General features: G+C 66.1%; 52 protein-coding genes and 2 pseudogenes (1 of these 54 only partly in view). 26 read left to right on the top strand and 28 right to left on the bottom strand.

Features of this window, described 5'->3' with window-relative positions:
• Window positions 1–830 carry the 5' portion of a phosphotransferase gene (locus tag EYZ64_RS11005; protein ID WP_135453469.1) on the bottom strand. The gene continues 217 nt to the left of window position 1, outside the view, so only the first 830 of its 1047 coding nucleotides appear in the window; the start codon lies at window positions 828–830; its stop codon lies off the left edge, out of view.
• A gap of 68 nt (window positions 831–898) precedes the next feature.
• On the opposite strand from EYZ64_RS11005, the gene EYZ64_RS11000 reads away from it, so the two are divergent.
• The gene (locus EYZ64_RS11000; RefSeq protein ID WP_135453468.1) at window positions 899–1507 is read left to right on the top strand and encodes a TetR/AcrR family transcriptional regulator; all 609 of its coding nucleotides are present in this window, start codon (window positions 899–901) and stop codon (window positions 1505–1507) included.
• Here EYZ64_RS11000 and EYZ64_RS10995 read toward each other — a convergent pair.
• The 5 genes from EYZ64_RS10995 to EYZ64_RS10975 all read right to left on the bottom strand — a co-directional run bounded on the left by EYZ64_RS10995 (window position 1490) and on the right by EYZ64_RS10975 (window position 7103).
• Window positions 1490–2512, bottom strand: a complete 1023-nt coding sequence (locus EYZ64_RS10995) for an alpha/beta fold hydrolase (RefSeq protein ID WP_286174762.1) — start codon at window positions 2510–2512, stop codon at window positions 1490–1492. The genes EYZ64_RS11000 and EYZ64_RS10995 overlap by 18 nt on opposite strands.
• 55 nt (window positions 2513–2567) lie before the next feature.
• On the bottom strand, window positions 2568–4184 hold the full coding sequence (locus EYZ64_RS10990; RefSeq protein WP_135453467.1) for a flavin-containing monooxygenase: 1617 nt from the start codon (window positions 4182–4184) through the stop codon (window positions 2568–2570).
• Entirely contained in the window at window positions 4181–5200 is a 1020-nt protein-coding gene (locus tag EYZ64_RS10985) for an NAD-dependent epimerase/dehydratase family protein (protein ID WP_135453466.1), read from the bottom strand. The genes EYZ64_RS10990 and EYZ64_RS10985 overlap by 4 nt, the downstream gene beginning before the upstream one ends.
• Before the next feature lie 186 nt (window positions 5201–5386).
• Window positions 5387–5821, bottom strand: a complete 435-nt coding sequence (locus EYZ64_RS10980; RefSeq protein WP_135453465.1) for a nuclear transport factor 2 family protein — start codon at window positions 5819–5821, stop codon at window positions 5387–5389.
• 76 nt (window positions 5822–5897) lie between these two features.
• A complete protein-coding gene (locus tag EYZ64_RS10975; RefSeq protein ID WP_135453464.1) occupies window positions 5898–7103 on the bottom strand; it encodes a cytochrome P450 in 1206 nt (401 codons plus the stop codon).
• Window positions 7104–7378: 275 nt separating this feature from the next.
• Here EYZ64_RS10975 and EYZ64_RS10970 point away from each other — a divergent pair, with 275 nt between their 5' ends.
• Genes EYZ64_RS10970 through EYZ64_RS10960 form a run of 3 tightly spaced genes read left to right on the top strand, consistent with a single transcriptional unit; the run spans window position 7379 to window position 10684 of the window.
• Window positions 7379–8395, top strand: a complete 1017-nt coding sequence (locus EYZ64_RS10970; RefSeq protein WP_135453463.1) for a Rieske 2Fe-2S domain-containing protein — start codon at window positions 7379–7381, stop codon at window positions 8393–8395.
• The gene (locus EYZ64_RS10965) at window positions 8392–9009 is read left to right on the top strand and encodes a cysteine hydrolase family protein (protein WP_167857781.1); all 618 of its coding nucleotides are present in this window, start codon (window positions 8392–8394) and stop codon (window positions 9007–9009) included. Before EYZ64_RS10970 ends, EYZ64_RS10965 begins: the two co-directional genes overlap by 4 nt.
• Before the next feature lie 19 nt (window positions 9010–9028).
• Window positions 9029–10684, top strand: coding sequence for an acyl-CoA synthetase (locus EYZ64_RS10960; RefSeq protein ID WP_135453462.1), 1656 nt, complete (start codon window positions 9029–9031; stop codon window positions 10682–10684).
• On the opposite strand, the gene EYZ64_RS10955 is transcribed toward EYZ64_RS10960, so the two are convergent.
• A complete protein-coding gene (locus tag EYZ64_RS10955; protein ID WP_135453461.1) occupies window positions 10668–12155 on the bottom strand; it encodes an aldehyde dehydrogenase family protein in 1488 nt (495 codons plus the stop codon). The two genes, EYZ64_RS10960 and EYZ64_RS10955, sit on opposite strands and share 17 nt — an antisense overlap.
• 161 nt (window positions 12156–12316) lie before the next feature.
• On the opposite strand from EYZ64_RS10955, the gene EYZ64_RS10950 reads away from it, so the two are divergent.
• The 3 genes from EYZ64_RS10950 (at window position 12317) to EYZ64_RS10940 (ending at window position 15116) form a co-directional block, all read left to right on the top strand.
• Window positions 12317–13102, top strand: coding sequence for an SDR family oxidoreductase (locus EYZ64_RS10950; RefSeq protein WP_135453460.1), 786 nt, complete (start codon window positions 12317–12319; stop codon window positions 13100–13102).
• Between the two features lie 89 nt (window positions 13103–13191).
• Window positions 13192–14412: a cytochrome P450 gene (locus EYZ64_RS10945; RefSeq protein WP_135453459.1), complete on the top strand. Its 1221-nt coding sequence runs from the start codon at window positions 13192–13194 to the stop codon at window positions 14410–14412.
• 11 nt (window positions 14413–14423) lie between these two features.
• On the top strand, window positions 14424–15116 hold the full coding sequence (locus EYZ64_RS10940) for a TetR/AcrR family transcriptional regulator (RefSeq protein WP_135453458.1): 693 nt from the start codon (window positions 14424–14426) through the stop codon (window positions 15114–15116).
• Here EYZ64_RS10940 and EYZ64_RS32645 read toward each other — a convergent pair.
• Window positions 15108–15449, bottom strand: coding sequence for a winged helix-turn-helix transcriptional regulator (locus EYZ64_RS32645; protein ID WP_135453457.1), 342 nt, complete (start codon window positions 15447–15449; stop codon window positions 15108–15110). The two genes, EYZ64_RS10940 and EYZ64_RS32645, sit on opposite strands and share 9 nt — an antisense overlap.
• Before the next feature lie 92 nt (window positions 15450–15541).
• Here EYZ64_RS32645 and EYZ64_RS10930 point away from each other — a divergent pair, with 92 nt between their 5' ends.
• The gene (locus tag EYZ64_RS10930; protein ID WP_210115495.1) at window positions 15542–16186 is read left to right on the top strand and encodes an NADPH-dependent F420 reductase; all 645 of its coding nucleotides are present in this window, start codon (window positions 15542–15544) and stop codon (window positions 16184–16186) included.
• Here EYZ64_RS10930 and EYZ64_RS10925 read toward each other — a convergent pair.
• Entirely contained in the window at window positions 16180–17715 is a 1536-nt protein-coding gene (locus tag EYZ64_RS10925; protein WP_135453456.1) for an aldehyde dehydrogenase family protein, read from the bottom strand. The genes EYZ64_RS10930 and EYZ64_RS10925 overlap by 7 nt on opposite strands.
• 103 nt (window positions 17716–17818) lie before the next feature.
• Window positions 17819–20041, bottom strand: a complete 2223-nt coding sequence (locus EYZ64_RS10920) for a molybdopterin-containing oxidoreductase family protein (RefSeq protein WP_502702951.1) — start codon at window positions 20039–20041, stop codon at window positions 17819–17821.
• Window positions 20042–20070: 29 nt separating this feature from the next.
• Between EYZ64_RS10920 and EYZ64_RS10915 the strand changes: the two genes are divergently transcribed.
• Window positions 20071–21189 carry a nitroreductase family protein gene (locus tag EYZ64_RS10915; protein WP_286174759.1) on the top strand — a complete coding sequence of 373 codons (1119 nt, stop codon included), beginning with the start codon at window positions 20071–20073 and terminating at the stop codon, window positions 21187–21189.
• Window positions 21190–21269: 80 nt separating this feature from the next.
• Window positions 21270–23069, top strand: coding sequence for a putative bifunctional diguanylate cyclase/phosphodiesterase (locus EYZ64_RS10910; protein WP_450072912.1), 1800 nt, complete (start codon window positions 21270–21272; stop codon window positions 23067–23069).
• Here the strand turns inward: EYZ64_RS10910 and EYZ64_RS10905 are convergent.
• The gene (locus EYZ64_RS10905; protein ID WP_135453453.1) at window positions 23049–23927 is read right to left on the bottom strand and encodes a hypothetical protein; all 879 of its coding nucleotides are present in this window, start codon (window positions 23925–23927) and stop codon (window positions 23049–23051) included. The two genes, EYZ64_RS10910 and EYZ64_RS10905, sit on opposite strands and share 21 nt — an antisense overlap.
• Before the next feature lie 372 nt (window positions 23928–24299).
• Here EYZ64_RS10905 and EYZ64_RS10900 point away from each other — a divergent pair, with 372 nt between their 5' ends.
• Window positions 24300–25010 carry a TetR family transcriptional regulator gene (locus EYZ64_RS10900; RefSeq protein WP_135453452.1) on the top strand — a complete coding sequence of 237 codons (711 nt, stop codon included), beginning with the start codon at window positions 24300–24302 and terminating at the stop codon, window positions 25008–25010.
• Between the two features lies 1 nt (window position 25011).
• The gene (locus tag EYZ64_RS10895) at window positions 25012–25665 is read left to right on the top strand and encodes a ScbR family autoregulator-binding transcription factor (RefSeq protein WP_135453451.1); all 654 of its coding nucleotides are present in this window, start codon (window positions 25012–25014) and stop codon (window positions 25663–25665) included.
• A gap of 4 nt (window positions 25666–25669) precedes the next feature.
• Here EYZ64_RS10895 and EYZ64_RS10890 read toward each other — a convergent pair whose 3' ends face one another.
• Window positions 25670–26032, bottom strand: coding sequence for a PAS domain S-box protein (locus EYZ64_RS10890; protein ID WP_210115641.1), 363 nt, complete (start codon window positions 26030–26032; stop codon window positions 25670–25672).
• A gap of 200 nt (window positions 26033–26232) precedes the next feature.
• Here EYZ64_RS10890 and EYZ64_RS10885 point away from each other — a divergent pair, with 200 nt between their 5' ends.
• Together EYZ64_RS10885 and EYZ64_RS10880 are read left to right on the top strand one after the other, a co-directional pair.
• Window positions 26233–27465: an acyl-CoA dehydrogenase family protein gene (locus EYZ64_RS10885; RefSeq protein WP_135453449.1), complete on the top strand. Its 1233-nt coding sequence runs from the start codon at window positions 26233–26235 to the stop codon at window positions 27463–27465.
• Window positions 27466–28608, top strand: coding sequence for an acyl-CoA dehydrogenase family protein (locus tag EYZ64_RS10880; protein ID WP_135453448.1), 1143 nt, complete (start codon window positions 27466–27468; stop codon window positions 28606–28608).
• Between the two features lie 99 nt (window positions 28609–28707).
• Here the strand turns inward: EYZ64_RS10880 and EYZ64_RS10875 are convergent, their stop codons facing one another.
• The 4 genes from EYZ64_RS10875 to EYZ64_RS10860 are packed head-to-tail and all read right to left on the bottom strand — an operon-like array spanning window position 28708 to window position 33210.
• Window positions 28708–29739: an amidohydrolase family protein gene (locus EYZ64_RS10875; protein WP_135453447.1), complete on the bottom strand. Its 1032-nt coding sequence runs from the start codon at window positions 29737–29739 to the stop codon at window positions 28708–28710.
• Window positions 29740–29751: 12 nt separating this feature from the next.
• Window positions 29752–30753: a VOC family protein gene (locus EYZ64_RS10870; RefSeq protein WP_135453446.1), complete on the bottom strand. Its 1002-nt coding sequence runs from the start codon at window positions 30751–30753 to the stop codon at window positions 29752–29754.
• Window positions 30746–31621 carry an alpha/beta fold hydrolase gene (locus EYZ64_RS10865; protein WP_135453445.1) on the bottom strand — a complete coding sequence of 292 codons (876 nt, stop codon included), beginning with the start codon at window positions 31619–31621 and terminating at the stop codon, window positions 30746–30748. The genes EYZ64_RS10870 and EYZ64_RS10865 overlap by 8 nt, the downstream gene beginning before the upstream one ends.
• Window positions 31618–33210, bottom strand: coding sequence for a bifunctional 3-(3-hydroxy-phenyl)propionate/3-hydroxycinnamic acid hydroxylase (locus EYZ64_RS10860; protein ID WP_135453444.1), 1593 nt, complete (start codon window positions 33208–33210; stop codon window positions 31618–31620). The genes EYZ64_RS10865 and EYZ64_RS10860 overlap by 4 nt, the downstream gene beginning before the upstream one ends.
• An 82-nt stretch (window positions 33211–33292) precedes the next feature.
• Here EYZ64_RS10860 and EYZ64_RS10850 point away from each other — a divergent pair, with 82 nt between their 5' ends.
• Both EYZ64_RS10850 and EYZ64_RS10845 read left to right on the top strand, forming a co-directional pair.
• Complete coding sequence (locus tag EYZ64_RS10850; protein ID WP_135453443.1) at window positions 33293–33925, top strand: TetR/AcrR family transcriptional regulator; 633 nt, start codon at window positions 33293–33295, stop codon at window positions 33923–33925.
• A 27-nt stretch (window positions 33926–33952) separates the two neighbouring features.
• Entirely contained in the window at window positions 33953–34930 is a 978-nt protein-coding gene (locus EYZ64_RS10845; RefSeq protein WP_167857780.1) for a DMT family transporter, read from the top strand.
• Between the two features lie 62 nt (window positions 34931–34992).
• Here EYZ64_RS10845 and EYZ64_RS32755 read toward each other — a convergent pair.
• Window positions 34993–35169, bottom strand: a pseudogene (locus EYZ64_RS32755) (4Fe-4S dicluster domain-containing protein); the annotation flags it as partial.
• A 183-nt stretch (window positions 35170–35352) separates the two neighbouring features.
• Between EYZ64_RS32755 and EYZ64_RS10835 the strand changes: the two are divergent.
• Window positions 35353–35931, top strand: coding sequence for a TetR family transcriptional regulator (locus tag EYZ64_RS10835; protein WP_286174754.1), 579 nt, complete (start codon window positions 35353–35355; stop codon window positions 35929–35931).
• Between the two features lie 18 nt (window positions 35932–35949).
• On the opposite strand, the gene atzF is transcribed toward EYZ64_RS10835, so the two are convergent.
• From atzF to EYZ64_RS10810, 5 genes are read right to left on the bottom strand one after another with little or no spacing between them, the layout of a single operon-like run.
• Window positions 35950–37611, bottom strand: a complete 1662-nt coding sequence (atzF, locus tag EYZ64_RS10830) for an allophanate hydrolase (RefSeq protein WP_135453442.1) — start codon at window positions 37609–37611, stop codon at window positions 35950–35952.
• Window positions 37608–39602, bottom strand: a complete 1995-nt coding sequence (locus EYZ64_RS10825; protein ID WP_135453441.1) for a 5-oxoprolinase/urea amidolyase family protein — start codon at window positions 39600–39602, stop codon at window positions 37608–37610. The genes atzF and EYZ64_RS10825 overlap by 4 nt, the downstream gene beginning before the upstream one ends.
• Window positions 39599–40219, bottom strand: coding sequence for an urea amidolyase associated protein UAAP2 (locus EYZ64_RS10820; protein WP_135453440.1), 621 nt, complete (start codon window positions 40217–40219; stop codon window positions 39599–39601). The genes EYZ64_RS10825 and EYZ64_RS10820 overlap by 4 nt, the downstream gene beginning before the upstream one ends.
• Entirely contained in the window at window positions 40216–41043 is an 828-nt protein-coding gene (locus EYZ64_RS10815; protein WP_135453439.1) for an urea amidolyase associated protein UAAP1, read from the bottom strand. Before EYZ64_RS10815 ends, EYZ64_RS10820 begins: the two co-directional genes overlap by 4 nt.
• A gap of 3 nt (window positions 41044–41046) precedes the next feature.
• A complete protein-coding gene (locus EYZ64_RS10810) occupies window positions 41047–42588 on the bottom strand; it encodes an amino acid permease (RefSeq protein ID WP_135453438.1) in 1542 nt (513 codons plus the stop codon).
• 171 nt (window positions 42589–42759) lie between these two features.
• On the opposite strand from EYZ64_RS10810, the gene EYZ64_RS10805 reads away from it, so the two are divergent.
• Genes EYZ64_RS10805 through EYZ64_RS10795 form a run of 3 tightly spaced genes read left to right on the top strand, consistent with a single transcriptional unit; the run spans window position 42760 to window position 45225 of the window.
• Window positions 42760–43779 (top strand): putative nucleotidyltransferase substrate binding domain-containing protein, encoded by a 1020-nt coding sequence (locus EYZ64_RS10805; RefSeq protein WP_135453437.1) that lies wholly within the window; start codon window positions 42760–42762, stop codon window positions 43777–43779.
• Window positions 43773–44579 carry a Fic/DOC family protein gene (locus EYZ64_RS10800; RefSeq protein WP_135453436.1) on the top strand — a complete coding sequence of 269 codons (807 nt, stop codon included), beginning with the start codon at window positions 43773–43775 and terminating at the stop codon, window positions 44577–44579. Before EYZ64_RS10805 ends, EYZ64_RS10800 begins: the two co-directional genes overlap by 7 nt.
• On the top strand, window positions 44566–45225 hold the full coding sequence (locus EYZ64_RS10795; RefSeq protein WP_135453435.1) for a nucleotidyltransferase domain-containing protein: 660 nt from the start codon (window positions 44566–44568) through the stop codon (window positions 45223–45225). Before EYZ64_RS10800 ends, EYZ64_RS10795 begins: the two co-directional genes overlap by 14 nt.
• On the opposite strand, the gene EYZ64_RS10790 is transcribed toward EYZ64_RS10795, so the two are convergent.
• Window positions 45201–45797, bottom strand: coding sequence for a TetR/AcrR family transcriptional regulator (locus tag EYZ64_RS10790; RefSeq protein WP_135453434.1), 597 nt, complete (start codon window positions 45795–45797; stop codon window positions 45201–45203). The genes EYZ64_RS10795 and EYZ64_RS10790 overlap by 25 nt on opposite strands.
• 87 nt (window positions 45798–45884) lie before the next feature.
• On the opposite strand from EYZ64_RS10790, the gene EYZ64_RS10785 reads away from it, so the two are divergent.
• The 3 genes from EYZ64_RS10785 (at window position 45885) to EYZ64_RS10775 (ending at window position 49114) form a co-directional block, all read left to right on the top strand.
• Complete coding sequence (locus EYZ64_RS10785; protein ID WP_135453433.1) at window positions 45885–46397, top strand: methyltransferase family protein; 513 nt, start codon at window positions 45885–45887, stop codon at window positions 46395–46397.
• Between the two features lie 154 nt (window positions 46398–46551).
• Window positions 46552–47712: an LLM class flavin-dependent oxidoreductase gene (locus EYZ64_RS10780; protein ID WP_135453432.1), complete on the top strand. Its 1161-nt coding sequence runs from the start codon at window positions 46552–46554 to the stop codon at window positions 47710–47712.
• A 19-nt stretch (window positions 47713–47731) separates the two neighbouring features.
• A complete protein-coding gene (locus EYZ64_RS10775) occupies window positions 47732–49114 on the top strand; it encodes an NtaA/DmoA family FMN-dependent monooxygenase (RefSeq protein WP_135453431.1) in 1383 nt (460 codons plus the stop codon).
• Between the two features lie 3 nt (window positions 49115–49117).
• Here the strand turns inward: EYZ64_RS10775 and EYZ64_RS10770 are convergent, their stop codons facing one another.
• Complete coding sequence (locus EYZ64_RS10770) at window positions 49118–49399, bottom strand: hypothetical protein (protein WP_135453430.1); 282 nt, start codon at window positions 49397–49399, stop codon at window positions 49118–49120.
• Window positions 49400–49456: 57 nt separating this feature from the next.
• On the opposite strand from EYZ64_RS10770, the pseudogene EYZ64_RS10765 reads away from it, so the two are divergent.
• Window positions 49457–50566 (top strand): annotated as a pseudogene (locus EYZ64_RS10765) (HNH endonuclease signature motif containing protein); the annotation flags it as partial.
• 67 nt (window positions 50567–50633) lie between these two features.
• Here EYZ64_RS10765 and EYZ64_RS10760 read toward each other — a convergent pair.
• The gene (locus EYZ64_RS10760; RefSeq protein ID WP_135453428.1) at window positions 50634–51326 is read right to left on the bottom strand and encodes a potassium channel family protein; all 693 of its coding nucleotides are present in this window, start codon (window positions 51324–51326) and stop codon (window positions 50634–50636) included.
• 79 nt (window positions 51327–51405) lie between these two features.
• Between EYZ64_RS10760 and EYZ64_RS10755 the strand changes: the two genes are divergently transcribed.
• Window positions 51406–52902: a potassium/proton antiporter gene (locus tag EYZ64_RS10755; protein ID WP_135453427.1), complete on the top strand. Its 1497-nt coding sequence runs from the start codon at window positions 51406–51408 to the stop codon at window positions 52900–52902.
• Between the two features lie 76 nt (window positions 52903–52978).
• Here the strand turns inward: EYZ64_RS10755 and EYZ64_RS10750 are convergent, their stop codons facing one another.
• A complete protein-coding gene (locus EYZ64_RS10750) occupies window positions 52979–53554 on the bottom strand; it encodes a 3,4-dihydroxy-2-butanone-4-phosphate synthase (RefSeq protein WP_167857779.1) in 576 nt (191 codons plus the stop codon).
• Between the two features lie 74 nt (window positions 53555–53628).
• Window positions 53629–53871, bottom strand: coding sequence for a hypothetical protein (locus EYZ64_RS10745; RefSeq protein WP_135453425.1), 243 nt, complete (start codon window positions 53869–53871; stop codon window positions 53629–53631).
• A 500-nt stretch (window positions 53872–54371) separates the two neighbouring features.
• On the opposite strand from EYZ64_RS10745, the gene EYZ64_RS10740 reads away from it, so the two are divergent.
• The gene (locus tag EYZ64_RS10740; protein WP_167857778.1) at window positions 54372–54908 is read left to right on the top strand and encodes a TetR/AcrR family transcriptional regulator; all 537 of its coding nucleotides are present in this window, start codon (window positions 54372–54374) and stop codon (window positions 54906–54908) included.
• A 13-nt stretch (window positions 54909–54921) separates the two neighbouring features.
• Here the strand turns inward: EYZ64_RS10740 and EYZ64_RS10735 are convergent, their stop codons facing one another.
• Complete coding sequence (locus tag EYZ64_RS10735) at window positions 54922–56316, bottom strand: APC family permease (RefSeq protein WP_167857777.1); 1395 nt, start codon at window positions 56314–56316, stop codon at window positions 54922–54924.
• Between the last annotated feature and the right edge of the window lie 553 nt (window positions 56317–56869).

The raw sequence follows: 56869 nt of genomic DNA, 5'->3' as shown, positions 1-56869 counted from the left end.
TCCGCGTCGTGGCCGCGGCGGACCTCGGTGGGCAGGCCCTGGCTGATGAGATACGCGATATCGGCCGCACCCGCACCGCGGACCGTCAGCTGGAAGTCGACCACCTTCAGCGCATCGTCGCGAAAGAACATGTTGTCAGCTCGAATATCTCCGTGCAGCAACATGTTCCGGTCCGAGAGCGCAGACAGCGCGGCGGGTGCGAGATCGGCGAACCGCTCAGCGAAATGCGCCACCGCCGGCGAAACCGTCCGGTCGGTGCGGTCTCGGTAGAGCTGCCACCCGGCCGCAAATGCCGGCAGGAACAGGTCGCGCGTCAACGAGCTGTCGATGCTCGGGAATTCCTGCAGTACAGCATCATCGATACCTGTCGACCATGTGTGCAGCCCGGCCAACTGTTCGATACCGAGCCGGGCGCGCGGGAGCGACAGCCCGGCCAGGTGGTCGGCGTTCTCCCAGTCCCGCAGATCTTCGAGGACGAGCACGAAGTCGGGACCGGACATCCGGGCGACATGGCAGCGCGGCGTGGCAATAGGAGATTCCGACGCGACATGCCGGTAGAAGTACAGCTCGCGCTGGTAGCCGCCGAGCATCTCCATCCCGCCACGCGCCAGTGAGTCCGCGGGCAGTTTGACGATCAAAGTCTCTGGCACATCATCGGATCCGCTCAGATGGATCCGGTACAGCGCTGCGGAGAAACCGGTGTCCAAAGCGATCCGCTCCGCTCGAACCGCCGTCACCTGTGCGCCCAGCGCCTCGGTCAACCAGGGCGCGGTGACCTCATCGATGCCGGTGGGTACCGGCCCAGAGAAAGGCACTGCGACTGATGTCATCGTTGACCTCCGCACAGAAATTTGACGCTAAACAACTAAGTTAGTTGTCGACCGTCTAATATGCAAGGGTGCCTTCCCCAGCTCAGGGCCTCACCCAACCGCAGCGCGTCGAGCAGTCCTCGCGCCGGCTGCTGCAGGCTGCCGCTGAGTTGATCGTCGAAAAGGGCTGGGAAGCAACGACTGCCGCCGAGATCGGCCGACGGGCCGGGTACAGCCGGGCCATGGTGCACGCCCGCTACGGCAACAAGGACGCCATCCTCGATGCCTTCCAGGATGTGTACGTGGCGCGTCTGAACCCCGACCCTGAACCGGGCGCCACCGGACTGCAGCAGGTACTGGCACATTTCGACCGCGTGCAGGAGATTCACGCCGAGGATGCCGCGGTGACCAGGGCCATGTTCGTATCGGCATTCGAGGCCGTGAAGACCACCTCGCCACTGCGCGACGGCGTGCGCACCCAGTTGGCCGGGGCAGCCGTCAAGATCGAGGCGGGCCTGCGCACCGGTATCGCCGACGGTTCTCTGCGGGCCGACATCGATGTCGATGTGGCGCTGCGGGACATCACCGGGTCCATCTTCGGGATCGCTTTCCAGTGGGTGGTCCTGCCCGAGGACCACGATCTCGACCACGAGATCAACTGTGTGCGGGCCCGGATCACCTCAAGCTACGGTCGTTAAGAACCGCTCGGTCTCATCCTGTACCGCACCGGAAAACAGGTGTCCGACATGGCTGCCGTCGTGCCAGTAGAGCTCGCCGCCCCACTGCTCATGCATGGCCAGCGCCGAACTGCGCAGCGCCATCCGGTCATGCCAGGCACCGACGATGAGGCGACGCTCGGCACGCGGCCGGGTGCGCAGCGGGTCGATCACCGAGGTCATCGCCGCCACTGTGGCCGACTGCAACTCTCGCGCCGACTGCTGTCCCGCTGCTCCCCAGCGTCCCAGGTGCATTCCGATCATTGCGTTGAGCCCGAGAATGGGGGTGTAGACCGCCACCGCCCCGACCCTTTCGTCCAGATGTGACACCAGCGCCGCCACCGCACTGCCCAGTGACAGACCGGCTACCGCGATCGACGACGCCTGTGATTCCAGCCAGCCGATCAACGCCCGCACCTCTGACACCGCCCGCATCATGCCGGCGACATTGGCCAGCGGATCGCGGGCGGGATATTCGGGCCGGCAACCGCGCCGAGCACCGTGCCCCGGCTGCACCGGCAACGCCACGTTGAATCCGAGTTCGCGCAGGCGTCGGACCCGCGCGACCAGCAGATCCATCGGATCGCCCTGACCGGCCCCATGCACCCAGATCAGCCAGGGCCGGGTGTCGTCGCCGCACCGATACAACCGCACCCTGGCCGTGGCAACCCCGCCGTGACCGTCGGCCAGCACTGAGGCCGGCAGCGCGGGTTCGTGTTCGAAGACCAACTCATCGAACGTCAGCGCGCCGAACCGGCGTGGCCGGATGTGTTTGACCTGCAGAGCATCCGGGCGCGAATGTGCCGCGTCGATACCGAGCGCGCCAAGTTCGTCGGACGCCCGCTGATACTCGCCCAGTGGTCGCGGGAGTTGGGGCGGTGGGCCGGTCAGCGTCATACCGGTGACCACGAGCTCGTCGAGGGCGACCTCGCCGAGCTGACGTAGACCGGTGATGGAAAGCGGATTCCAATCCCCCGCGCCTGCCATAGCGCCCACCGAGCGCGGCACCACGCCGCCGAGCTCCCACGCTATCCGGGTCGCCCTAAGCAATGATGAATCCCGGGTAGCCGTCAGCGGCGATCTCGTCACAGCGGCGACGGTACTCGGGTATGCCCGCGGTGTATCCGAGGTACATCCTCTTCTTGCCGGGCACATTGCCGCCGTTGTACCAGGAGTTGCAGCTCGGGTGCACCAACACAGTGGGCGCCACGAGCGCCGTGGTGTGCTCGACCCATTCGGCCTGCGCCTGCGGCGCAGCCTCGATACTCGAGTACCCACCGGCTCTCAGGTACGCGACGCAGTCCGCGATCCACTCGACGTGTTGCTCCAGGGCGGCCACGAAATTCGTTGCTGCCGAGGGACTTCCCGGTCCCTGAATCGTGAACAGATTCGGGAACCCGGCCACCGCCAAGCCCAGGTAGGACAGCGCACCTTCCTTGGACCAGTACTCCCCCAGCACCACTCCGTCCCGGCCCCGCACATCGATCCGGCTCAACGCGCCGGTCATGGCGTCGAACCCGGTCGCATACACGATCACGTCGAGGTCGAAATCGCCTTGCTCGGTGGAAATCCCGGTCGCCGTCACCTCACGGATGGCACCCTTGCGCAAGTCGACAAGGGTGACGTTGTCGCGGTTATATGTTTCGTAGTAGCCCTGGTCGATGATCGGCCGCTTGCAGGCAAACGGGTGGCTGGGCGTGAGCGACGCCGCCGTGTGCGGGTCGGTGACGATGCGGGCCACGGCTTGTCCGTACAGCTCGGTGGCCATCCGGTTGGCGTCGATGTCGAAGAAGACATCGCCCCAATTCAGTGCACCCATGACACCGCCTTCCTCGACGGCGCGCCGTTTCTCCTCGCGTGAGGCAGTTTTCACCGGCGGCCGCACGAGCATCTCGAGGAGCACCGAGAACGCACTGAGCCGCGCCGCCCCGACCGGATGTTCCCGCTGCGCAGCCCGGATGCTCGCGTAGTCAGCCTTGAGTGCGTCGAGTTCCCCGGGTTCGAAAGACCGGACCTGCCACGGCAGGGTGAACGCCGGGGACCGCTGGAATACCGTGAGGTGTTCGCACTGCCCGGCCACCACCGGGATCAGCTGCACACCGGTGGAGCCGGTACCGATCACCCCGACGCGCTTGCCGGTGAGGTCGACGCCCTCGCGCGGCCAGCGGCTGGTGAACAGCGACGTGCCGGCGAATCGGCACGTCCCGGGAATGTCGGGTTCCAGTGGCACCGACAGGATTCCGGTGGCGGCCACCACAAAAGGGGTGTGCAGTGTCTGACCGTCGGCGGTGGTGACGGCCCATTGAGAGGTGCCCTCGTCGAACGTCATCGTCACGACCTCGGAACCGAATGCGATATTACGGCGCAGGTCGAGTCGGTCGGCGACGAAGTTCAGATATGCCTCGATCTCGGGTTGCGCGGGCATCGTCTCGGTCCAGACCCACTCCTGCTGGATCTCATCGCTGAAGCTGTAGGAGTATTCGATGCTCTCAATGTCGCAGCGAGCACCCGGATACCGATTGACCAGCCAGGTGCCGCCGACGGCCTCGGCCTTCTCCAGAACCCGCACCCGCAGGCCCTGCTCCCGCAGCCGGTGCAGCGCGTACAAGCCGGAGAATCCCGCACCCACGACGATCGCATCGAAATCGGTATCGCTCACAAGTCGATGACCTTCTCGTTGCGGCTCTTGCGGTCGATGTAGAACTGCGCGGCCCGGCCGATCGATTCGGCGGTGGGTGCCGGTTTCCAGCCCAGATCGCGAGTGGCCTTGCCGTGGTCGGCCGGCGATGTCAGCCACATCAGCCGCGCGGCGGTGAGGTTCATCGGAAAATCGGTGCCGAACAACCGATTCGACATGCCGGCAAACCATCCGAAGACATACAACGGGGCCATCGGGATTCCGAATCGCGGTGGTCGCGCGCCCACTGCCTCCGCGGCGGTGGTGAACATCTCCCGCTGAGACATATAGCCCTCGGACACGATGTAGCGTTCACCGATCCGGCCGTGCTCGGCGGCCCGGATGAGCGCATCGGCTGCGTCGTCTATCCCAACCACCTCCGAGCCGACGCCGCGCACATACACGGGCAACTTGCCGAACGCAGCCATCGCGACGAGCGCACCCTGTCTCGGCTGCCAGTCCGGCGGTCCGTACGGGTTGGACACGCACATCGCCACAGCGGGCAGTCCGCGTTCCCTGGCGTAGGACAGCACCAGACGTTCGGCCTGGCGTCGGGATTCGATGTACGGCCCGCCCTTGCCGGCCCAGTTGAACGGGGTGTCCTCATCGACGGTCGCGCCGTCGTCACCGACGGCGATCGTCCCGATGGTGCTGAGAAAGACGAACCGCTGCAGGTCGGCATTCGCCGCGACGTCGAGGACATTCCGCAGGCCCTCGACGTTGGTGGAGAACAGTGGTGCCGGGTCGGCCAGGTGGGCGCGGGTGTCGACGACGCAATAGAACACCACGTCCCGGCCGGCCATCGCCGCCGCCACCGCATCGGTGTCGAAGATGTCGCCGTAACACCGTTCAACGTCGAGACAGTCGATGCCCTTGGTCGAACTACTCCGCCGCAGCAGCACCCGCACGTCGTCGCCCCGCTCGACGAGTTGACGGGTGACACAGGCTCCTACGTTTCCGCTTGCGCCCATGACGAGTACTTTTCGCCGGCGATCCATCGCTACTCCATCCCAGTTGACGACCAACGATGGATGTTACGGTAACGCTTTCAGTAGCGCCCGAAAACGATGAGATCGATGGATCTTGCCGCAAGACATGGCATCTCGGAATCACGTTCGTAGCGCTGCGGCGGTGAGCACCCTGATTTTTCGCCACAGCGCTACGCGCGCGGGCAGCTCAGCCGGCTAGGCCGTCTTGAACTTCAACAGGGTCCGGGTCAGGTGCAGGCTCGTGATCTGCCATGTCCCGTCGCGCTTTTCGTAAGTCTCGTGGTAATGACCGGCGCCGTGCAGCTCGCTGCCATCGGGGAAGTACAACATGTCCTCCATCGCCCAGATACCCGTCGCGGTGGTATCGGAGGTCAGCATGATCTCCGGAGTGTGACAGTGGTGCACCGTCGCCGCATTCTCGACACCGCCCCAGACCACCGGGAAAAACTCGTCGAAGCTGTTCAGCGGTGGGGCCGTCTGCGGATCGGCCCCACCGGTCGAGACAGCCATGTCGAGCTTCACCACAACGTCGTCGACGAACAACGCGCGCCAGGCATCGATGTCCTTGGTGTCCAGGAACCGGCAGTAACGGGCCTTCAGCTGCTTGATCGCTTCGATGTCGTCGGACAACGGGTCACCTCCTGGTCGACTACGGCGAACTATACGGTAAGCACCTCAGTTACGATGCCGGCCGCCGGTTGGCCACTCAGCCCAACACGCGCACCGGCACGTTGCTCCAGCCCGCGACGTTCTGCATGTTCACCCGCTTGCAGGCGTCGTAATCCACTTCGTAGCACGGCATGAAGTCCAGCATCTTGTCCAGTGCGATCACGCTTTCCAGACGCGCCAACGCCGCACCCAGGCAGCTGTGAATTCCGTAGCCCAGCCCGAGATTCTGCGCCTGCGATCGATCGCGGTCGATGTCGAACCGGTCCGGCTCGGTCCACGCTTCAGGATCCCGGTTGGCAGAACCGCCCACCAGGAACACCGGCTTGCCGGCCGGAATCGTCACCCCGTGCAATTCGACCTCGCGCATCGAGCGGCGCACGTTGTACTGCGCCGGCGCCTCGTAGCGCAGCAGTTCCTCGACCGCCGCCGGCACCTTGCTACGGTCCTCGAGCAGCTTCTGCCACTGGTCCGGAAACTGAGCAAAGACCACTGCCGCATTGCCGAGCAGCTTGGTCACCGTCTCGGCACCGGCACCGCCGAGCAGCGTGGCGAATTCGGTGATTTCGATGTTCGTCAGCGGGGACATCTCACCGTCGTCCCGTTCGATCTCGGATTCGATCAGCTTGCTTAGCAAGTCCTCGCCGAGATCCTCGCGACGCTTCTTGATCAGCCGGTAGTAATAGACGGCCATGTTGACGGCGGACTCCACCCCGGCCGCACTCATCTCGATCTGTCCCGCGTCCCGGTGAAGCAGGTCGTCGATCCACAGCCGCACCTGCTGGCGATCCTGGTCGGGGACGCCCTGCAGCGTGGTCATCACATCGACGGGAAAAAGGGCTGCGAAGTCCTGGACGAAGTCGAAACCTGCTGGGTCCACGGCCGAAAGGTGTTTGTCGACCAGTCCGTTCACCAAGTCCCGCTGGGACTGGATAGCGCGCGGCGTGAAGACCTTGTTGAGCAGACTGCGCATCCTCCGGTGTGCCGGCGGATCCATCGCGATGATCGAACCGTGCTCGGTGACATCACCTTTGCGAACTTGAGCGAGGTCGACGCCGTAGGCCGAGGAGTAGGTCTCGTAGTCCTTGAACGCCGCGGCGACATCCTCATGACGCGTCAGCGCGTAGAAGTCGTACTGCTCGCTGTAGTAGACCGGTGCATGCACGCGCATCTGGCGGTACATCTCGTAGGGACTGTTGAAGAAGTCCTCGGAGAACGGGTCGAACACCACCGTGGCCGCAGTCATCGATAATCCTCTTCCGACTCTGTGACGAGTCACGGTCCGCGACATAACCCCTGACCAGGTCACCCGTCCGGGCGGGGATCGGCCAGTCCTACTTTTTGTAAACGCTACCGTAAGCTATTCAGTATAATCAATAACGCGCCCACGAGCCCCCGCCCGACCGAATGCGCCCACACCGGTTCGCGACCGCGATTTGACCACTTTCTATGCGGTAACCGCTACTGTAATCTCTTCCGTACGTATTTTGTGAGAGCCGTGAAGCAGGGAGGCCGCTGGCCATGAAAGTGCCGTTCACCTGGAAGGTAACCGGCTGGTTCATGATCGGGTGGTCAGCTGAGTACGCGGTCGGTGAGGTGAAATCGCTCAAGTACTTCGGCGAGGATCTCGCCGCCTATCGCGACGAGTCCGGTGAGCTGCACGTACTGGAAGCGCACTGCAAGCACCTGGGCGCCCACATCGGCCACGGCGGCAAGGTCGTCGGCGACTGCGTCGAGTGCCCGTTCCACGGCTGGCGCTGGGGCCCCGAAGGCAACAACACCTACATCCCGTATCAGCCGGACAAGCCCAACCGCGGTCTGCGGCTGCGTTCCTACCCGGTCAAGGAGCAGTACGGCTGCATCTTCATGTGGTACCAGCCCGCCGGCTCGGAACCGCAGTGGGAACTGCCCGACATCTTTCACAAGTTCCCCCAGTTCGAAACCGATCCGGATGCGTACTACCGGCCTTACCCGGAGTTCTCCAGCCGGGCCGACGCAATCCCGGTCCACCCGCAGATCGTGGCCGAGAACGGCCCGGACAGTTCACATTTCCGCTACGTCCACGGCGCCACCGTGACGCCGGTGTGTCTGCACTGGGAGCACGTCGACGAGGAGTGGCGGTTCCTGACGGGCTGGCCCGACGCCCGCAGTGACGATCCGAACAAGATGGCACTGCGGATTCACAGCCACTTCTCCGGCCTCGGCTTCGCCATGAGCGCTTTCGAGGGCTCGTCCAACCACCGGTTGATCTTCGCCTGCACACCGGTCGACGACGAGGTGTCGGACATGTTCTATTCGATCTGGTGGCCCAAACTTGCGGGCGAGACGTCCGACATCCCGCCCGACGCGGTACGCAAGCAGGTCGAGAAGCAGTTCCTCAAAACCGTGTGGGAGGACTGCGACATCTGGCGCTACCAGAGGTACGTCGAGCATCCGCCGCTGGCCAAGATCGATGCGAAACCGTATATGGCCATGCGTAAGTGGGCGACCCAGTTCTACGAGGTCCCGCCCGTGGAGAACGCAGTCGCCGTCTCATGAGGCCCGACCTGGCCGAACTGGTCGCGCCCGAGCACACCGCGATCGTCACCCAGGAATGTCAGGGCGCCGTGGTCGGTCCCGACGCCGGGCTGGCCGCACTGGCCGACGAGGCCCGCCGGGAAGCGCTGCCCAATATCGCCAGGCTCCTGCCGGCAGCGCGGGCCGCCTCGACCAGGGTGGTGCATTGTCTGGTGCAGCGACGCCCGGACGGACTGGGTTCCAACCACAACGCCAAGATCTTCGCCATCGGCCGCAATGACGTCGGCATCCTTCCCGGCAGCGCCGGCGCCACGCTGCTACCCGAATTCGGCCCGGAGCCAGACGATCTCGTGCTGTCCCGCTGGCATGGTCTGGGGCCGATGGGCGGCACCGACCTGGACGCGATCCTGCGCAACCTCGGGGTGCGCACCATCGTGGCTGTCGGCGTCTCGGTGAACATCGCGATCACCAACCTGGTGATGGACGCGGTCAACGCCGGGTACCGGGTGGCGCTGCCCCGCGACGCAGTAGCCGGTATTCCGACGGCCTACTCCGACGCGGTCATCGACAACACACTGTCCTTGCTCGCCACCATCACCACCACCGACAACCTGCTGCACGCCTGGCAGCGCTGACCGCCCAAGAGGAGCACTCGTGCAGTTCACCGTTCCGGCTGTCGCTGAGGCCGTCGCCACCGCCCTCGGAGACCGCCCACTGATCGTCCAGGGCGACCGCCGCTTTACCTACCGCCAGATCGTGGACCGGTCGAATCGGCTGGCGGCGTACCTGCATTCGCGCGGGCTGGGTGCACGGACCGAACGCAGTCAGCTGGCCGGCCACGAGGTGGGTCAGGACCTGCTCGGCATCTACGCCTACAACGGCCCCGAGTTCGTCGAATCCCTGCTCGGCTCCTTCCGCGCCCGCGTCGCCCCGTTCAACGTCAACTACCGCTACGTCAAGAACGAATTGCAGTATCTGCTGGCCGATTCCGGCGCCTCTGCGCTCGTGTACCACGCCGCGTTCGCACCGCGGGTCGCCGAGATTCTCGGAGATCTGCCGGCACTCCGGGTTCTGATCCAGATCGCTGACGATTCTGGCAATGAACTGCTCTACGGCGCAGTGGATTATGAGTCGATCGCCGGCTCCCCGACGCTGACGGCACCCGCGGTTGAGCCCAGCCCCGACGACCTCTACGTGCTATACACGGGCGGTACCACCGGCATGCCCAAGGGGGTGTTGTGGCGGCAGCACGACATCTTCATGACCGCGTTCGGCGGCCGCAACATGGTGACCGGCGAGAAGGCGCAGTCCGTCGAGGAGATCGTGGGGCGTGCGGTCGACAACCCGGGCACGAAGCTGCTCATCCTCCCGCCCCTGATTCACGGCGCCGCCCAATGGGGTGCGATGACGGCGCTGACGACCGGCCAGACTGTCGTATTCCCCAGTGTGGTTGACCGTTTCGATGCTGATGACGTGGTCCGCACCATCGAACGCGAGCGGGTGCTGGTGGCCACGGTGGTGGGTGACGCCATGGCGCGTCCCCTCCTTGATGCGATCAAGACCGGCCTGCGGGACGGCACGGTGGATGTGTCCTCCCTGTCTGTCGTGGCCAACGGTGGGGCGCAATTGACCCCGTACGTCAAACAACAACTCATCGACGCCAAGTCCAACCTCATCGTTGTCGACGGGGTGGGGTCATCGGAGACCGGCGCTCAGATGAGCCACATGTCGGCCCCGGGTGCGGTGTCGACAGGAACCTTCAACGCCGGACCCGATACCTGCGTGGTTGCCGAGGATTTCACCGCGGTCTTGTCTGCGGGCCACGACGGGCTCGGCTGGCTGGCACAGCGCGGGTTCGTGCCGCTGGGATACAAGGGCGACGCCACCAAGACGGCGGCGACCTTCCCCGTCATCGACGGCGTGCGCTATGCGACACCCGGTGACCGCGCCCGCCATCTCGACAGCGGCGCGATCGAGTTGCTCGGCCGTGACTCGGCGACGATCAATTCCGGTGGGGAGAAGATCTTCGCCGAGGAGGTCGAATCCGCGATCGCCTCACATCCGGCGGTGCGGGATGTGGTGGTCACCGGCCGGCCCAGTGAACGCTGGGGCCAGGAAGTGGTGGCTATCGTCGCGCTGGCCGATGGCGCCTCAGCGGAAGCCGAAGAGCTCATCCGGCACGCCGAATCCTCCGTCGCCCGCTACAAGCTGCCCAAGGCCGTGGTGTTTCGCCCGGTCATCGAGCGCAGCCCGGCCGGCAAGGCTGACTACCGATGGGCCCGCGAGCAGGCGGTCAGCGAAACTTCTTGAGCCGGGCGGCGGTTCGGCTCCGGGCCCGCCGCAGCGCGAGGTCGGTGGTGACCCGCATCGACGCGGTGAACGGCCTGGCCGCCTGGCTGGTGACGCTGAACGGCAGGTCACTGCCCACCACGGAGCGGTGGTGACTGAACGTATCGAAGCCGGCCTTGCCGTGGTAGGCGCCGGTCCCGCTGCGCCCGACGCCACCGAACGGGGCGTCCGACGGAATCATGTGCGCGGCAAAGTCATTGCGGGCCACCCCGCCACTACGGGTGTGGCTGACGAAGTTCCGGAAGTCGGCGTCGTCGGGGCCGAACCAGTACGCCACCAACGGTGACGGATTGGCGTTGATGTGGTCGATGGCCTCGGTGAGCGCGGAGTAGCCGCGGACCACCAGCACCGGTCCGAACACCTCCTCGCCCGCGATCCGCATCCGGTCGTCGACGCCACGCACGATGGTCGGGGCGATCTTGCGCGAGCCCGGATCGGGCAGCACCTCCCCCGCCGGCACGACGGAGTCGATGCGAGCCCCATGGGCGCGGGCGTCGGCGATCAGGCCGACCACCCGGTCGAAGTTGGCCTCGTTCACCGAGGAGCAGTAATCGGGATTGTCGACGATGGTGGGAAACAGATTGGTCAATGTCTTGCGCGCCACCGTGACGAACCGGTCCACCTGAGCATCGGGGACGAAGACGTAGTCGGGACAGACACAGACCTGCCCACCATTGACCATGCGCGCCTGGGCGATTCGGCTCGCCGCCCGTTCGATGTCGGCCCCAGGGGAAACCACCACCGGATTCTTGCCGCCCAGCTCCAACGTCACCGGAACCAGGTTTTCCGACGCCGCGCGGGCTACCAGCGCACCGATCGAGGGCGAGCCGGTGAAGAACAGGTGGTCGAACGGCAGGCCGGCGAACTCGGCAGCCGCATCCGGACCGCCGGTCACGACCTGTAATTCAGTGGCGTCGAAATACTTCGGCGCGGTCGCCGCCATCAACTCCGCGGTGCGCAGGGTGACCTCGGACATCTTGATCATCACCCGGTTACCCGCTGCGAATGCCGCTGCCGCGGGTAGCACCGTCAGCTGGATCGGGAAGTTCCACGGACCGATCACCCCGACCACGCCCAGCGGGCTCGGCAGCACCTCGGCGCGCAGGCCCGCGAATCGCGCGGCCCGCATCAGCTTCGTGGCGCGCATCCATTGCGGGATATGCGACCTGGTGTGCTCGATGACGGAGAGCATGCCCATGATCTCGGAGAGGAATGCCGCCGACCGCGACCGCGATCCGTAGTCGGCCGCGGTGGCGGCGACGAACTCCTCGGAGTTGTCCAGGACCATGGCCAACAGCCGATCAATGCGGTTGCGGCGCAGCGCGACATCGGGCGGGCCGTCGGCGATGAAGGACCTGCGCTGGGCAGCCAGCAGCTCATCCAGACCGTCGCGCTGCGGCCGCACCGCCGCACGCTCCTCGATCGCGCTCATCGAATCCGTCTCCTCGCCAGGCACAGGACATTTCACTTCCGGAGATCTGTCCCGGGGAGGCTAACGGTAGCACTGCCCACGCAGGTCGTAGGCAATTGTCCAGGCGGACGGATTTGTTTACAGTGATGCTTACTGTCGTTCATTCAGTGAGAGGTCGGCGCATGTCGGAAACCGCACGCAGAATCGTCGTCGTCGGAGCCGGATCCGGGATCGGCGCAGCCACCGCGGCGCATTTCCACGAACGCGGCGACCACGTGCTCGCCGTCGATGTGCGCGCCAGTGAGACGCCGGCGTCGGAGCACGCCACCTGCGACCTACGGGACGCGGGTGACATCGCCCGGCTGTTGAGCGAGATCGGGGACGGCTGGGACATGCTCGCGCACGTCGCGGGGGTTCCGGGCACCGCACCTGCGGCCGACGTCCTCAAGGTCAACTATCTCGGGATGCGGCTCATGGCCGAGGGCATGTTGCCGCTGCTCCGCCACGGCGGCTCGATCGTCACGGTGGCGTCCACCGCTGCCCTGGGCTGGCAACAACGCCTCGATATCCTCGAAGGGCTGCTCGAGCTCACCGATGGAGACGCGGTGGTGCAATGGCAGGCCGGACAAGATCCGGATTTCCCGGTGTATACCACCTCCAAGCAAGCCGCAATCCTGTTCGTCAAGCGGGTGGCCGGGCCCGCCTGGACCAAGTACGGGGTACGCGTCAACACCGTCAGCCCGGGCCCCGTCGAGACGCCGATCCTGACCGATTTCGAACAGACCATGGGCAAGGACGTCCTCGACCTGGTGCGGGCCACGGTGGGCCGGCACGCCACCGTGGACGACGTGGTTCCACTGATCGCCTTCCTGGCCTCCCCCGAGTCGCGCTGGATCAACGGTCAGGACATCCAGGTCGACGCAGGCTTCATCGCCTCGATGACCAATGGAGCCCCGATCCCCCTCTGACCACCCAGAACCGCACAGATTCCACTACTGTAAGATTTACAGTAATATGCATCAGCATCGTGGATCCGTTGCGGACGGTGGGGTGGGCTGTGGAGAGTGAAGTGCGGGATCTGACCGCTGATGAGTCGGTCGACGACACAGCCACCCTGCTGCGCGACCCGTACCCGATCTTCGCGCGGCACCGCGCCCGGCACGGGGTCTTCCGCGGCTCGGTGATGGACTGGTCCAAGACACCGGAATCGCTACTGCCAGAACACCAATTCGCCGCGGTGTCCTTCGACGCGGTCAACACCGTGTTCCGCGACGGCAAGTCGTTCAACTCGAAGATCTACGACAACACCATCGGGCTGTTCATCGGGCCCACCATCCTGGCCATGGACGGCAAGACCCACCGCGACCACCGCAACCTCGTCTCGGCCGCCTTCAAGTCACGCTCGCTGCAGCGCTGGGAACCCGAGATCGTCGGCCCGATCTGCGAGGCCCTGGTCGACGAGTTCATCGAAGCCGGTACCGCCGATCTGGTGCGCGACTTCACCTTCGAATTCCCCACCCGGGTGATCTCCAAGCTGCTCGGCCTGCCTGAGGAGGACCTGCCCTGGTTCCGGCAACGGGCCGTCGAACTGATCAGCTACACGGTGAAGTACAAACGCGCCTTCGAGGCATCTGCGGCGTTGAAAGACTATTTCCTCGGCCAGATCGACCTGCGCCGCTCCCGCCCCACCGACGACATCATCGGCGACCTCGTCACCGCCGAGATCGACGGGGAGAAGCTGACCGACGAGGCCATCTATTCGTTCCTGCGGTTGCTCTTGCCGGCCGGGCTGGAGACCACCTACCGGTCCTCGGGCAATCTGATCTACCTGCTGCTCACCCACCCTGATCAGTTCGCCGCGGTACAGGCCGACCATGAGCTGGTCGGCCAGGCCATCGAAGAGGCCTTGCGCTACGAAACGCCACTCACCACCGTGCAACGCTCGGCCACCCGGGACACCGAGCTTGACGGTGTGGCGCTGCCGGCCGGCGCGGTGATCGACGTCTGCATGGGGTCGGCCAACCGCGACGAGAACCGCTGGGAACGGCCCGAGGAATTCGACATCTTCCGGAAACGGTTACCGCACATCACCTTTGCCGCCGGCGAGCACACCTGCATGGGGCTGCACCTGGCCCGGATGGAAACCCGGGTGGCAATGGAGAGCCTGCTCGGCCGGGTACGCAACCTTGAACTGGTCACCGAGGACGACCCGCACATCTTCGGTCAGCCGTTCCGCTCCCCCACCGCCATACCCGTCACGTTCGACCCGATCCGCTGAAGGACGATGCAATGGTCAGGCCCGCGAACACCAGCGGTCGCCAGCGCCGCGAACGCGGGTCGATCAGCGTCGACGAAATCCTGCGCGGCGCATTTGAAATCGCCGACGAGGTGTCGATCGACAACCTCAGCATGCCGCAGCTGGCCCGTCATCTCGATGTCGGCGTCACGAGCATCTACTGGTATTTTCGCCGCAAAGATCAGCTGCTCGACGCGATGACCGAGCGCGTCCTGCGCGATTATGACCTCAGTGTGCTGTCCATCGACGCCGCCACCTGGCGCGAGTCCCTGCGCGCCCATGCCCACCGCATGCGCGCGATGTTCACCGAGAACCCGATCATGTGCGACCTCATCCTCATTCGCGGGACCCGGGGCGTACCGGCGGCCCGCACCGCGTTGGAGAAGATCGAGCAGCCGGTGGCCGCACTGGTGGCGGCCGGACTCACTGCCAAACAGGCCTTCGACACCTATACGGCCATCTCCGTGCTGGTACGCAGTTCCGCTGTGCTACAGCGCTTGCAGAGCCGCACCGCCGAGGACCAGTTCCCCCGCGAGTACTGGGAACAGGTACTCGACGCCGACGCGATGCCACTGATCGCGTCGATCCCCGGGCGTGGCTACCGAATCGGCATGGCCGACGACGGCAACTTCGACCACATCCTCGACAGCATCCTCGACCGGGGCGAGGCGTTCTTGTCACGCTGACAGCTCGGCCTGATTCTCCGCCGCCCACCGGGCGAGGTGTGCCAGCGGCCCACATGCGAATGAAGTGCCCAACTCGGTGAGTTCGTAAACGGCTGCCTCGCATCGTGAATCGTCAACCGTCCGCGCAACCAGGCCACGTGACTTCAAACGGCGCAGCGATTCGGTCAGAACCTTGTCGCTGATGCCGGAGATTCGGTGCAGCAGGAGGCTGCGGCGGGTTGGGCCGAGTCGCAGTGCGGACAGGACGACCGGGTCCCAAGTGTGGTTGATGAGTGCGACAGCAGCACGTACGTGACAGTCCGAAACAAACGACTGGCAATTCCCGTCGATCACCGGGCCAGTATCCCACTGCGCAGCACACCGATCGGTAGGAACCGGCCCTCTAGCGTCGCCACGACGACAACTACTCGGCGAAGGAGAGAAACGTGGTCATCGGACTTTTGGGTACCGGGAACCTGGCGGTCGCACTCGGAAAGGCGTGGGCCGGCACCGGGCATGCCATTGTGGTCACGGGACGTAACCCCAACCATACGAACGCCGCGGCAACGCAGATCGGCCCCGCGGCAAGGCCCGTCGCCCCCTCCGACCTGGCCGGCCTGGCCGACGTCATCGTGGTCGCGATCGCCTGGGACGGGTTGGCAGACGCACTGACGCTCGTCGGCGGCCCGACCGCGGCGTTGTCGGGTAAAACCGTCGTCGACTGCACCAATCCGGTGGATTACCGCAGCGGACGCCTGCATCCGGAATCCGGGTCAGCTGCCGAACTGGTCGCCCAGCTTGCCGTCGGCGCCCACGTGGTCAAAGCGCTGCATCTGTTCGCGGGCGTCTCATGGCCTTTCACCGGGGAACGAAGCATGTCTCCCGTGGTCGCAATCTGTGGTGACGACGCCACCGCGTTGCGGGAGAGCGAGACGTTGATCGCCGATCTGGGGGCGCGCACGGCGATTCTCGGCGGACTCGATGCTGCCCGGCAGGCCGAAGAAGCCGCGGCATTCGTGATGCGCGTCGTGGCGGCCGGAGCAAACCCGCGCCTGACGGTTCCGGATGTGGACAGCCCCGTCGGTCATTGACGGGGCAGCCGCCAGCCGATCGTCTTGGTCTCGGTGTACTGCGCGAACCCCTCTATGCCGCACTGCCTTCCGACACCGCTGTTCTTGTATCCGCCGAAGGGTGCATCGGCTCCGTAGTACATGCCACCGTTCACGCCGATGGCCCCGGTGCGGATGCGCCGCGCGATGCCCATCGCCCGCTCGGACGATGCCGACAGCACCGCTCCTGCCAAGCCGAATGCGCTGTCGTTGGCGATCCGCACCGCCTCGTCGTCATCGTCGAACGGGATCATCACCAACACGGGTCCGAACACCTCGTCCTGCACGATGGACGATCCCGGATCGGCCCCGACGATGACGGTGGGTGCGACGAAGTGCCCGTCGCGCAGATGATCGGCCAACCCGGCGACCTCACCACCGCCCACCACGATGTCGGCGCCGTCGCGGCGGGCGCCGGCGATGGCACCGAGCACGCGCTGCTTCTGCGCCGCACTGATCAGCGGGCCAACCAGGGTGGTCGGCAGTGCGGGATCGCCGACGGGCACCGCACCGAACGCCATCGTCACATTGGCGACCGCCTCATCGAACAGGCTGCGGTGCACCAGCATCCGGGTATTGGCCGCACACGCCTGGCCGGCGTGCACACAGGCTCCGATCGCACTGGGGATGATGTGGCCGGGCTTCGCGTCGTCGAGCACGATCATCGCCGACTTGCCGCCGAGCTCCAGGAAAGTGCGCTTCATGGTGTCGGCGCCCACCCGCATCAGGTGCCCGCCGACGGCCGTCGACCCGGTGAACGACACCATGTCGACACGCGGGTCGGTGCCCAACTGCCCGGCCACCTCGTTGGACGGCGTGGGCACCACATTGACCACGCCGGGCGGCATATCGGTGCGCTCCGCGATCAAGCGGCCCAGCCGGGTGGCATTCCACGGCGTGTTCGGATCGGGTTTGAGCACTACGGTGTTGCCGGCGGCCAGCGCGGGCCCGAGCTTGTTGAGGATCACCTCGATGGGGAAATTCGACGGGGTGATCGCTGCGACCACACCGACCGCCTCCTTGACCACGGTGCGGGCGTTGCGCTCACCGAACAGCCCACCGCCGTCGAGCGTGCGTTCCCACTCGAACTCGTCGATCAGCCGGGCCGGGTACCGCAGCGCGTCGGCCAGCGGCCAGTCCAGCTGGGCATTCTCCGTCGTCATCACCGGGCACCCCACCTCGGCGATCAACTCCTCACGCAGGTCATCTTTTTCGGATTCGATCGCCTCCTGCAGTTGGGCCAGCACGCGCTGACGCAGCTCACGATTGGTGCTCCAGTCGGAATCGTCGAACGCGCACCGGGCCGCCCCGATCGCCCGATCCATGTCCTCGGGACCGGCGGCCGCGGTCTGCCCCAGAACCAGGCCCGTGGCAGGGCTGGGATTGTCGAATTCAGCACCGGACGCCGCGGCGACCAACGCACCGTCGATCAGCATGCGTTTCTCGGCCCGGGCGCCGGCGCGGGCGCCGATGTCCACACTGGTAGCGGCCTGGTCGACGACTTCGCTCACGCGCACAACTGTAACACTTACAGTAACGCACCCAATCGCCGAAACCGCATTCCAGCCGAGAAAGTTCGAGTACCGGCCTGCTGGAATACAGTTTCGCGGTAGGTCAGCAGGCTTCCACCTGCACTGGCACGCCCGTCAGCCAGGACATGCCGGCCAATGCCTCGACGTCGGCGGGATCACTCGACATCAGCTGGTTGACGTTGGCCCCGCCCGCCTGGTTGGCGATCCGCCAGCCACCACTCCCCTTGTGCCCCCAGCCGTGCGGTATCGCGACCGTGCCACGCACGATGTCGTCGGTGAGCGAGAGCGCAATGTCGATCTGACCGTAGGGCGAACGCACCCGCACCGCGTCGCCGTCCGCGAGGTGGCGCGCCGCAGCGTCCTCGGTATGCATGAGCGCTCGATGAATCCTCTTGCCGCGCATGAGCAACGGCGAATTGTGCAACCAGGAGTTCTCTGAGCGCGGTTCCCGCATGCCGATCATTCGCAGCGGGTAACCATCGGGCTCGGCACGCCGTGACAGCGCGGCGATCTCAGAAGCGATGTCTTCGTGCGCCAGCCGAACCCGCCCCTTCGGATACACCACGACCTCACCGAGCACGCCGGTACGGATGTTCGGTGCCACCACCACGCCGTGGGGATGCTGTTCGGCCAGGCGGCGGAACGTCAGCCCGCCCCGACGCAGCCCGAAACGGTCACCACCGTCGGCCATCCGGATCATTCCGTCGATCATCGGCCGCGGACTGAGCCTCTTCCCGCATCGCGCAGCCCGCGTGGCCGCCAGCCGAAGCGCAACGAAAACCGGTGTGCGCACCCGCATCCGGCTGATCAGGTCGACGACGATGTCCCATTCGGTGCGGGCCTGGCCTCGCGGTGCCACCACCGCGTCGGTGGCCTGACGGAATGGCGTGGCCTGGAACATCTGGAAGGTGACCGCGAAGTCGTCACGCTCGTACATCGTCGTCACGGGCAACACGTAGTCGCAATGTGCAGTGGTCTCGTTGACGTAGAGGTCCAGTCCGACCGAAAGGTCAGTCGATTCCATTGCTTCTTCTAGTTCCGCGCCGTTGGGGACCGACAGCACCGGGTTACCGGCGCCGATGAACATCGCCTTGACCTGCCGCCGGCCCGGTGTCGTGATCTCCTTGGCCATGAACGCCGCAGGCTCCGCCCCGATGACCAACGGCAGGTCACCGACCCGCGTCCGCTTGTTCCGGTAGCTACGCCGTAGCGAGGCGCCCATCGCGAGCGATCCCCATTTCTGGCCGGGGATTCCAAGGGTGCTGAACACGCTGCCGCCCGGGGTGTCCAGGTTGCCCGCAACGAGATTGACGGCATCGAGGAGGTAGGTCGTCAAGGTTCCGTTGCGTCCGACGCAGGTGCCGAGCCGGCCGTACACGGCGGCCCGTTCGGTGGCGGCGAGATCGTGGGCCAATGTGCGCACGGTGTCAGGGTCGATACCGGTGTGCCGTTGCGTGGCCTCCGGGCTGAACCGCGACGATTGCGCCTGCAGCCAGTCCAGCCCGTCAGCCTGGGACCGGGCCCGCGCACTGACGAGCCCCTCGGCGAACAGCACGTGCAGGATCGACAACAGCAGGTAGGAATCGGCATCCGGGACGATCCCAAGCCATTCGAACTGAGCGGCGGTCTCGCTGCGCCGCGGATCGACCACCACAACCCGCCCACCCCGCTTGACGATGTCGTGAATGCGGTCTTTGATCCGCGGCGCCGTAAGGAAACTGCCATGGGACACCACGGGATTCGCGCCGAGCATGACCAACAGATCAGTACGCATCAGGTCCGGAATGGGCACGGGGAACGGCGCGCCGTAGAGGAACTGGTTGGCCAGAAGCCTACTGCTGGTGTCCTGGGTGGAGGAGCTGAAGAAGTGGCTGTTGCCGCCGACGCCCTTGGCGAACGCCATCGCGGCGAACAGGTGCGAGTAGCTGAAGGCCGCCGGGTTTCCCATGTACCACGCGAAGGCGCCCGATCCGTGGCGGCGGTGAATCTCGGTGAGCCTGGCCGCGATGTCGTCGAGCGCCACATCCCAGCTCACCGGTGCGAAACCGTCCGCGGTGCGCTTCAACGGCGTGGTGACCCGATCGGGGTCGTTGACCACCTCGGTGAACGCGATGCCTTTCTGGCAGGCAAATCCGGCTGAAAGCGGGTGCTCCTTGTCCGGGCGCAGCGCGGTGAGCTTGCCGTCCTCGACCGTGGCGATCATGCCGCACAGCGGCTCGCAGATCCGGCAGAACGTCACCTTGAACTCAGCCTTGCCTTCGATCACTTGGACTACGTTACTGTAAGAGTTACAGTTGCTAGACATTTTTGGCCGACCACGGAGGAATCGGACGCATGCAGAAGGCCCTCGCGCCGGAGATCTCGACCTGGCCCGACGCCGAACCCCAGCTGATCGGCAGCCGCTGCACCGACTGCACGGCCACCACCGACGCGGCGACGCGCGCGCCCTCGGGCGGCAATGTCCAACCGTGGCACATCGAGGCGAGTGACGACCAGATCAACCTCCGGTTGGCGACGAAGTACACCACGGCCATGGACGTCGGGTACCGCGGCAGCGCAGTGGCGCTGGGGGCGGCCGCGTTCAACGCAAGGGTGGCCGCGGCCGCACACGGTCTGACCGGGCATGTGCAGTGGTCCCGCGGCGACGAGGGCACGCCCCTGTACGGGATCGCAGAATTCTCCGCTGGCAGCGCACCGGAGTTGGCTGAGCTCTACGAACCGATGCTGGCCAGAGAGACCAACCGACTCCGGGGCACGGCGACTCCGATCGCCGCCGACGTGCTCGACGGTCTGCGGGCCGCCGCCGCCAACGAGGGTGCCGAACTGACGATCCTCGACGACCGGACCGAGATCGAAAACGCCGCGCGCCTACTCGCCGAAGCGGACCGGATCCGCTATCTGACCCCGAACCTGCACCGGGAGATGATGTCGGAGCTGCGCTGGCCCGGTGATCCAGACCCCGATACCGGTATCGAAGTGACGACGCTCGGGTTGGACCCGGCCGACATGGTGGTGCTCGACATCCTGCGCCGGCCCGAGGTGATGGCGAAGTTGTCCGACTGGGACGCCGGCTCGGCTCTCGGCGACGACACCTACGAACGGGTCACCTCGAGCTCGGCGCTGGCTGTCGTCTCGGTTCGGGGCCGCCGGCTGACCGACTACGCGCAGGCCGGATCGGCCGTCGAAGCAGTCTGGGTGGGCGCCCAACGCCACGGGCTGGCGGTTCAACCGGTGTCGCCGGTGTTCCTCTACGCCCACGATGACCGGGACCGCAGTGCACTATCTCCTGGTCACGCCGACGCGCTACGCGACCTGCAGTACGCTTTTCGCAGGTTGACCAGCACCGAGCGCGACGAATCACAGGCGCTGGTGTTGAGGTTGTCCTACGCGCCGCGGCCGACCGTACGCAGCCGGCGCCGAGCCCGGACGGGTTCGACATCGCAGTACGGCTGAGTCACGTGCCGAGGTATACGCGGAGGTATCTGGTGCCAGGCAGCCTCGAACTGCTCGTCACATCGGTTGCCACACAACTGATGGCGGTCGACGCTGCGACCTCGGTCACGGTGAGCCAGCAGGTGCTGGCAGAGCTGGTCTCGTTCTTCGACGTGGACGTCAGCTTCCTGCGTCACAACGATCACGAGGCGCATGCGACGCGGTTGGTGGCCGAGTGGCCGGCGCGGCCGCCGGACGCCCTGACCGACCCGATCGCGGTGATCCACTTCGCCGATGCCGATCCGGTGTTCGCGATGGCCGAGCACCTCAAGGAACCGGCGGTGTTCCGTCCGGAGCCGGCCACCGACGACTACCAGCGCACGATCGAGGCGGGACGGCACATCCCCAGCACCTCGATGGCATGTGTGCCGTTGTTGTCCGGGGACATCACCACCGGCGTCCTGGGGTTCGTCAAATTCGGTGATCGCGAGTGGCTACCCGCGGAGCTCAACGCGCTCAAGGCGATTGCCTCGCTGTTCGCCCAGGTGCAGGCCCGCATCGAGGCCGAGGACCGGTTGCGTTATCTGGCCGATCATGACCACCTCACCGGACTGCACAATCGCAGGGCGCTCATGGCCCATCTGCAGGCCCGGTTGGCTCCGGGCCAACCCGGCCCGGTTGTGGTGATGTTCTTCGACCTGGACCGGCTCAAGGCGATCAACGACTATCTGGGTCATACCGCCGGTGACGCCTTCATCAGCATCCTGGCCGAGCGGTTGCAACGTGGTGACGACTCCCCCAAGCTCATCGCACGACTCGGCGGTGACGAGTTCGTCGTGGTCCCGGCCGCCTCGATGACGATCGAGGCGGCCACGGCACTGGCCTACCGACTCCAGTCGGTGCTGCGCGAGCGGGTGACCATCGATGGCGAGATGCTCACCCGTACCGTCAGCATCGGTCTGGCCCAAGGTATTCCGGGCCGCGACTCCACCTCCGATCTGCTCAACCGGGCCGACCACGCGGTGCTGACCGCGAAGAACTCCGGAGGCAACCGGGTCGCGGTGTTCTCCGATGAGATGGCGATGGAGATCGACTTCCGCAACGACATCGAGCTGCACCTGCAGAGCGTGATCGAGAGCGGCGCGCTGGTGTTGCACTACCTGCCCGAGATCGACATGCGGACCGGCGAGGTCCTGGCCGCCGAGGCTCTGGTGCGATGGCAGCACCCGACCCGGGGCCTGCTGTCCCCCGACTCGTTCATCGGCGTGGCCGAATCCATAAACCTGGCGGGCGAGTTGGGCCGGTGGGTACTGAGAACCGCGTGCGCCGAGTTCGCCCGGTGGCGGTCCAATGGCGTCGGCCGCAACATCGTGCTGCGGATCAACGTGTCGCCGGTGCAGTTGGTGACCGATGGATTCGTCGCGTCGGTGGCCGGCATCATGAACGAATTCCGCCTGCCCCGCGGATCGGTATGCCTGGAGATCACCGAGAGCATCGTCGTGCAGGACATCGAAACCACCCGCTCGACGCTGACCGGACTCCACAAGGTGGGCGTGCAGGTGGCCATTGACGACTTCGGCACCGGCTACAGCGCGTTGTCGCTGTTGAAATCGCTCCCCGTGGACACCCTCAAGATCGACCGCAGCTTCGTCGCCGGGCTCGGATCAGACCCGGGTGACCTGCCGATCGTGCGCGCGGTGATCGCTCTGGCCGGTGCCTTCGGCCTACAACTGGTGGCCGAAGGGGTGGAGACCGAACGGGCCGCGCTGACCCTGTTGCGGCACGGCTGCTATCGCGCACAGGGCTTCCTGCTGTCCAAGCCGATCCTCGGACATGAGATGGCCGCGTTACTGGCCAAAGGGCGGGTACCGGTGCACTTCTCAGCCGCGCCGCGCACGTGATCGGTACGACTCACGCGGTGAGTCGAGCACTCCTCCCGACCGGCAGTAGTCCGATCGTCCGGTGTCAGGCTCGAAGTCCAGCAACTCGACCCGACCGAATCTGCTGGCGCTGTAGCCGACCAGTCCTACCTGCAGGGGCTTTCCCGGCTCGATGAGCTGCCCGGCCACCGAGGCGCCGCCTGCAGCGCGTGGTTCCGTCGAGATTGCCACGCCATGGCGCGCCCGCAGGGCCAGCGGACCGTCGGCGGTGTCGAATACCGCCCCGACAACCTCGCCCTCCTCGAACACGACGCGCCGCAGCGTGCCGCCGTCCAGGGTTTGGATCTGCCGGTCGTGCACCTGCGCCGACAGCCAGTCAGCGAGCACCGACGCGGCGCCGGACTCGCTCTCGGCGTCCACCGTCCCGAGCACCTTGACCTGGATCTCCTCGCCGGCGCGGGTCTTCATCGAGGTCGTCCCCCGATCCGCCAACCGGGTGTAGAGCACCCCGTAGGGAGACGTCAGGCACCGCTGCGCCCATTCCTGCAGCCGAGCACCGTAGAACGGCGCGATCCGGCCGCGTCCGGAAACCGGGGCCCAGTCGCTGACCGGCCGGACGCTGGGGGCGGTGTCGTATTCGGCATCCTCGACAGGCGGCAGATCCGCCGCCAACTCGTCGAGATAGTCACGGGTCTCGGGATCCTCGATGCCCACGCCCAACCATGGGGCCTCGGGACTGGGCGTCACCGGTTGAGGGCTGCCGGCTACGCCTGGCCGCACGATTTGCACGTCGAGCCCGGCATCCGCTGCCGCGACCGCCGCCGCCAACGCCCCGACGCCCGAGCCGTAGCAAACGACGTCGACTTCGTCATCCCACATCGGCTAGCGACACTCCGAACGTACCGCGCGGTGCCACATCAAGATCGAATCGTCTTGGTAGACACCGGGAGATGGGGTCGCCATGGCCCGCACCGGGATTCGAGGGGGATTGCCGGTGCAGGCCATGGCAACGCTTCCAGGATAGCCCTTGGCTACTGTCGACCGCCAAAAGGGGGCGCTCATCACAGCGCCCGCGGCCGTGGCGTGCGCCACCGCCGGGCGGGCAACCCGTGACGAACCAAGAGTTATCACGCTAAGCACGATACATACCTTTAGAATGTAATGCACGTACGGCGAAGACTTTGAGTCTGCTGGTGGTGATGGCGAAATCAGACAGCGCCACCGGCCGCTCAGAGTCAGGAAGGCCCCGAGGTGACTGAGCAGCTCGACCGGCGAGCAGAGCTGACCCGCCTCCAGATCCTGCAGGCGGCAGCGCGGCAGTTCGCCCACACGCCCTACAGCCTGGTCAGCCTCGACGACATCCTGGCCGACGCCAATGTCACGAAGGGCGCCCTGTACTTCCACTTCCGGTCCAAGCACGCGCTGGCAGTCTCGATCGTCGAGCACCGGTCCGCACGGGGCAACAAGTCCGTCGAAGACGTCCTGGCCCGCAATCTGTCCGGAGCTGAGACGTTGATCGACCTCTCTTGCCTGGTCGCCGCGGAAGACATCGGTGATCCGATGGCCCGGGCAGCCCTGAACCTGGTCGAATCCATCGGCCGGACGGACGGCCTGGGGCCGCGGGTGATCGACGAATGGGTACAGGGTTTCGCCGGGATCGCCAAACGCGCCATCGGTGAGGGTGATTTCACCGCCGACAGCGACCCGGAAGCGGTCGCCCGGTTGTTGGTGTCGATCTACCTGGGTGTGCGCCAGACGAGTGACCTCGACGATCCCCCGCGGTTCCTCACCGACCTCGAGCACAGCTGGCGGCTGGCGCTACCCGGGTTCGTCGAGCCGGAGCGGCTCGCCTACCTCAGGCAGTTCATCCGGCGTCGCACCGCGGTGGGCGCCAAGAAGGTCGTGGCCCTGCGCCCCCACGCACCGGACGGCGCCTCCAACCCAGCCGTCGGGCCGGCCTGACATGGCACGCCAGGCTCGATCGGAGCTGACCCGGCAGAAGATCATCACCGCCGCGGTCGACCTGTTCAGCGAGCACGGCTATCCGGCGACCGGGCTCGGCGACATCATCGCGCGGGCCGAGATGACCAAGGGCGCGCTCTACTACCACTTCGACTCGAAGGAATCACTGGCCGAGGCGATCATCAGCGACGGCGGCACCGCGATGCTGGCCGCGTTCCGCGTCATCGCCGAATCCTCATCACCGGCTTTGGAGAACACCATCCACGGATTGTTCGTGGTGGCCGATTTCGCCCGCTCGGACAAGGTGGCGCAGATCGGGATGCAACTGCTGCGAACGTTCAGCGGCATCAATGCCGCCGCCACCGACGTGTACATGAGCTGGCTCGATGAGCTCAGGAAGCAGTTGATCCAGGCGGCCGACGAAGGCGACCTACGGGAAAGCCTGGACATCGCGGGCGCCGCCGAGGTGATCCTGGGGTCCATGCTGGGCGCCGAGGCTCTGTCGCGCGCGAACGCAACCGACACCGACTTGCGCGAACGGGTGGTCCACACCTGGGATCTTCTGCTCCCCGCGATCGTCAGCCGGGAATCGCTGGACTACTTCCACGAGTTCCTGGCCCGCGAATCGCTGCGCCGGACGCAGGCTGCCGGCTGACGTCCTACAGCTCTTCGGCCCACAACCGCTCGGTGAGGTCCTGGAACGTCGCGAGCGCCACCGGGTCGTCGCCGCGCAGCAGCGCCGACTTGCTCATCCGCGCCCGCACGATCGAACCGTCACGGTGGACGAGGTCGACCAGCAGGCCGGCGTGGGCCCGCATCACCGAGACCGCCGACTCGTCGGCCGGCAGCGAGTGGAACACCTCAGCAAACTGCATGCTCTTGACCGCATCGGTGTCGCGGCCGACCATCTCGCCGAAAGCAGTGTTGGCGAACAGGATCGTTCCGTCTTCGGCGATTGCCAACACCGGCACCGGGAACCGCTCCAGCACCACGAGCGCAGGAATGTTCTGCAGCAGTGCCATCGGAGATTCGGGGTCCTGACCGCTCTGGCGACGCTCCACGCATCGATTATCGCCCGCGGCCCCCTGCAGGTGCCACCACCGCCCAGCAACGTGCGGCGATGACGCATCCCTGCCGGACCGAGCCGCGGGGCCGGGGTGGCCTGCGCCACTTGACTAACTAGGTTTACTCTGTGGAGCGACACCAGCAGACAGGGGCAGGCATGGACCTGAAGTGGTCGACGAGCGACCAGGAATTCCGCGACGAGGTTCGCGACTTTCTCGCCGAGAATCTGACTCCCGAACTCCGGCAGGCCGGTCAGCTGATGACCAGCGTGTATGCCGATCACGACGCCAGCATGGCCTGGCAGAAGGTCCTCCACGAGCGTGGCTGGGCGGCCCCGGCCTGGCCGGTGGAACGCGGCGGCTGCGACTGGAGCCTCACCCAGCACTACATCTTCAGCCGCGAATCGACGCTGGCCGGCGCCCCGTCGCTATCACCCATGGGCATCCGCATGGTGGCCCACGCCATCATCAGATTCGGCACACAGGCGCAGAAGGACTACTTCCTTCCCGGCATCCTCACCGGCGAGGTGTTCTTCTGCCAGGGCTACTCCGAACCCGAGGCCGGCTCGGACCTGGCCGCGCTGTCGATGGCAGCGGTGTCCGATGGGGACGACCTGGTGTGCACCGGCAGCAAGATCTGGACCACCCACGCCCAGGAAGCCAACTGGATGTTCGCGCTGGTGCGGACCACGCGTGGGCCCAAGAAGCAGCAGGGCATCACGTTCGTGCTGATCGACATGACCTCCCCCGGCATCGAAATCCGCCCGCTGGTCATGACTTCCGGCGAAGAGGTTCAGAATCAGGTCTTCTTCGACGAAGTCCGGGTACCGAAGTCCAACGTGATCGGCACGATCGACGACGGCTGGACGGTGGCCAAATATCTGCTGGAATTCGAGCGCGGCGGCGGCGCCAACGCGCCGGCCCTGCAGGTACTCGGCGAAGAGATTGCCACGGCGGCAACCGAACAGCCCGGACCGGCCGGCGGCCGGCTGATCGATGACCCGGCCTTCAGCCGCAGGCTCGCCGACGCCCGGATCCGCACCGATGTGCTGGAAATCCTGGAGTACCAGGTACTGGCCGCGGTTGCCGAGGGCGGCCATCCGGGCACGGCGTCGTCGATGCTGAAGATCCTGAGCACCGAACTCAGCCAGACCCTGACCGAACTGTCCATGGAGGCCGCGGGTCCGCTCGCCCGCGCCTACCAACCGCACGCCACGTTCCCGGGCGGCCCGGTGGCCGAATACGAACCGCCCGCCGACGGCTATCACAGCGGAGCGCCCTGGCAGGCGGTCGCCCCGCTGCGCTACTTCAACGACCGGGCCGGTTCGATCTACGCCGGTAGCAACGAAATTCAGCGAAACATCCTCGCCAAGGCAGAACTGGGGCTCTAGATGGACTTCAACCTGACCAACGAACAGGAACTGCTGCGCGACGGGCTGACCAAGTTCCTGGCCAGTCGCTACGACCTGGCGTCGAGCCGTGCCGCGGCCAAGACCGGTCCCGGCTGGCAGCCCGAGATCTGGCGCGGCTTCGCCGACGAACTGGGAATCCTGGGCGCCACCCTGCCCGAGGAGGCCGGTGGCATCGGTGGTGGCCCGGTCGAAACCATGGTCATCGCTGAGGCTTTGGGCCGCGCCCTGGTGATCGAGCCGTTCGTGGACACCGTGGTGGTTGCCGGTGGCCTGCTGCACCGGTCCGGTGACGCGGCCGCCGCAGCCCTGCTGGAGAACATCGTGGCGGGTTCGGCGATCGTCGCACTTGCGGCCACCGAGCCGACCTCCGGGGACAACTGGCGCGACGTGTCCACCAGCGCGCGCCGTGATGGCGACGAGTGGGTGCTCGACGGCGCCAAGGTGATGGTCGTCGACGCACCGCTGGCCACCCATCTGCTGGTGACCGCGCGTACCTCGGGGGAACGCGCCGATACCGACGGGATCTCCCTGTTCCTAGTCGACATCGCCTCGTTGACATCGGGATTCACCGCGCACCCGTATCGCACGGTGGACGACCGCAGGGCGTCGGACCTGACGTTCTCCGATGTGCGGTTGCCTGCCGGGGCGTTGTTGGGGACCGAGGGTCAGGCCTGGCCGTCGCTGAACCTGGCCCGGGACGAGGGAGCGGCGGCGGTGTGCGCCGAGGCGGTGGGCGGAATGCGCAAGGTACTGGCCGATACGGTCGAGTACTGCAAACAACGCCAGCAGTTCGGCCTGCCCATCGGTAGCTTCCAGGCGCTGCAGCACCGGATGGTGGATATGCACATGGAAGTCGAACAGGCTTCGGCTGCGGTCTATCTCGCCGTACTGAACCTCGACGCCGCTCCCGCGCAACGGGCCAAGGCGGTATCGGCGGCCAAGGCCACCATCGGACGGGCGGCTCGCTTCGTCGGGCAGAACTCCGTGCAGTTACACGGCGGCATGGGCATGACCGAGGAACTGGCGATCGGTCACTACTTCAAACGGCTCACCGCAGTGCAGTACGAGTTCGGCTCAACCGATTACCACGTCACCCGCTACGCGGAGCTGACGCGGGCCTGAGGGACTGCACCAAGGGACCCGCCCGAACCGAAACTGAAGCCAGGGACAGAATCAGCGCCGATTTTGTCCCTGGCTTCAGTTTCGGTATTCCAGACGGGTTCATCTGGTGTTGATGAGGCGGGCGACTCCGCGCATCACCACCCGGGTGGCCTGGTGCCGCACCTGATCCAGCGGTGACGGCGCCGGGGCCGCCGGGGCGGTGCCGAGCCGTGGGAACAGCGCCAGCGCGTTATCGCGGTTGATCCCCTGACGGGCAGCGGCATCCAGTCCGTCGTAGGTGTGCAGGCCCGCGGCGAACAGTTGACTCGCGGGCAGTGTGGCGAACGGCCAATCGGAACCGAAGGTGATGTGGCCGGGTTTGGCGAACGCGAGCAGGGTGGGTAGCGCGGCGGCGCTCGACGACAGCGCGGTGTCGAAGTAGAAACTCGCGAAGTCGTCGAGGGTGTCGGCTGGACTGCGGCCGGTATCCGCCATGATGGCCACCGCCATGCGGTGCGAGGCGTACGGGACGAACCCGCCGGCGTGGCTGAGGATGAATTTGATGTTCGGGTACTTGCGCCGTATCCCGTTACGCACCAACAGGTAAGCCGCACGAGTGGTGTCGAGCAGAAAGTCTGCGGCGAACGGAACCACGCCGGGCACCGTCGGCCCGGGTAACTCGGCCGGGTGGATGAACACCACCGCGGACCGGGCGTCGAGCGCAGCCCACAACTCGTCCTGTCCCCCTTGCCCGAGATATGTCCCACCGTTGTTGGCCAGCAGGACGACTCCGTCGGCACCGAGGGTGTCGAGCGCGCGGATGGCCTCTGTTGTCGCGGCTTCGACGTGCGGCATCGGAAGCGTGGCGAAGAAACCGAACCGATCCGACTGCGAGGCGAACACCTCGGCTCCGTAATCGTTGACATCGATGGCCAGAGCCGTAGCGTCGGACGCATTCGGCAGAAAGGTGGTTCCCGGCGTCGACACCGACAGAATCGCGGTGGCGATATCGAGTTCTGCCATGGTCTGCAATGAGCCCTCCGGGCTCCAGTCCGGCATTGCCCGTCCACCGGCTTCGTCGATCCCCGCTTTCTGCAACGCCTTTCCGTAGGCGGGCGGAATCATGTGGTGATGGGTATCGATTCGGTTCATGATCGTCCTTCCCTAGCTGTCGGCGATGCCGGCACCGGCCAGCGCCGCGACGCTGTCCTCGGCCCGCAGCAGCGAGCGGGCGCCGGCCTTGAACTGGGCGAGCTTGTCGATGACCGTCTGTCCTTCCGGGGTGTGGCCCCAGATGCTGATGCCCTGGTGGGTGGTGGGCTCCCAGGTCATCTCGTCGACGACCAGCGGGTTCCACCCCACCTCCCATTCAAACCCCGACGGCGTCATCGCGTAATAGGACAGTTGCCGGTCGTTGGTGTGCTGCCCGACTCCCAATGCCATATCGAAGCCGAGTTCCTTGATCCGCTGGTAGGACGTGGTCATATCGTCGAGGTCGGCGACCTGGATGTTGAGGTGCTGGACACGGGTACGGATCGGGTTGACGGGCAGGCGGTGCACTGAGGCGATGGCCACCGAGTGGTGGCGCTGATTGACCCGCAGGAACCGGATCTTGATCTTGACGCCGCCGATCGTCTCGTCGATGAAATCGGACAGCCGGGCGTCGAACACAGTGTTGTAGTAGCCCCGCATCTGGTGCGGCTTCTTCGTGGCGATCGCGACATGCCCGATGCCGCAGTCACCGGTCACGAACCCACCGCGCACGGCCATCTGCAGTGGTACGGCGGCGGAATGGGCGCGGGTGAAGATCTCCTGCGTCAACCCGTTGGGGCCTGGGAACCGCACGAGCCGCTCCACCCCGCGCAGGGCGGCTTCTTCTAAGCTGCCTTCGGTGATCGGCACACCGTGACCCACGATGCGTCCGACGATGTCGTCGAACGTGGCATGGTCGTCGAGCTGCCATCCGAGCGCCGTGACGTCCTCGGCCGGTCCACGCCGCAGCAGGAAGCGACATTCGTGGTCGTCGAGTCGGAAGCGAAGGACATCCGACACCGCGTCGTCGACGTGCATGCCGACCCCGTCGCGGCCGAAACGCCGCCAATCGCCGAACTTCTCGGTCTCGATGACGACGTAGCCGAGGTGCACATTGCCAAATACGCTAGGCATGAGCGAGATTCGAGTTCTGTCGGAGGAACTCGGTAACAAGTTGATTGAACAACGCGGAGCGTTCCCACTGCATCCAGTGGCCGGTGTGCGAGGTCATCACGAGTTCAGCGTTCGGCATGGCGTTGAGCAGCATCGGGCCGCCGGCCGGCCGGTTCACCTTGTCGTCGCGACCCCACAGGATCAGGGTGGGCGTCTGCAGGTTCTGCAGCCGGCTGTCACGGGTGAGATCCATGCGCCACAGCGTGCGCAAGGCCTTCGGTCCCGACGGCCGGGTCAACGGCGGATCGGCGACCACCCCGGGATCGATGGATGCCCGGTACCGCAGGTCGATCAGATCATCGGGCACCGAACTTCCGTCGTAGACCAGGTAATTGCGGATAAAGGTAGCCAGCTTCTCGCGGCTCGGACCGTCGCCGGTGTAATAGGCCAGCAGGCTGTTGAGGCCCGCGGTCGGCAAGCCTCTGGTCGTCCCGATCCCGCCGGGGCCCATCAGAACCAGCTTTTCCACCCGGTGTGGGGTGTCCAGCGCCAACCGCAATGCTGCCGCGCCGCCGTATGAGTTGCCGATGAGATGCGCTGTCTCGATGCCCAGTTCGTCGAGCAGGCCGCGGATCACGTCGGCGAGGAACCCGAATGGATCGGCCTTGTCGATTCCCTTGGCCGAGCGCCCATAGCCGGGCATATCCGGCACGATGACCCGGAAATGTGCTGCGAGAGCGTCGATGTTGCGGCCGTAGTTGGACAGCCCGGCGGCCCCGGGACCGCCACCATGCAACATCACCACGGCAGGACCGGCGCCGGCCTCGGCATAGAAGATGGATCGGCCTGCGACCGTCACGGTGTGTTCGGCAAGTTCGGTCGTGGTCATGCGCGGACTCCAGTTCTGATCGGGGTAGCCGGCTTGTAGCCGGTTGGTGGTGCGGGTAGCCGCTGCCCGGGTTCGGCTGCGGTATAGACGAATCCGTCAGGCCGTAGCACCACGGCGGCGGCCTTCTTCCGTCGCAGCCAGGCGACGAGGTTGCCGTCGATGTCGCGGACCGCACCGGGTCTGGTGCCGCTCCGAGGACCGGCCAACGCGATCGCAGGCACGCCCATGTCGGTCCACGCCTGCGCGCCGGCCGGGGCCACGCCGGTGTGAAGCACCGCCCATCGCCCAGCCACGACGTCATCGAGGCGACGCGTCACGCCGGTGTCGTCGATGACCCACGGCTGCGGGAGCTGCCAACCCACTGCCCGATTGCCGGTCCGGACGAAGAGGCCCTCGTCGTATCGCGCATCCGGGATCCAATAGAGCTTCTGGCCGCCGCCCAGCACCCCGGGAAGCCTGGTCAGTGCCCGCAGGGTGTGGTTGCGGACGGCGGCGAGAACCCGGTTGCGCTCGGTGATCACGCGGCCGACCAGACAGGCGCGGCGGGTGACTTCGACGACGTGCGGTTTGCGTTCTGCCTCATAGGAATCCAGGAGCGCATCCGGGGCCTGGCCGACCAGCACCGCGGCGAGCTTCCAGCACAGGTTGGCCGCATCGCGCACACCGGCCGACATACCCTGGCCGATCCATGGCGGCATGGCGTGCGCAGCGTCGCCGGCCAGGAAGATGCGCCCCACCCGCCAGCGGTCGGCAACCCGGACATGATGGCTGTAGACCACGGCCCGAAGTATCTCGACATTTTCGCGAGTGATGCCCTGATCCTCCAGCACCTTCCAGATCTCGGGCTCGCTGACCAGTTTCTGCTCGTCCTCACCGGCCCGGGCCGGGTACTCCCAGCGGTGGTGCCCCAGCGGTGTCGGGCAATCGACGGTGGGACGGTCCGGATTGCAGTGGAATCGGAGCCGGTCGTGGGCATCCCATTCGGTGAGCACCTTGGTGTCGATGACAACCCATCGCTCGGCGTAAGTGTTACCCGAATACCCGATGCCCAGTTGCCCACGCGTCGGGGAGGATCCGCCGTCGGCGGCGATGACATAGGAAGCCCGCACTCGCTTGAACGTGTCGGTGCGAAGGTCGGCCAGCATCAGCTCGACGTGATCCGATTTGGCCAGCACCCGCAGACATTCGTGTTCGAGCAGCACCGCGACGGTGTCGAAGCGCTCCACGCCTTCGCGCAGGACATGGTCGACCGCGGGCTGGTAGATGAACTGCTGCGGCGGGTGGCCTGATCCTCGCGCGACGATCGTCGTCTCGATGAAGGGCACGCCCTCGGCGTCGACGAATGCCGCGGGCCGGTCGGGCAGCATGTCCTGCTGCAACCTATCCGCGAGTCCGACCGACTGCCAGATGCGCAGCACCTCTTCGTCGGTACTGATCGCCCGGGCCCTGCCGTACACATCTGGATCACGCTCTACGACAAGCACTTTCAACCCTTGCGCACCCAGCAGGTTCGCCGCAGTAGCCCCGGTGGGCCCATAGCCGATCACCGCTACGTCATAGAGGTCTGCAGTCACAGTGGCATCTCTCATCGTCGAGAACTTGTTTCCGTAGTGATCGCTACGGTAATGTAGCGATCACTACAGCGTCAAGAAGGAAATGACGGGAGTCCACATGCCCGCTGGCGAGCAGCCCAAGCCACGCCGTCGCCGCCTCGATGGCGAGCAGTCGCGGGAACGGATCCTCGACGCCGCCACTGAAATCGCCGCCGAGCGCGGATATGAAGGCACCAGCATCGCGCTGGTGAGCAAGAAGTGCGGCTTGCCGGCCAGCTCGATCTACTGGCATTTCAAGGACAAGGACGATCTGATCGCGGCAGTGATCGAGCGCAGTTTCGGAACCTGGCTGGCGGCCTGGCAGGTGCCTGACGACGGCAGCACCGAAGATCGCGCCGTAGGCCTCGGCGCACACGTAGCCAAAGCGCTGGTGGACTCACCCGACTTCATCCGGCTGGGTCTGATGCTCGCGCTGGAACGGCGCCCCGTCGAGCCCCGGGCCCGGGCAATGTTCCTGCAGGCGCGCGCGCAGGCACTGAGCCAGTTGTCCGAGACGATCCGGAGCTGGACACCCGAACTCAGCGACGCCGACGTCTCCCACCTGGCGACCTATGCGATCGCCGGCGCCGACGGGCTGTTCATCGCCAGGGAGATCGGTGGCGATTCAGTGGATCTGATCGCGCTTTTCGAGCTGCACGCGCTGAATTTGATCGACGCGGCCCGCCGGCTGGTCGACAAGGCCGGCCGCTAGCTCCTCAGCATCCGTAATCTGGATCGGGTGAGTGTGCGGGGCTGGCTGCTGCTGGGCGCGATGAGCATCATCTGGGGCATCCCGTACCTGCTGATCAAAATCGCCGTCGACGGCGTCTCGGTACCCGTGCTGGTCCTGGCCCGCACGGCCGTCGGCGCAGCCGTGTTGTTGCCACTCGTGATGTCTCGCGCCGCGTGGGCGCCGGTGTTGCGGCATTGGCGGCCCGTGCTGGCGTTCGCGTTCTTCGAGATCATCGCGGCGTGGTTCCTGCTCTCGGATGCCGAACGCCACCTGAGCAGCTCGTTGACGGGCCTGCTGATCGCCACCGCACCGATCATCGCCGCGGTTCTCGACCGGCTGACCGGTGGAGAACGGTTGAGCGCCAAGCGAATCACCGGCCTTGGGATTGGCCTGGCCGGGGTGGCGGTGCTCGCCGGGCCGGGGCTCACCGGTGGGCACGGCTGGCCGATCGCCGAAGTGCTGCTGGTGGCAGCCTGTTACGCGATCGCGCCGCTGATCGCCGCGCGCTATCTGGGCGACGTACCCGCCCTTCCGCTGACGGCGGCGTGTCTGACGATCGCGGCGCTGATCTACACCACCCCGGCGCTGCTGACCTGGCCCGACCAGATGCCGTCGCGGCGTGTGCTCATCGCGCTGGCCGCACTCGCCGTGATCTGCACGGCACTGGCCTTCGTGGTGTTCTTCGCGCTGATCCGCGAGGTCGGTGGCGCGCGGGCACTGGTGTTCACCTACGTCAACCCCGCAGTAGCGCTGGCCGCCGGGGTCATCGTGCTGGGTGAGCCGTTGACCGTCTACAACGTGGCGGGGCTCGCGCTGATCCTCGCCGGATCGATCTTGGCCACCCGCACTCCGCGCGATCCCGATCCGCAGATCGAGGCCGAGGTCAGCCCGACTATGGCCACCCGGAGTGATCCCGACTCGACCCGCGCGCGGGACACCGGCGCAGGTGCGGTCACCGGCTCGAGCGGATGGCGCTCGAAATAGGCGGCATTGAGGTCCTTGAACCGTTTCAGTTCGCCGGGCAGGTCCTCTTCGTAGTGGATCGCGCCGACCGGGCACTCCTCGAAGCACGCTCCGCAGTCGATGCACGATTCCGGATCGATGTAGAGCATCTCGGCCGACGCGGAATCCAGCCCGCTCTCGGCCGGACGGATGCAGTCCACCGGACACACCGGCACGCAGCTGGCGTCCTTGCAGCAGTTCTGCGTGATCACGTAAGCCATCGGACCTCCCCTGTCAGATCTGGGCAGATCATACTGGACACCTGTCTGATTTTGCCAGACGCAGGTGGCACCACTACAGCTCGGGGTGGCCGAGCTGGACAAAAATCACAGCCGAAAATGCGCTGATACAAGCAATTTCACTGAACAATTGCCAATCGTGCCGCGGATCTATATCTTGGACACATGTCCAGGCCAGCGGTGGCTACGGTCACTCGCCTACACGACGCACAGTGTCAGCGCATCAGCACGCAACGCCGTGTCTTCGGTGCGGCGACGCAACTTCTCGATGCAGACAACGACGTCTCGGTGCCGGCGCTGGCAGCTCGCGCGAAGATGGCGCCCGCGGCGCTCTACGCACATTTCCCATCCATCGAGGTGGTGTTCGCCGAGCTGTACCTCGACCGGGTGATTCAGCTGCCGCTCGACATCGATCCCGCGACCAGCACCACCGACCGCGTCACCCAGCAGCTCACCGCACTCACGCTGTTGATGGCCGATGAGCCCCGTTTGGCACGCGCCTGCACCCAGGCACTGATGAGCACCGACGACGAGATGGTCGACGATGTACGTGGGCGGATCGCGGTTGAGATCACGCGCCGAATCTCGACCGCCTTGGGCGGCGGAGCGTGGCCCGAGGTACTCGCCACCTTGGAATCAGTGTTCTGGGGCGCACTGCTGCAGGCACAATCGGGCGCGATGAGTTACCGGCAGATGGCCCGCCAGCTCGAGACCATGGTCTCGCTGATCGTGCCCGGGGGCTGACACGCCACTCGTGCCGGCTCACGCCATCGCGGCCAACCAGCCCCGGTACTCGGTGATGTCGCGGCCTTGCGCGGGAGCGATGTGGTCACAGCCGAATCCGGTGATCCAGCGGCCGTCATCGAGTTCCACCTTCCCGAGCAACATCGGCGCGGGTAACTCGGCCAGGAACTCCCCCAGTGCGGCCGGGGACAACAGCCACCGCTCACCCACGATCGGTGCCCCGCCTTCGTCTACGCGGGTCAGACCCGGCTTGGGTGGAACGGTGTCGAGCGCATAGAGGCGGTAGTGCGGCGCGGTGGTGATCGGACCCGCCCAGCGCGCGCCCCGCCCGGTGAGCTGATGTTCCAGCGGCTGCCCGCGCAGATGCGCACCGAACACCGCGAGTTCGGTCAACGGCGCGCCGCCCGACTCCGGCCAGGTCTCGGCCGACGGAACGTCGAGGAACCGAGCTGCCAGATCGGCGATGACGCCATCGTGGAATCCTGGTGCCAGCAGGGTGATTCCGAACTGCGCACCGTCGGGCACCACCCCCGCGGGAATCGCGATGGCGCACATGTCGAACAGGTTGCAGAAGTTGGTGTACCGGCCCATCCGGGAGTTCACCGCGACCGGGTCGGCCGCGACGTCGTCGATGCGGGGATGCTCGGGAGCCGTCGGGACCATGAGCGCATGACAACCAGCGAGCTGGGCCAGCGCTTTGGCTCTGAGCTCCTCGACCCGCCGCCGGTCCCGCAGCAAGTCCGCCGCCGAATGCGCTCCAGCAGCGGTGACGATGGCCGACACCGTCGGGTCCAGCCCGGTATCGGGACCGGCTGCGCCGACGAACTCCCCTACCGCATCCCACCTTTCAGCGACAAGTGCGCCGCTGTAAAGAAGGTTGGCGGCGGCGAAGAAATCGTCCATCGGGATCGGGACCGTGTCGAATCCGGCGTCGTTCGCCTGGCGTACGGCAGCGCCGAACGCGGCCTGCCAGTCATCATCGAGTCCGGCCAACGTGTCCGGTATCGCGATTCTGGGAATCACCGGCGCGGCGAAAGGAACGTCGGCCGGCCACTGCCGTTGCGGCGCACCGGCACTCATCACGGCCATCGCCGACTGGGCAGTAAACAGGTCAGCGGCGAAGATCGTCACACAGTCATAGCTCGCGCAAGCCGGGACCACACCCTCGGTGGAGACCAGGCCGACCGTGGCTTTGATTCCGACGATGCCCTGCAGTCCGGCCGGAACGCGACCTGACCCTGCCGTGTCGGTGCCGATGGCGATGTCGGCGAAGCCGAGCGCGACGGCCACCGCCGACCCCGAACTCGACCCGCCGGAGATGTAGTCCGGTCGGCGGGAATCCCGCACGGCGCCATAGGGACTGCGTGTCCCCACCAATCCGGTGGCGAACTGGTCGAGGTTGGTCTTCCCGATGACGACAGCACCGGCGGCCTTGAGAGCGGTCACCGCCGGTGCGTCGGCATCGGGAATATAACGGAAATCCGGGCACGCCGCAGTGGTCGGTATCCCGGCCACGTCGACGTTGTCCTTGACGGCGAGCAGCAACCCGGCCAGTGGGCCGTCACCGGCAAGCGCGGCGCGGTGTTCGTACTCCACCTCGGCTTGCGGGCGCAGGTGGATGAACACCTCGTCGCGTCCGCTCTCGGCGATGGCGCGGTAGATCTCGGCAATGCGGGTCACGCAGACTCCTTTCGTGCGAATTCTCCTGCCGCCGCCCAACGCTCGCGCTCCTCACCCCGGGCGGCTTCCATCGTCGCGCGGGTCGCCGCGATGTCCCCGGCATTGGCGGCCAGGAACCGCTCATGCTCGGCCAGTGAGAACGTTCCGTCGGTGATCTCGACCTGGCCGCGTCCGGCGGCCATGTCGGCACGCAGGTCCAGTAGCTCCTCGGCGGACACCGGATACCACTGGATGCGGTCGAAAAACCGTAACAGCCAGGGGTGTTCGGGTTCGAAGCCCTGGGCCACCAGTGGGTGCCGGTGGTTCCAGATCTGGGTGGTGCGGCCGACGAACTGGTATCCGCCCGGCCCCTCCATCCCGTAGATGCACAGGTATGCCCCACCGATACCGACCGCGTTCTCCGGGGTCCAGGTCCGCGCCGGGTTGTACTTGGTCGTCACCAGACGGTGACGCGGATCCAGCGGGGTGGCGACCGGCGCACCCAGGTAGACATCGCCGAGACCGAGCACCAGATACTCGGCGTCATAGACGATTCGGTGCACATCGTCGACCGAGGCCAGGCCGTTCATCCGGCGGATGAACTCGATGTTCCACGGGCACCACGGCGCGTCGGCGCGCACGCCGTGCATGTAGCGTTCGATCGCTTCCCGGGTCGACGGGTCGTCCCAGCTCAGCGGCAACCGCACGGTGCGACTGGGCACCACGAGATCCTGCGCGGCGGGCAACGACGCTTCGAGCTCGGTGAGCAGCGGCACCAGCTTGGCCTGCGGGAGCCGGGCCGGGTCCACCTTGACCTGCAGCGAACGGATCCCGGGTGTGAGGTCGATCAGTCCGTCCGGCCGGTGTTGTTCGAGCGCGTGGTGCAGTGCGTGGGCACGGGCCCGCAGCGCCAGGTCCAGTCGCATCTCGCCGTACTCGACCAGGACGTTGTCGTCCCCGATCCGGCGGTAGGTGACTGCCGTCGTGCCATCGGATGAGGTTGTGCCGACGATGATTCCGTCGTCCTCGTCACCGCCGGCGGAGAACACCGCGGGGATCGAGGCGCGCCGCGCAGGACCGACCGTGGCCGGCGCGGGTGCCGCGGACGCCCGGACCGGGACGAACCGGATGGTGGCGCCGGGGGCGAGTTGACCCAGTTTCCAGCGGTCGGCAGCGGTGACGGTGACGGGGCAGACGAAACCGCCGAGGCTCGGTCCGTCCGGGCCGAGCAGGATCGGGGTATCCCCGGTGAAGTCGAGCGATCCCACCGAATAGGCGTTGTCATGGATGTTCGACGGGTGCAATCCGGCTTCCCCACCGTCGGGGCGGGCCCATTCCGGTTTCGGCCCGATCAACCGGACGCCGGTGCGGTCGGAGTTGAAGTGCACCTCGTAGTCATGGTTGAGCAGTGTGTCGATGTCGTTGCGCGTGAAGAACTCCGGCGCGGAGTGCGGGCCGACGGTCACCGCGATGTACCAGTGGTTGCTGATGGCCGGCTGTTCCTCGAACAGGATGCGGCGCCGTGTTCCGGTCGGCACATCCAGGGTTTCCAGCTTGTCCCCCACGGCCAGCGCCCGGCCCTCGTGGCCGCCGAACCGGCCGAGAGTGAATGTCGATGCACTGCCCAGGTATTCATCGGACTGCAGCCCGCCCGCCAGCGCGATGTAGATCCGCAGGCCCGGGCCGTCGACCATTCCCACGTCCAGGGCCTGGCCGGCCTTGACCAGGACGGGCACCCACTGCGCGACCCGCGTTCCGTCGACGGTCACCGGCGCAGGTGCGCCGGTGACACATACCCAGGTGTCGGTGTCGAACCGCAACGCCGGCCCGCCCATCGTGGCCTCGAGACCGGGCGCGCCCTCCGGATTGCCCACCGCGATATTGGCCAGCCGGAAGGACACATCGTCCATGGGGCCCGACGGCGGCACCCCGATCTGCCAGTACCCGGTCCGACCCGGCCAATCCTGGACCGTGGTGGCCATGCCGGGCCGGATGACTTCCGTCGTGGTCACGGGCGCGTCACGATCATCCGCACGGCCGTCGGGTCGAATCCGTTGCACGGGTTGTTGATCTGCGGGCAGTTCGACACCAGCACCAAGGTGTCGATCTCGGCGCGCAGCGACACGGTCTTACCCGGAGCGGAGAGGCCGTCGACGATGCCCAGTGAGCCGTCGGGGTCCACCGGGACATTCATGAAGAAGTTGATGTTGCTGACGATGTCGGCCTTGGTCAGCCCCCACCGGGCACCCTCGCCGATGAAGTTCTCCACGCAGGCGTGCTGGTGTTTGGTGTGGTGCCCGTAGCGCAAGGTGTTCGATTCCTGCGAGCAGGCCCCGCCGAGGGTGTCGTGATAGCCGACCTCGTCATCGACGATGGTCAACATGGGCTCGCCGTCGCTGTCGCGCAGGACCGATCCGGTGGTCAGGAAGATGTTGCCCTGTGCCGCTATCGTGGCCGGAGCGCTGTAGCGCACGGTGTGGTCCTCGGCGCCGTAGAACAGGGTGTCCACGGCTTGGTTGCCGTACAGGTCGACGATGGTGAGTACATCCCCGGCGCACACGATCTTCGACCACGGGGCGCGCGGTGCGACGATTTCATCGACAAGGGTGTTGGCGGTGGTGATCGTCATCGGGCACTCCAAACGTCTTCGGAATTCAGGTAGGCGCGTTGATATTCGGGATCGCGGTCACCGACCGTGGCGCCGATCTCGGCCAGGTCACCGGACGCCGACCAAGCCAGCACCTCAAGCGGGCCGACGGTGAACTGCGGCGCCGGATCCAGTGGGTGAGCGGTATTGGCGATCGCCACGATCAACGGGAGATGGGTGACCAGTTCGACGGCGGTGCCGGCGCCGGCCGATCCGGTGGACACCAACGTGCCGTCGGCGTCCACTCGCACACCGTGGAAGAAGGACAGGCTCGGTGCCACGTCGCGACGGGTCAGGCCGTTCTTGAGGGCGGCTAGGGCGAGCAGTTCACGCCCGGCAGGGCTGGACGACTCCACCTCGCCCGCACCGTATTTGGCTGTATTGCCGGTCCGGGTGGTCGTGCCGCACAGGGCGTCGTGGTGCCCCGAGGTGTCCGACACCAGGGTCGCCAGCACCCGACCCTGGTCACTGAGCAGGGGGTGGTCTGCCGAAAGATAGGCCTGCCAGGGCACTTTCACTGTGTCGGCGACGTTGAGCCGCTCCCAGGGTGCGTCGGCCCGCCACAGCAGCAGGTGAGCGCACGCGGTGCCGTCCAGATCACGCAAACGCAGCCGGGTGCCGCGGGCCAGCACCTTGCTGGTGTAGCGGCCGCCGGGAACTGTTTCAGCCCACGTCAATTGCTCAGGTGCAACATTCTGCGGCGGCGTGGGCCACGCCGATGCCGGTACGACGGGCATCGAGTCGGTGAGGGTGCCGGCCTGGGCCCGGGCGTGGTCGCGGGCGCCTGTGGTTGTCGCGGTAGTCATCGGTCAGGCTCCGATCGTGACGGGTTTGGGGTGGGTCTTGCCACGCGGGAAGCACACTGCGCCGAGGATGACGGCGGCCGCGATGCTCAGGGGTCCGGCCCATTGCAGGATCGGCAGTTCACCTGTGGGGTTGAAGATCTCGGCGCGCGGCCACCCCAGGTTGACGATCATCACCGCGCCGTAGAGCACCGCCAGGACGTTCACGACGAGGCCGAACTTGCCGAGTGAGAACAGCGGCAACCCTTCGGCATCGACCTGATTGCGCTGGGCGGGCCAGCCTTTGAGCCGGCGATACAGCAGCGGAGCGGTCACCAGCAGGTAGGCGAGGTAGATCAGGATGATGCAGACGCTGGCCAGGGTCGCGAAGATCGCCGAATTGCCGACGTTGACCAGCAACACCCCGATGCACAGCAGGCCGATGAGCACCGACGGCCAGATGGGTGTTCCGGTGTGGCTGTTTACCCGGGACAGGATCGCCGACGCCGGCAGTCGCCCGTCACGTGCCATCGAGAACATCAGCCGGGAGGCGGCCGTCTGAATTGCCAAGGTACAGATCGTGATCGCAATGCAGACATCGATCAGCAGGACCGTGCCCCACGGCGAGGACAGCACGGTGTCGAGCACGTACGGCAGACCTTCGGTGGCAAGGCGTCCGTCGGTCAGGCTCGGGGCCGCCATCAGCGCGCCCAGAATCATCAGGCCGCCGCCGAGTGCCGAGACCGACAAGGCCAGACGGATGGTGCGGGGCGCGACGCGACGCGGATTGCGGGTCTCCTCGGCGAGTTCACCCGCCGAACCGAAACCGACCATGACGTAGGCCGCCATCAGCCCGGACATGATCCAGGCCCACACGTAGCCGGGTTGGCCGCCGGCGTGGCCGGTGTCGAATACGACCTGGGGGCCGCGCTGGGCATGGGTGAAGAACACCCCGATGACCGCGATGACACCGACGATCTCGCAGATCACGCCGGCGCTGTTGACGCGCGACATCCATTTGACACCAAGGCAATTGATCGTGGTGGTGAGCACCAGCAGGACCGTGCCGAGCAGTACCGCGTTGGCCGCCCCGCTCGGTGAGGTCAGGGCCGGGTCCTCGCCGATGATCTGGAATCCGGACCAGATCGTGGGCAGCACCACCTGCAGCGCGATCGCCGCAGCCGAGGCGGTGACGATCTGCGCCAGGATCATGAACCAGCCGCCGAACCAGCCGATCACCTCGCCGCCCATCCGCCGGGACCACTGATAGATGGCCCCCGAGATCGGATAGCGCGCGGACAACTCGGCGAAGCACAGCGCAACGAGGAACTGGCCGAGGAACACCGCGGGCCAGGTCCAGAAGAAGGCGGGGCCGCCGAAGCCGAACCCGAGGCCGAACAACTGGAAGATGGTGGTCAGAATGGACACGAACGAGAAGCCCGCGGCGAACGATTCGAACTTGCCGAGCCGACGGTGCAACTGCTGGTCGTAACCAAACTCGGCCAGGTCGTCGCGGTCGCCAGACCGGTCGGCCACATCGTGCCGTCTCTCGGTAGCGCTGCTGGTCATAGGCGTTTCTCTCAGGCTCGGGGGCGATGCCGCCAGCTCCTTAACTGTCACTTGACAGATAAGCCTCTCGGCGTGTCCGAGCTGTCACCCACGTGTTTCGTTCATGTAGCCAGCAGTAAGCATTGGGTTGCCGAATCCTCACCGGACCCATCGCCTGTCACAATCGCCGACATGGCTGTGGCTCCGTTGGACGATGCCCGCCGGCGGATTGCGTCCGCGGACAGCGAGGGCGACCTGGTGACGGCCGCTGCCGCAGCCCACGATGCGGTGACAAAAGTGATCGACACCCGCGTCGGGGCCGCCTCGGTCGCCGAGGCGTGGTCGGCCGTGGTCCGCGCCGCGCTGTCGACCGCAGCGCGGTTGGTGACCCCCGGCCTCTACTGGTACACCTCGGGCAGCGTCGGCCGCGGCGATGCACTGCCGGGATCAGACCTGGAAACCCTGGTGGTCCGCAGCCCCGACGTGACAGCAGAGTCGGCTCTGACTCAGGCCGCGCATGTCCACGATCTGCTGGCCTGTTGCGGGATCCGTGCCGACGACAACGGTGCAGTCGCCTCCCGGGTGCGGTTCAACCGCACCGCCCAGGACTGGGCGGTCGGCATCGGCCGGTGGGCCGCCGACCCGGCAGCCGATCGCGGTGTGGTGATGATCGGTCTGCTGGCCGACGCCGTCCCCGTCGGTGACGGACCTGACATCCGTGATCAGGTCGGTATCGCAGCGCGGGCGCAACCCGCGGCGCTGGCCGCGATGCTGCAGGACTCCACCTTCGCCCGCGCCCACGTCCCGTCTCGGCTACGCGCGCTGACGTCCGGCGAGGGCAGCGTCGACATCAAACTCGCCGCGGTGGACCCGGTTGTCCGCATCGCACGCTGGGCCGCGCTCAGTTGCGGGTCCGACGCACTGCCCACCGCCGACCGGATCGCCGCGGCGGCCGGCACCCGCTACCTCGATGCCGACGACGCCCGGGTGCTCGCGAAATGTCACGCGATCGGGTCGAGCATCCGCTGGCGGGTGCGGGCCGCCCGCTGGCCGGCTTCCGACGGCGACTCCGCCGGTTTCGCGGAGCGGGTCGATTTGTCAGAACTCCCGCCACAGGACCGCACCGCCCTGCGCAGCATCGGGCGTGAACTCACCGGCGTCCGACGCAAACTCGACTACCTGGCGTCGACCTCGACGTTCTCCTCGTGGTAGCCGAACTCGATGGGGCCGACCGTCATGCCCTGGCCCAGACCATCGCCTCCGAACGCCTGGAGGGCTGGCAGCCCACACCGGAGCAGATCGATTCCCTGACCGTCTTGCTCACCGGCGCAGTGACCTTCGGCGAGTACCTGGGGCGCCAACTCCCAATCTGCAACCCACCGCAACGCCGCCGGGCGTTCGCCCGCCGCCGGCCGTATTTCATCCCGGGAACGTCGGTGCTGCGCAACAACTTCGGCGTGCAGGACGCCACCGTGCTCGGGCAGCTGGAATTCGTGGCAACCGCCGGCCGAATCCTGCAGGTGCACCTGCGAACCCAGGACACCGATCTGGACATCCGGTCGCTGCATCAGCATGTGTTCGGAGATGTGTACGCGTGGGCAGGCGAGCCGCGCATCGTCGAACTCCGCAAAGGTGACAGCGCTTTCGGCCCGTGTGCCCGCATTCCACACGCCCTGGAGGCACTGCACGCCGAGATCGGCAGACTCACCGACGAGGGCACCGGGATCGACGACGGCACGCTGTCCTATCGACTGGCCCGAATCTATGCCGACTACAACCAGATCCATCCGTTCCGAGAAGGCAACGGGCGCACCGGAACGCTGCTGTTGCACCTGCTAGCCGGCCGGGCCGGACGCCGGTTGTTCCTCGACGACCTGTCCCGTTCGGAGTGGATCGGTGCATCCCGGGACTCGATGCCGTTCCGGCGCGACGGGCGCGCCGATCCGCGCCCGATCATGGCGGTGCTGCGCGGACGGCTGCGGCCACAGAGGATATTGGATGCCGATGTCTGATGACCTTCCCCCGTACGGCCTGGCGATCAGCGCCGATGAGGCTGACCAGCTTTGGGACCCATGGACTCCGGCCGAGGTGGCCCGCCGGTTGGCCGGCGTCGATACTCCGTGGTGCGTAGCCGCAGGATGGGCGATCGACCTGTACCTCGGTGATCCGCCGCGGCCACACGCGGACATCGAGATTGCCGTTCCCCGCCGAGACTTTCCGCAGATCGCCGCCGCACTGGACGAATTCGAATGGGACGTGGCGGGCGACGGCCGGTTGTGGCCGTACCCGGACGTGAGCGATCACCCCGCCCTGCACCAAACCTGGTGCCGCGACCCGACCACCGGGCGGTATCACCTCGATGTCTTCCGCGAGCCCCATATCGGAGATCAATGGTTGTGCCGGCGCGATCCGTCGATCACGTTGCCCTACCAGGAATTGATCGGCTTCCGCGACGGAATCCCTTACCTGGTGCCGGAAGCCGCGCTGCTGTTCAAGGCGAACCGCACCGCGACCAAGGACGAGCAGGACTTCCGCCGCGCGGCACCACGGCTGACGAGCACGGGGCGAACACGGCTCCTGAGCTGGCTGACCCGGCTCTACCCCGACCATCCCTGGTTGCCTCCACTACGGACTCAGGGATTCGGATCCGTCAGGTAACGCTGCACGGTCGGCCCCATCCAGGCGACGAGCTCGTCGATACCGGCCGACGCCATCGGTTCGATCTTGAGCTGATACCGCGCGAACGCCAGTCCCACGAGGTGCACGGTCACCAATTCGACTCGAAGCTCGGCATTGTCGACGCCGAACTCCGTCGCCACCCGTTGAGCCACCGGTCCGGCCAGGGAATCGTGTAAGAGCTTGCGCGCCATCGGCTGGATGCCCGCGGACCGGAACACCGTCAGCAAGGGATCGAACGAGGCAGCGTCCCAGCGTTGGACGACGTCACGGACCAGACGTGCGCCGATATCCGCGGTGCCCTCGTCGAGCAACAGCGCCAACTGGTGCAACGGATGCTGCGGAGTATCGAGCACCGACGCATTGAACAAGCCCTCTTTGTTGCCGAAGAAGTAGTAGACCATCGCGACATCGACCCCGGCATCGGTGGCGATTCCGCGCACCGTCGCGCGTTCATAGCCGTCGCGCATGAAGTGCTCACGCGCCGCATCGATGATCCGCTGTTTGTTCGGTTGACCGGTGCGCCACCGGCCGCTCCGCCGGGTCTCCGACATGGCCGGAGCTTACTTCAACACCCGTTGACCTGTGCAGGAGGCGAGCGTAGCGTTTTTCTTCAACATGAGTTGAAGAAAGAGTCCGACATGACGAATCGGCGCCTCTGGTGGCGACACCTGATCTCCGTGCTGATCGCCCCGGCCACCATGACGGTCTTCATTCCGGGCCTGATCATCTGGCTTACCGGGGTGAAAGCACCCGACCTCAGCACCCCGGCAGGCCTCCTCCTCGCCCTCGTCGGAGGAACACTGATCGCGCTCGGGCTGTGGTTCCTGGTCTGGACCGAGGTGTTGTTCGACCACGTCGGCGAAGGCACGTTGGGTATCGGCTCCCCGGTCCACCTGGTCCTGCGGGGACCGTATCGGCACGTCCGGAACCCGATGATGACCGCGGTGTTCTGCATCCAGCTCGGTACCGCCGTCGCTACGGCTTCCCCCTGGCTGTTCGCCTGGTTCGCCCTGTTCGCCACGATCGTCGCCATCGCCATCCCGACCATCGAGGAACCGCACCTCCTCCGGCGGTTCGGCGCGCAGTACGAGGCGTACCGCCGGCACGTGCCGCGGTGGATTCCCCGGGTGACACCCTGGGCCCAGGCCTGACCCCCGCCGACCATCACCGGTTTCGCATCACCCTGCGCCGATCTCTTCAGGCAGGTCAAACTGGGTTGGGCACTCGCACCGGCACCCGCCCGGGATTACCCGGGTGTGAGCTCGCGTTGTCGCCAGAGACCGCGACCGAAAGTGAGAACCGTCGATGGGCACCCCACTGCACCTCGCCGTCGCACTCGATGGCACCGGCTGGCACCCGGCATCCTGGCGCGAGCCGCTGGCCCGCGCGGGCGAAACACTCTCGCCGCGGTACTGGACCGACCTGGTCCGCCTGGCGGAACTCGGCCTACTGGATTTCGTCACGATCGAAGACGGACTCACACTGCAGTCCGATCATCCATTCCGCCCCGACGACCGCACCGACCGAGTGCGCGGCCGCCTCGACGCCGTGCTCATCGCGGCGCGCGTCGCGCCCCGCACCCGACACATCGGGTTGGTGCCCACCGTCGTCACCACCCACACCGAGCCGTTCCACGCGTCCAAGGCCATCGCGACACTCGACTACGTGAGCACCGGCCGGGCCGGGGTACGGGTCCAGGTGTCCTCCCGCCGGGATGCCGCAGCCCACTTCGGCCGGCGCGAACTGCCCGAGGACCGCGCCACGCTCACTACCGAATTGTTTGGCGAAGCAGCGGATTACGTGGAAGTGCTGCGCCGCTTGTGGGACAGCTGGGAGGACGACGCCGAGATCCGCGACGTGGCCAGTGGACGGTTCATCGACCGAAACAAACTGCACTACATCGATTTCGAGGGCGCGACATTCTCGGTGAAGGGGCCTTCCATCACCCCGCGGCCACCGCAGGGACAACCCATCGTGGCCGCGCTCGGCCACGTCGACCCCGCCTACCAACTCATTGCGGACAACACTGACGTCGGCTTCGTCACCCCGCACAGCCCCGACGAAGTCACCGCCCTGGTCGACACCATCGCCGTGCTCCGCCCCACGCAGGCCCCGCCGGTGCGCGCATTCGCCGACCTGGTGGTGTTCCTCGACGACACGACCGATGCGGCGCAGGCCCGACGCGACCGCCTCGATGAGCTAGCCGGCGCCGAATACCGCAGTGACGCTGAGATTTTCGTCGGGACAGCGAGCCAATTGGCCGATCTGTTGCAGGACTGGCACACCGCCGGCGCCACCGGCTTCCGGCTGCGCCCGGCATCCCTGCCACACGACCTGCAGCAGATCACCGATGCACTGGTCCCTGACCTGCAGCGCCGCGGTCTGTTCCGCAAGGCTTACGAAGCATCCACGCTGCGTGGGCTGCTCGGCCTCACCCGCCCCGCCAACCGCTACACGACCGTCTGACACGGACCAGGAAACGCCCATGAGCAAGCCCGTCAAACAGATTCACCTGGCCGCACATTTCCCGGGGGTCAACAACACCACGGTGTGGAGCGACCCCGAATCCGGCAGCCACATCGAATTCGATTCGTTCGTCCGGTTCGCGCAGACCGCCGAACGCGGCAAGTTCGATTTCCTGTTCCTGGCCGAGGGGCTGCGACTGCGCGAACAAGGCGGCCAGATCTATGACCTCGACGTCGTCGGGCGCCCGGACACCTTCACGGTGTTGGCGGCGCTGGCCGCGGTGACCGATCGGCTCGGGCTGACCGGCACCATCAACTCGACCTTCAACGAACCCTATGAAGTGGCACGGCAATTCGCCTCGCTGGACCACCTGTCCGACGGCCGGGCCGCATGGAACGTCGTCACCTCCTGGGATGCCTTCACCGGCGAGAACTTCCGCCGCGGCGGCTTCCTGCCAGAGAACCAGCGCTACGAGCGCGCCGAGAGCTTCCTGGCCGCCACCCATACGTTGTTCGACTCCTGGCACGGTGACGAAGTCGTCGCCGACAAAGACCGGGGTGCATTCCTGTCCGATCCGGCTGCCGGCGAGTTCGCCTACCGCAACGATCATTTCGATATCAGTGGCCGGTTCAACGTCCCCCGCAGCCCGCAAGGGCGTCCGGTGATCTTCCAGGCCGGGGACTCCGATCGCGGACGTGAGTTCGCCGCGGCGGCCGCCGATGCCATCTTCTCGCGGTACGGGACGCTGGAGGACGGTCAGAAGTTCTATGCCGACGTCAAAGGCCGCCTGGCCAAGCACGGCCGCCGTCACGACCAGCTGCTAATCCTGCCCGCGGCCACCTTCGTCCTCGGGGACACCGACGACGAGGCCGCCGACCTGGCCCACGAGGTGCGTCTGGCCCAGGTGTCCCCCGCCACCGCGATCAAGTTCCTCGAACAGCTGTGGAACCGGGACCTTTCCGATCACGACCCGGACGGGCCATTACCCTCGGTCGACCCGGTGATCGGTGAGAACACCATCGCCAAGGGCCGGGCCAGTGTGCGGATGCACCGGGACCCGATCGCGGTCGCGAACGAATGGCGCGCCAAGGCCGAGGCACAGAACCTGACCACCCGTGAGCTGATCGTCGAGGTGACCGGGCGGCAGAACTTCGTCGGGTCGGCCGCCACGATCGCCGAATCGATCGACCATCTCGTGCAATCCGATGCCAGCGACGGATTCATCCTGGTCCCCCACGTCACCCCGGGCGGGCTCGACCCGTTCGTCGAGCGCGTCGTCCCGCTCCTGCAGGAGCGCGGTGTGTTCCGCACCGACTACAAGGGAACGACCCTGCGCGAGCATCTGGGATTGACGCTGCCCGAGCATCCGGGGCACGGGGAGCACACGGCCGCAACGGGTTAGCGGCTAATCGTCGGGTTCGGTGCGGTCCTTGTACTCCCAGCTCGCCCCCGCAGTCAGTGTGCCGGGCTCCAATTCGGTGCGCCCGGCGTCGCGCACGTGCACCGTCTGCGCCAGGATCTCGTCGGGCTTACCGCCGATCACGATGACCGGATGCTCGTATTCGATGCCGTAGAGCTTGAGCGCCGCATGCACCGCGTGCGCCGCGGCCTTGCCGCGCGACATCTTGGCGTTCGAGTTGACCCTGATCACCAGCCGGCGTTCCGGTTCGGCGTCTTCGGCGTCCATGGCATCAGACTAAAGCTTCATCCAGAACTTGTCGTACCCCTCTGCGATGATGGGGTTATGTCCTCGGCCGCAGCCACTTTCGACGCTGAAGTGAGTCCTGCGCAGCGGTTGGAGGCGTTGTTCGAGGAGTTGGAGGAGCTGACCGGCCAACGTAACGCGATCGACGGACGCATCGTCGAGATCGTCGCCGAGATGGAACGCGACGAGTTGTGCGGTACCACCGGCGCCCGCTCGATGAAGGCGCTGGTGGCCTGGAAGACCGGCGTCAGCCCGCGCAACGCGGAGACCGTGGTGGCCGTCTCGCGGCGGCTCGAGGAGTTCCCCCGCTGCGCCGAAGGCATGCGGGAGGGTCGGCTGTCGCTGGATCAGGTCGGGGTGATCGCCGAGAAGGCTGCCGACGGATCCGATGAGCACTATGCGGAGTTGGCGGCGGTGGCGACGGTTACTCAGCTGCGCACGGCCGTAAAGCTCGAGCCACGCCCCGAACCCGATGCACAGCCCGAACCCGAACGCTCGATCACCAAAACCGTCAACGACGAGTACACGACCTACCGGATCCGGTTGCCGCGGATCGAGGCGGCGACGTTCGACGCCGCCCGGCAAGCCCATCACGATGGGCTGATCGCCGACTGGAAGCGCGATCACGACACCGACGACAACCACTCCGACGGCGACAACGGGCAGCAGCAGCCGTTTCCCGACAGCGTGGATGCATTCATGAGTGTCATCGAGGCCGGCTGGGACACCGAGGCGGCGCGTCGTCCGCATGGGCAGCACACCACGGTGGTCGTGCATGTCGACCTGGACAAGGACGGCGACAAACCGGTCGCCGCACTGCATCTGGGGCCGGTGCTGACCGAGGATGAACGCCGCTACCTGCTGTGTGATGCCACCTACGAAGCGTGGTTTGAACGCCACGGGCAGGTGATCGGCGCCGGGCGCAGCACCCGGGCGATCAGCCGCCGGCTACGCCGGGCCCTGGAACATCGTGACCGATGCTGCGTGGTGCCCGGCTGCGGGGCCACCCGCGGACTGCACGCCCACCACCTGCGGCATTGGGAGGACGGCGGACCCACCGAGCTCGACAACCTGGTGCTGCTGTGCCCGTATCACCACCGGCTGCATCACCGTGGCGCCATCACGATCACCGGGCCCGCCGACCGGCTGGTGTTCCAACCCCAACCACCACCGAAAGTCGCATAGCGCCGATGTTTCGTGAACGTGGCGCCACGCGTCACGGCTCCTCGGAAACCACTTCCCTGAGGAACTCCCCACCGTGGATGGCGGCCAGCAGTGAATTCTCCGAGTTGCGGGTGGCGGTGAAAAGCAGCTCGTCGCCAGCTTCAAGCACATCATCGGGCTTGGGCAGCCTGACCTTGTTGCCGCGAACGACTGTTACCAACGCGGTGTCCGCCGGTAGATCCAGCCGGTCCACCCGTTGCCCGACCACCGGGTTATCTTGCGGGAGCGTGAGTTTCGTCAGCTCCACCCGTCCCCCGCGCAACATCATCAGTCGCACCAGGTGCCCGACGTCGATGGCGCCCTCGACACCGGCAACCAGGGAACCCGGCGTCGACACCGCAACATCGATGCCCCAGTCCTGACCGAACAACCATTGGTTACGGATGTCATTGATGCGGGCCACCACCCGCGGCACGCCGAACTCGGACTTGGCCAGCAACCCGACCACGAGATTGGACTTGTCGTCACCGGTGGCGGCGATCAGCACGTCGCAGGTTTCGATCCCGGCCTCCTCCATCGCCGAGAGCTCGCAGGCGTCGGCCAGCAACCAGTCGGCGCCCGGCACCGTGTGCGGCTCGTATCGGCGGTGCAGCTGCTCGATCAGCAAGACCTTATGACCGTTCTCGAGCAACTCGCGCGCAACGGAACGGCCCACATTGCCCGCACCGGCAACCACTACTCGCATGTTCCGTTCCGCCACTCAGCCATTTTCGCCTATTCGCACGGCACACTCACGGCCCTTCGTCCTGATTAACTAAATCCCGATGAGCCTGAACCAGCTGTACCTGACCTTGCTCACCGGCGGCATCGTGCTCCTGGCGAGCATCATCGGCACGCGCGTGGCGACCCGGATCGGGTTCCCCAGCCTGCTGTTCTTCCTGCTCGTCGGCATGGTGCTGGGCGTCGACGGGATCGGGCTGGAGTTCAACAACGTCGAACTGGCCCGCAATGTATGCACCACCGCACTGGCGATCGTGCTGGTCGAAGGTGGGTTGACCACTCGGTTCTCCGATATCCGCGGCGTACTGGCACCCGCCTCAGTGCTGGCCACCGTCGGCGTGGTGGTCAGCACCCTCATCACCGCCTTCGGTGCGCACCTGCTGCTGGGCATGGACTGGCAACTCGCGCTGCTGCTCGGGGCGATCGTGGCCTCCACCGACGCGGCCGCGGTGTTCTCGGTGCTTCGGATCCTGCCGCTGCCGCGACGGCTGGCCGGCCTGTTGGAGGCCGAATCCGGTTTCAACGACGCGCCCGCGGTGATCCTCGTGCTGATGTTCAGCGTGGTGCCGTTCGTGTTCCACCCCGAAGGTGCCATCACCGACCTGCTCTACGAACTGGTCACCGGTTCTCTGCTGGGCTTGGGCGTGGGGTTCGCCGGTGCGTTCGCCTTGCGCCGGATCGCGCTGCCCGCCTCGGGTCTCTACCCGATCGCTACCTTCGGGCTGGGTTTCATTGCGTTCGCCGCCGCAGGTAGTGCCCACGCGAGCGGTTTCATCGCCGCGTACCTGTCCGCGGTGGTCCTCGCAAACTCGGGCCTGCCGCACAGGTCCGCCACCCGTTCCTTCGCCGAGGGGGTGGGCTGGCTGGCCCAGATCGGGCTGTTCGTGCTCCTCGGGTTGCTGGTGAACCCGCACGATCTGGCCGGCGACATCATCCCGGCGATCGTCATCGGGCTGGTGCTGCTGCTGATCGCCCGGCCGGTATCGGTCGTGCTGTCCCTGGCCGGATTCCGGATCCCGTTGCGCGAACAACTCTTTCTATCGTGGGCCGGGTTACGCGGTGCGGTGCCGATCGTGCTGGCGACCTTCCCGATCGTCGCCGGCGTGCCCGACAGCTACCGGCTGCTCAATATCGTGTTCGTCCTCGTGGTGATCTTCACCTTGGTGCAGGCGCCCAGTATTCGATTCGTGGCCAATGCATTGGGTCTGATCACCCGCGACATCACCCGCGAGATCCAGGTCGAAGCCGCTCCGCTTGATGTGCTCGACGCCGAGCTGCTGACCATGACCGTGCAGCCCCATTCCCGGCTCCACAACGTGACGATCCTCGAATTGCGGCTTCCTGATCCCGCGGTCATCACGTTGATCATCCGCAACGGCCGCACGTTCGTCCCGCTGCCGGACACCCGCATCGCCGTCGGCGACGAACTGCTCATCGTCACCACCAGCAAGATGCGGCACGCCGCCGAGGCGCGGATGCGTGCCGTGAGCCGGCGCGGCAAACTCGCCTACTGGTTCGACGAATACGGGCTGGAGGACTGAACGAGTATCGCCGCTGGCGATCGTCCAGCAACGCACTCCGGTCTCGGCCGGAACGACGGGATAAGACCCGCGCCGACTACCGACAACCGTAGAAGGCGGCCGCGATCGTCTGCCTGTCGATGAAACTGCGGCCCAATCGCTCAGCGATGCGCCGACCTTCAACCGAAGTGGCGTTCTCCCAAGGATGTTCCACCGAAGGCAGGGCAGTGAAAGCTACGACCGCGGGCTCGATGCCGGCGAGAGACGCCAACATCAGCGCGATCTGCGGAGCCGTGGCAACCGCTCCTACGACCAGGTCGGCCGCCACCGGTAGAACATGGCCGGGGCGTCGAAAAGCATCCGGTGTGCTGTCGGGGTCACTGAGCCTCCTGATGGTCGTGGCCCGATCGAATGCCGATATGCCGGTGCTGATTCCGCTCGACGCATCCACGGCAACGTAGCTGTTTGGGCACCGAGAGCCATGATCGGCCAGCATAGGCGGGATGCGCAGGGCGTCTAGCCGTTGACTGTGCATCGCAACGAAGATCACCCCGGCTCCGTAGCGGACCAATTCGGCCGTCCCGTGGGGCGTCGCCTGGGCCCCGGCAAGGGCCATCAAACATTCGGCACCGTAGCCGATGATGACCGGGTCCCCCTGCGCATAATCGGCCACCGTTGCCTCGAAGCCCTGTGGCAGTTGAGCGACACGCGCGGGTGCGAACTCGTCGAGGCCTTGAGATGCGCTGCTTACCGCCACCGCCAGACCCCTCGCCTCAACGTCGGCCGGCCGAGCAACTCGAGGAGGTCAGCGCCACCGGGCCGCGTGCCGTTGGGCCGACCGGCGTCAACCGTCGACAACCAGCGCTCCGCACGCCCAACGAGTTCCCGTTGTGCGGTGGTCACCCGGTTGGGATGGCGATCCGTGTACTCCACGATCTGCCCGAGGCGTTCACGCAGGCGAGCGCAGCTCATCCCGAAGTTCGGGAGCACCTCTTCAGGGTCAGGCCCACCGTACCGAGCCCACCGGACCACGAAAGTGACCAAATCCCAATCGAATTCCGAGAGAGTATCGACATCACCAGGAGCTGCGGCCGCCGTGGGAACCGTCCGCGATTGCCGACTGGAAGTTTGCGCCCTTGCACCGGAACTGGATTGGGCTGCTCGCTCGCGCACAATCGGTGCGCTGTCCTGTCTCACCATCATCTCCCACCACTGTTGATTTGGTTGAGGAAAGCCATGCGCTGCGGCATTTTCGGCGAGACTGGCCGCGAAACCCGGATCGGCGTCGTCAACCTGGTCCGACAGGACCGAGATGTGTTCGTATGAACCACTTCACCGCACCTGTCGTGCACAGGTACGCCCCGGCGCCCTGTTACTCTGAGCCATGAACATACGTTGAAAGAACGGTGCGGAAAGGCAGAGCTCAGGTGCCCCGAGACAACATCCGGTCCGAACCGACACGGGCCGCTTTGCGGCAAGCGGCTCTCGACGTGGCCAGCGAGTACGGCGTCAAGGGAGTCACCCACCGCCGCGTCGCCGCCGCGGCATCCGTTGCCCTCGGCTCGGCCAGCTATCACTACGAGAACATCGATGAACTGATGTTCGAGGCGTTTGCAGCCTGGGTGCAAACGCAGAGCGACCGCTTCATGCCGCCGTTCCGAACTGCTGTCGATGAGGACACGCTGGTAGCCGCAGTGCTCCACCTGCTCTCCGTCATGTACGGCGACGAGAAGGACCGAATCCTGCTCTTCGAGATCTACGCCCACTCCGTTCGCGATCCCGCTTATCACAAGTTGGTCGAGAACTGGTCGGCTTCCACCCGCTCGGAACTCGCGCGCCTCTACAGCAGCGAAACAGCCCAACGTCTTGAAGCGGCCTGGGAAGGTATCGGTGTCCAGTTGGTCATGGGCGGCTCGGTGAAGTCCGCGAGCGACGCCGAACCGCTGTTCCGATTGATCCTGAGCCAGGAGAAGCCGAAAGCCGGCAAGCGCAAGAACGCCTCCAGGAAAGTGGCCAAGGCCGGCTGACAGCACCGCTGGGTTAAACATCGACGCCTTCGGGTGTCGCTGCCTCGCCGCCGATCCTGCTGTAGACGTCGGGGCGCGTCCGGCGCCACACCAGAGCGAGAACGAATCCGAATACTGCGAGTCCGAGAATGAACAGCTGCAGCCCCAGGCCGATGGCGAAGTTGCCACCGACGAGCAACGGAAAGTAGTAGCTGCTGATCGCCAGCATCGTGATCAGACCGGCCAGGCCCAGGCCAGGCGCGATCAGGGTATTCCACGGACGCTCCTGATGCGGCACGCGGCGGAAGTACACCAGCACGGCAAGACAGGTCAGCGCCATCAGAGTCAGGATGGCGTACGTGCCGATACCGAACATCCACGAATAGAACGTCACCGCATTCACGTCCAGGAAGACGAACGGGAGGGTAAGCGCGAGCGCGACGGTCGACACCGTTGCGGAGGCGATTGCCGGGGACCCGTGCCTCGGATGCACGCGACCCAACGCCGGCGGCAACACACCATCGCGTGCAAGTGCAAACGTATAGCGCGCCAATGGATTATGAGCGGACAAAGTGGCAGCGAAGAGACTTGTCACCACCATGCAAGTCATGATCTCCGCGACCACGTCGCCGGCATAGAAACGCAGCCCGGCGGCGAATATTCCGGTCGAGTCCGCTCTCGCGGCATCCACCGCACCGTCGACGCCGTAGAAGGTGACCAGCGCCCACGACGAGAACACGTAGAAGAGGCCAATCAGGATGATCGCCAGGTACGTAGCACGTGGCACCGTCCGTGCGGGATCCCTGACTTCGGTCCGGTAGATCGCGGTTCCCTCGAAACCGAGGAACGTGGCACTCGCAAAGAGAATGGCTACCCCGACCGAACCAGAGGTGAACGCCGAGGGAGTGAACGACTCGAACTGCAGTCCGTGAGGTCCCCCCGTGGCGGTCAAGCTGACGTTGAAGATCAAGACGATGACGACCTCAAGAACCATCAGAACACTCAGGATGCGGCCGGACAGTTCGACGTTGAAGTGCCCCAGTGCCGACACCGCGGCCCATAGCGCGATCGCCCAGATCCACCACGGCACAAAGGCTTCCCCGAAGAGCGAGACCATCAATACCTTGGCCGAGTCGCCGAAGAAAGCGTACGTGCCCACCAGCAGAGCAAGATAACCGAGCTGAGCGAGGAAAGCGGCCGGCAAGCCGATCGGCTTACCCAGGCCGCCGGTGATGTAGGCGTAGAACGCGCCCGTGCGAGGGAAATTGCGTGCCATCGTGGTGAAACCGACGGCGAACATCAGCAAGATGAGGCCCATGACCGCGTAGGTCATCGGCGCACCGATGCCATTGCCTTCCGAAATCACCAGCGGCACAATCCCGGCGACCGCTCCCAGCGGAGCCGACATGGCAAGCACGGTGAGGATCAACTTGGTCGTGGTCAGGCGACCGACGAGCTGCTGCGGCGTCACTCCCGCACTCTCCGTCGGGTCTTGGGTGGTGGTCATCTCGATACGGTCTCCTTCTGAGACATGTCTCGCCGCGGCCTACTTTGAACAAAAGTTCAACCGATGGAAAATATAAGCGCATGTGTGATCTACGTCAATGCCTGATTGCGTCATCCGTGCTAGATGTTCGCGCAATACCGCACACAGCGCAGCCGAGCGGCCATTTCGGCGAAATACCTTGCCGCCTCGCGGTTTTAGAGATTCCGACCAGATAGTCGACAAACCAAAATCGGACCGGCCAGAGCGCAGAATGGCTGCGTTGGCCGGCCCGGGCACCGTCAATCGGTGATCGTGAACCAGTCTTGCAATGCGGCCGATTGGCCGTAGCGATGACACAACCCGGAGAGGTCGCCCCGATGTGCGTTGGTGACCTCTCCGGGTGCGGGCGAATTCACGCCCTCGGCATAGCTATCAGTGGCCGCGGGCCACCCAGTCGTCGTAGTGCACGATCTCGTTGCCGATGGTGGTGGTGTCG

It is taken from the genome of Mycobacterium sp. DL99 (assembly GCF_004762045.1).
Classification (GTDB): domain Bacteria; phylum Actinomycetota; class Actinomycetes; order Mycobacteriales; family Mycobacteriaceae; genus Mycobacterium.
This window is presented reverse-complemented; position numbering and strand designations above follow the sequence as displayed.

Excerpts from the sequence above, each read along its gene's own strand:
- EYZ64_RS10995 (WP_286174762.1), bottom strand. The coding sequence starts at position 2,512 with ATGGCAGGCGCGGGGGATTGGAATCCGCTTTCCATCACCGGTCTACGT.
- EYZ64_RS10985 (WP_135453466.1), bottom strand. The coding sequence starts at position 5,200 with ATGGATCGCCGGCGAAAAGTACTCGTCATGGGCGCAAGCGGAAACGTA.
- EYZ64_RS10975 (WP_135453464.1), bottom strand. The coding sequence starts at position 7,103 with ATGACTGCGGCCACGGTGGTGTTCGACCCGTTCTCCGAGGACTTCTTC.
- EYZ64_RS10970 (WP_135453463.1), top strand. The coding sequence starts at position 7,379 with ATGAAAGTGCCGTTCACCTGGAAGGTAACCGGCTGGTTCATGATCGGG.
- EYZ64_RS10965 (WP_167857781.1), top strand. The coding sequence starts at position 8,392 with ATGAGGCCCGACCTGGCCGAACTGGTCGCGCCCGAGCACACCGCGATC.
- EYZ64_RS10955 (WP_135453461.1), bottom strand. The coding sequence starts at position 12,155 with ATGAGCGCGATCGAGGAGCGTGCGGCGGTGCGGCCGCAGCGCGACGGT.
- EYZ64_RS10950 (WP_135453460.1), top strand. The coding sequence starts at position 12,317 with ATGTCGGAAACCGCACGCAGAATCGTCGTCGTCGGAGCCGGATCCGGG.
- EYZ64_RS10940 (WP_135453458.1), top strand. The coding sequence starts at position 14,424 with ATGGTCAGGCCCGCGAACACCAGCGGTCGCCAGCGCCGCGAACGCGGG.
- EYZ64_RS10920 (WP_502702951.1), bottom strand. The coding sequence starts at position 20,041 with ATGTCTAGCAACTGTAACTCTTACAGTAACGTAGTCCAAGTGATCGAA.
- EYZ64_RS10915 (WP_286174759.1), top strand. The coding sequence starts at position 20,071 with ATGCAGAAGGCCCTCGCGCCGGAGATCTCGACCTGGCCCGACGCCGAA.
- EYZ64_RS10910 (WP_450072912.1), top strand. The coding sequence starts at position 21,270 with ATGGCGGTCGACGCTGCGACCTCGGTCACGGTGAGCCAGCAGGTGCTG.
- EYZ64_RS10905 (WP_135453453.1), bottom strand. The coding sequence starts at position 23,927 with ATGTGGGATGACGAAGTCGACGTCGTTTGCTACGGCTCGGGCGTCGGG.
- EYZ64_RS10895 (WP_135453451.1), top strand. The coding sequence starts at position 25,012 with ATGGCACGCCAGGCTCGATCGGAGCTGACCCGGCAGAAGATCATCACC.
- EYZ64_RS10890 (WP_210115641.1), bottom strand. The coding sequence starts at position 26,032 with ATGGCACTGCTGCAGAACATTCCTGCGCTCGTGGTGCTGGAGCGGTTC.
- EYZ64_RS10885 (WP_135453449.1), top strand. The coding sequence starts at position 26,233 with ATGGACCTGAAGTGGTCGACGAGCGACCAGGAATTCCGCGACGAGGTT.
- EYZ64_RS10880 (WP_135453448.1), top strand. The coding sequence starts at position 27,466 with ATGGACTTCAACCTGACCAACGAACAGGAACTGCTGCGCGACGGGCTG.
- EYZ64_RS10875 (WP_135453447.1), bottom strand. The coding sequence starts at position 29,739 with ATGAACCGAATCGATACCCATCACCACATGATTCCGCCCGCCTACGGA.
- EYZ64_RS10870 (WP_135453446.1), bottom strand. The coding sequence starts at position 30,753 with ATGCCTAGCGTATTTGGCAATGTGCACCTCGGCTACGTCGTCATCGAG.
- EYZ64_RS10865 (WP_135453445.1), bottom strand. The coding sequence starts at position 31,621 with ATGACCACGACCGAACTTGCCGAACACACCGTGACGGTCGCAGGCCGA.
- EYZ64_RS10860 (WP_135453444.1), bottom strand. The coding sequence starts at position 33,210 with ATGAGAGATGCCACTGTGACTGCAGACCTCTATGACGTAGCGGTGATC.
- EYZ64_RS10850 (WP_135453443.1), top strand. The coding sequence starts at position 33,293 with ATGCCCGCTGGCGAGCAGCCCAAGCCACGCCGTCGCCGCCTCGATGGC.
- EYZ64_RS10835 (WP_286174754.1), top strand. The coding sequence starts at position 35,353 with ATGTCCAGGCCAGCGGTGGCTACGGTCACTCGCCTACACGACGCACAG.
- EYZ64_RS10820 (WP_135453440.1), bottom strand. The coding sequence starts at position 40,219 with ATGACGATCACCACCGCCAACACCCTTGTCGATGAAATCGTCGCACCG.
- EYZ64_RS10815 (WP_135453439.1), bottom strand. The coding sequence starts at position 41,043 with ATGACTACCGCGACAACCACAGGCGCCCGCGACCACGCCCGGGCCCAG.
- EYZ64_RS10810 (WP_135453438.1), bottom strand. The coding sequence starts at position 42,588 with ATGACCAGCAGCGCTACCGAGAGACGGCACGATGTGGCCGACCGGTCT.
- EYZ64_RS10805 (WP_135453437.1), top strand. The coding sequence starts at position 42,760 with ATGGCTGTGGCTCCGTTGGACGATGCCCGCCGGCGGATTGCGTCCGCG.
- EYZ64_RS10795 (WP_135453435.1), top strand. The coding sequence starts at position 44,566 with ATGCCGATGTCTGATGACCTTCCCCCGTACGGCCTGGCGATCAGCGCC.
- EYZ64_RS10790 (WP_135453434.1), bottom strand. The coding sequence starts at position 45,797 with ATGTCGGAGACCCGGCGGAGCGGCCGGTGGCGCACCGGTCAACCGAAC.
- EYZ64_RS10785 (WP_135453433.1), top strand. The coding sequence starts at position 45,885 with ATGACGAATCGGCGCCTCTGGTGGCGACACCTGATCTCCGTGCTGATC.
- EYZ64_RS10780 (WP_135453432.1), top strand. The coding sequence starts at position 46,552 with ATGGGCACCCCACTGCACCTCGCCGTCGCACTCGATGGCACCGGCTGG.
- EYZ64_RS10775 (WP_135453431.1), top strand. The coding sequence starts at position 47,732 with ATGAGCAAGCCCGTCAAACAGATTCACCTGGCCGCACATTTCCCGGGG.
- EYZ64_RS10770 (WP_135453430.1), bottom strand. The coding sequence starts at position 49,399 with ATGGACGCCGAAGACGCCGAACCGGAACGCCGGCTGGTGATCAGGGTC.
- EYZ64_RS10760 (WP_135453428.1), bottom strand. The coding sequence starts at position 51,326 with ATGCGAGTAGTGGTTGCCGGTGCGGGCAATGTGGGCCGTTCCGTTGCG.
- EYZ64_RS10755 (WP_135453427.1), top strand. The coding sequence starts at position 51,406 with ATGAGCCTGAACCAGCTGTACCTGACCTTGCTCACCGGCGGCATCGTG.